Origin of the sequence: Microcystis ichthyoblabe FBCC-A1114 (genome assembly GCF_050500245.1) — a bacterium.
Taxonomy (GTDB): Bacteria; Cyanobacteriota; Cyanobacteriia; order Cyanobacteriales; family Microcystaceae; genus Microcystis; species Microcystis ichthyoblabe_A.
Window position 1 is genome coordinate 2,248,851 of the sequence record NZ_CP191408.1, and the last position, 57,671, is coordinate 2,306,521.

The 57,671-nt window shown below is 41.3% G+C and carries 41 protein-coding genes, 1 other RNA gene, 3 pseudogenes and 2 CRISPR repeat arrays (1 of these 47 only partly in view); of the genes and pseudogenes, 25 read left to right on the forward strand and 20 right to left on the reverse strand.

Annotated features, from left to right (window positions below):
- Nucleotides 1-38 precede the first annotated feature (38 nt).
- The 4 genes and pseudogenes from ACQY1Y_RS10935 to ACQY1Y_RS10950 all read right to left on the reverse strand — a co-directional run.
- The gene (locus ACQY1Y_RS10935) at nucleotides 39-4,823 is read right to left on the reverse strand and encodes an amino acid adenylation domain-containing protein (protein WP_430014556.1); all 4,785 of its coding nucleotides are present in this window, start codon (nucleotides 4,821-4,823) and stop codon (nucleotides 39-41) included.
- A 123-nt stretch (nucleotides 4,824-4,946) separates the two neighbouring features.
- A complete protein-coding gene (locus ACQY1Y_RS10940) occupies nucleotides 4,947-6,824 on the reverse strand; it encodes an FAD-dependent monooxygenase (protein WP_430014557.1) in 1,878 nt (625 codons plus the stop codon).
- A gap of 244 nt (nucleotides 6,825-7,068) precedes the next feature.
- Nucleotides 7,069-11,328 carry an SDR family NAD(P)-dependent oxidoreductase gene (locus ACQY1Y_RS10945; protein ID WP_430014558.1) on the reverse strand — a complete coding sequence of 1,420 codons (4,260 nt, stop codon included), beginning with the start codon at nucleotides 11,326-11,328 and terminating at the stop codon, nucleotides 7,069-7,071.
- 257 nt (nucleotides 11,329-11,585) lie between these two features.
- Nucleotides 11,586-11,777 (reverse strand): annotated as a pseudogene (locus ACQY1Y_RS10950) (IS30 family transposase); the annotation flags it as partial.
- A 708-nt stretch (nucleotides 11,778-12,485) separates the two neighbouring features.
- On the opposite strand from ACQY1Y_RS10950, the gene ACQY1Y_RS10955 reads away from it, so the two are divergent.
- The 4 genes from ACQY1Y_RS10955 to ACQY1Y_RS10970 all read left to right on the forward strand — a co-directional run bounded on the left by ACQY1Y_RS10955 (nucleotide 12,486) and on the right by ACQY1Y_RS10970 (nucleotide 18,346).
- A complete protein-coding gene (locus ACQY1Y_RS10955) occupies nucleotides 12,486-13,841 on the forward strand; it encodes an AAA family ATPase (RefSeq protein ID WP_430014559.1) in 1,356 nt (451 codons plus the stop codon).
- Nucleotides 13,819-14,661, forward strand: a complete 843-nt coding sequence (locus tag ACQY1Y_RS10960) for a DUF4435 domain-containing protein (RefSeq protein ID WP_430014560.1) — start codon at nucleotides 13,819-13,821, stop codon at nucleotides 14,659-14,661. Before ACQY1Y_RS10955 ends, ACQY1Y_RS10960 begins: the two co-directional genes overlap by 23 nt.
- A gap of 368 nt (nucleotides 14,662-15,029) precedes the next feature.
- Complete coding sequence (gene ppk1, locus ACQY1Y_RS10965) at nucleotides 15,030-17,198, forward strand: polyphosphate kinase 1 (RefSeq protein WP_430014561.1); 2,169 nt, start codon at nucleotides 15,030-15,032, stop codon at nucleotides 17,196-17,198.
- A 340-nt stretch (nucleotides 17,199-17,538) separates the two neighbouring features.
- Nucleotides 17,539-18,105: a CRISPR direct-repeat array (repeat unit 35 nt; unit sequence CTTGCTTCCAATTCGTGAAGCGTATGAATGGAAAC).
- Nucleotides 18,106-18,166: 61 nt separating this feature from the next.
- Nucleotides 18,167-18,346 carry a hypothetical protein gene (locus ACQY1Y_RS10970; protein WP_430014562.1) on the forward strand — a complete coding sequence of 60 codons (180 nt, stop codon included), beginning with the start codon at nucleotides 18,167-18,169 and terminating at the stop codon, nucleotides 18,344-18,346.
- A 656-nt stretch (nucleotides 18,347-19,002) separates the two neighbouring features.
- Here ACQY1Y_RS10970 and ACQY1Y_RS10975 read toward each other — a convergent pair.
- The gene (locus tag ACQY1Y_RS10975) at nucleotides 19,003-19,221 is read right to left on the reverse strand and encodes a type II toxin-antitoxin system HicB family antitoxin (protein WP_002741155.1); all 219 of its coding nucleotides are present in this window, start codon (nucleotides 19,219-19,221) and stop codon (nucleotides 19,003-19,005) included.
- Between the two features lie 235 nt (nucleotides 19,222-19,456).
- On the opposite strand from ACQY1Y_RS10975, the gene ACQY1Y_RS10980 reads away from it, so the two are divergent.
- On the forward strand, nucleotides 19,457-19,672 hold the full coding sequence (locus ACQY1Y_RS10980; RefSeq protein ID WP_271937179.1) for a hypothetical protein: 216 nt from the start codon (nucleotides 19,457-19,459) through the stop codon (nucleotides 19,670-19,672).
- Nucleotides 19,673-19,811: 139 nt separating this feature from the next.
- Here the strand turns inward: ACQY1Y_RS10980 and ACQY1Y_RS10985 are convergent, their stop codons facing one another.
- Complete coding sequence (locus tag ACQY1Y_RS10985; protein ID WP_430014563.1) at nucleotides 19,812-20,039, reverse strand: hypothetical protein; 228 nt, start codon at nucleotides 20,037-20,039, stop codon at nucleotides 19,812-19,814.
- Nucleotides 20,040-20,383: 344 nt separating this feature from the next.
- Nucleotides 20,384-21,502: direct repeats of the CRISPR family, unit length 35 nt; unit sequence CTTGCTTCCAATTCGTGAAGCGTATGAATGGAAAC.
- 288 nt (nucleotides 21,503-21,790) lie between these two features.
- Between ACQY1Y_RS10985 and ACQY1Y_RS10990 the strand changes: the two genes are divergently transcribed.
- The 6 genes from ACQY1Y_RS10990 to ACQY1Y_RS11015 all read left to right on the forward strand — a co-directional run bounded on the left by ACQY1Y_RS10990 (nucleotide 21,791) and on the right by ACQY1Y_RS11015 (nucleotide 29,717).
- Complete coding sequence (locus ACQY1Y_RS10990) at nucleotides 21,791-23,485, forward strand: Cas10/Cmr2 second palm domain-containing protein (RefSeq protein WP_430014564.1); 1,695 nt, start codon at nucleotides 21,791-21,793, stop codon at nucleotides 23,483-23,485.
- 65 nt (nucleotides 23,486-23,550) lie between these two features.
- The gene (locus tag ACQY1Y_RS10995; RefSeq protein ID WP_190537631.1) at nucleotides 23,551-24,555 is read left to right on the forward strand and encodes a CRISPR-associated protein; all 1,005 of its coding nucleotides are present in this window, start codon (nucleotides 23,551-23,553) and stop codon (nucleotides 24,553-24,555) included.
- Nucleotides 24,556-25,434 (forward strand): RAMP superfamily CRISPR-associated protein, encoded by an 879-nt coding sequence (locus ACQY1Y_RS11000; RefSeq protein WP_002794074.1) that lies wholly within the window; start codon nucleotides 24,556-24,558, stop codon nucleotides 25,432-25,434. It begins immediately after the preceding gene.
- 267 nt (nucleotides 25,435-25,701) lie between these two features.
- The gene (locus ACQY1Y_RS11005; RefSeq protein WP_430014565.1) at nucleotides 25,702-26,172 is read left to right on the forward strand and encodes a hypothetical protein; all 471 of its coding nucleotides are present in this window, start codon (nucleotides 25,702-25,704) and stop codon (nucleotides 26,170-26,172) included.
- A 1-nt stretch (nucleotide 26,173) separates the two neighbouring features.
- Nucleotides 26,174-27,925 (forward strand): RAMP superfamily protein, encoded by a 1,752-nt coding sequence (locus ACQY1Y_RS11010; RefSeq protein ID WP_430014566.1) that lies wholly within the window; start codon nucleotides 26,174-26,176, stop codon nucleotides 27,923-27,925.
- A gap of 244 nt (nucleotides 27,926-28,169) precedes the next feature.
- Nucleotides 28,170-29,717: a hypothetical protein gene (locus tag ACQY1Y_RS11015; RefSeq protein WP_430014567.1), complete on the forward strand. Its 1,548-nt coding sequence runs from the start codon at nucleotides 28,170-28,172 to the stop codon at nucleotides 29,715-29,717.
- A 267-nt stretch (nucleotides 29,718-29,984) separates the two neighbouring features.
- On the opposite strand, the gene ACQY1Y_RS11020 is transcribed toward ACQY1Y_RS11015, so the two are convergent.
- From ACQY1Y_RS11020 to ACQY1Y_RS11035, 4 genes are all read right to left on the reverse strand, one after another.
- Entirely contained in the window at nucleotides 29,985-30,149 is a 165-nt protein-coding gene (locus tag ACQY1Y_RS11020) for a hypothetical protein (RefSeq protein WP_154663933.1), read from the reverse strand.
- Nucleotides 30,150-30,264: 115 nt separating this feature from the next.
- Nucleotides 30,265-30,642, reverse strand: a complete 378-nt coding sequence (locus tag ACQY1Y_RS11025) for a DUF5615 family PIN-like protein (RefSeq protein WP_430014568.1) — start codon at nucleotides 30,640-30,642, stop codon at nucleotides 30,265-30,267.
- Between the two features lie 5 nt (nucleotides 30,643-30,647).
- A complete protein-coding gene (locus ACQY1Y_RS11030; protein ID WP_002774994.1) occupies nucleotides 30,648-31,082 on the reverse strand; it encodes a hypothetical protein in 435 nt (144 codons plus the stop codon).
- A gap of 483 nt (nucleotides 31,083-31,565) precedes the next feature.
- Nucleotides 31,566-33,290 carry a diflavin flavoprotein gene (locus ACQY1Y_RS11035; RefSeq protein WP_430014569.1) on the reverse strand — a complete coding sequence of 575 codons (1,725 nt, stop codon included), beginning with the start codon at nucleotides 33,288-33,290 and terminating at the stop codon, nucleotides 31,566-31,568.
- 308 nt (nucleotides 33,291-33,598) lie between these two features.
- Here ACQY1Y_RS11035 and ACQY1Y_RS11040 point away from each other — a divergent pair.
- Nucleotides 33,599-34,192 (forward strand): annotated as a pseudogene (locus ACQY1Y_RS11040) (transposase family protein); the annotation flags it as partial.
- A gap of 326 nt (nucleotides 34,193-34,518) precedes the next feature.
- Here the strand turns inward: ACQY1Y_RS11040 and ACQY1Y_RS11045 are convergent.
- A pseudogene (locus ACQY1Y_RS11045) lies at nucleotides 34,519-35,565 on the reverse strand (glucokinase).
- Nucleotides 35,566-35,853: 288 nt separating this feature from the next.
- Between ACQY1Y_RS11045 and ACQY1Y_RS11050 the strand changes: the two are divergent.
- Nucleotides 35,854-36,495 carry a bacterial microcompartment protein gene (locus tag ACQY1Y_RS11050; RefSeq protein WP_002734433.1) on the forward strand — a complete coding sequence of 214 codons (642 nt, stop codon included), beginning with the start codon at nucleotides 35,854-35,856 and terminating at the stop codon, nucleotides 36,493-36,495.
- 386 nt (nucleotides 36,496-36,881) lie between these two features.
- Here the strand turns inward: ACQY1Y_RS11050 and ACQY1Y_RS11055 are convergent, their stop codons facing one another.
- From ACQY1Y_RS11055 to ssrS, 3 genes are all read right to left on the reverse strand, one after another.
- Nucleotides 36,882-37,136, reverse strand: a complete 255-nt coding sequence (locus tag ACQY1Y_RS11055) for a hypothetical protein (RefSeq protein ID WP_002731866.1) — start codon at nucleotides 37,134-37,136, stop codon at nucleotides 36,882-36,884.
- A gap of 52 nt (nucleotides 37,137-37,188) precedes the next feature.
- On the reverse strand, nucleotides 37,189-38,568 hold the full coding sequence (locus tag ACQY1Y_RS11060; protein ID WP_430014570.1) for an NAD(P)/FAD-dependent oxidoreductase: 1,380 nt from the start codon (nucleotides 38,566-38,568) through the stop codon (nucleotides 37,189-37,191).
- A 199-nt stretch (nucleotides 38,569-38,767) separates the two neighbouring features.
- A non-coding RNA gene (ssrS, locus tag ACQY1Y_RS11065) (6S RNA) lies at nucleotides 38,768-38,955 on the reverse strand.
- A gap of 228 nt (nucleotides 38,956-39,183) precedes the next feature.
- Here ssrS and ACQY1Y_RS11070 point away from each other — a divergent pair.
- From ACQY1Y_RS11070 to ACQY1Y_RS11080, 3 genes are all read left to right on the forward strand, one after another.
- Entirely contained in the window at nucleotides 39,184-40,473 is a 1,290-nt protein-coding gene (locus ACQY1Y_RS11070) for a M16 family metallopeptidase (protein ID WP_430014571.1), read from the forward strand.
- Between the two features lie 192 nt (nucleotides 40,474-40,665).
- A complete protein-coding gene (locus tag ACQY1Y_RS11075; RefSeq protein WP_430014572.1) occupies nucleotides 40,666-41,526 on the forward strand; it encodes a fructosamine kinase family protein in 861 nt (286 codons plus the stop codon).
- A 35-nt stretch (nucleotides 41,527-41,561) separates the two neighbouring features.
- Nucleotides 41,562-42,152, forward strand: coding sequence for a Uma2 family endonuclease (locus tag ACQY1Y_RS11080; protein ID WP_430014573.1), 591 nt, complete (start codon nucleotides 41,562-41,564; stop codon nucleotides 42,150-42,152).
- Here ACQY1Y_RS11080 and murG read toward each other — a convergent pair.
- Nucleotides 42,134-43,207 carry an undecaprenyldiphospho-muramoylpentapeptide beta-N-acetylglucosaminyltransferase gene (gene murG / locus ACQY1Y_RS11085; RefSeq protein WP_069474070.1) on the reverse strand — a complete coding sequence of 358 codons (1,074 nt, stop codon included), beginning with the start codon at nucleotides 43,205-43,207 and terminating at the stop codon, nucleotides 42,134-42,136. The two genes, ACQY1Y_RS11080 and murG, sit on opposite strands and share 19 nt — an antisense overlap.
- 81 nt (nucleotides 43,208-43,288) lie before the next feature.
- Between murG and ACQY1Y_RS11090 the strand changes: the two genes are divergently transcribed.
- Nucleotides 43,289-44,095 (forward strand): nuclear transport factor 2 family protein, encoded by an 807-nt coding sequence (locus ACQY1Y_RS11090; RefSeq protein ID WP_430014574.1) that lies wholly within the window; start codon nucleotides 43,289-43,291, stop codon nucleotides 44,093-44,095.
- Nucleotides 44,096-44,142: 47 nt separating this feature from the next.
- On the opposite strand, the gene ACQY1Y_RS11095 is transcribed toward ACQY1Y_RS11090, so the two are convergent.
- Both ACQY1Y_RS11095 and ACQY1Y_RS11100 read right to left on the reverse strand, forming a co-directional pair.
- Nucleotides 44,143-44,994: a cytochrome c biogenesis CcdA family protein gene (locus tag ACQY1Y_RS11095; RefSeq protein ID WP_130758043.1), complete on the reverse strand. Its 852-nt coding sequence runs from the start codon at nucleotides 44,992-44,994 to the stop codon at nucleotides 44,143-44,145.
- A gap of 87 nt (nucleotides 44,995-45,081) precedes the next feature.
- Nucleotides 45,082-45,663: a TlpA family protein disulfide reductase gene (locus ACQY1Y_RS11100; RefSeq protein ID WP_430014575.1), complete on the reverse strand. Its 582-nt coding sequence runs from the start codon at nucleotides 45,661-45,663 to the stop codon at nucleotides 45,082-45,084.
- Nucleotides 45,664-46,026: 363 nt separating this feature from the next.
- Here ACQY1Y_RS11100 and ACQY1Y_RS11105 point away from each other — a divergent pair, with 363 nt between their 5' ends.
- The 3 genes from ACQY1Y_RS11105 to ACQY1Y_RS11115 are packed head-to-tail and all read left to right on the forward strand — an operon-like array spanning nucleotide 46,027 to nucleotide 48,803.
- Nucleotides 46,027-46,638, forward strand: coding sequence for a hypothetical protein (locus ACQY1Y_RS11105; protein WP_002753673.1), 612 nt, complete (start codon nucleotides 46,027-46,029; stop codon nucleotides 46,636-46,638).
- Nucleotides 46,639-46,671: 33 nt separating this feature from the next.
- The gene (locus tag ACQY1Y_RS11110) at nucleotides 46,672-48,126 is read left to right on the forward strand and encodes a sensor histidine kinase (protein ID WP_430014576.1); all 1,455 of its coding nucleotides are present in this window, start codon (nucleotides 46,672-46,674) and stop codon (nucleotides 48,124-48,126) included.
- Complete coding sequence (locus ACQY1Y_RS11115; RefSeq protein ID WP_002731739.1) at nucleotides 48,123-48,803, forward strand: response regulator transcription factor; 681 nt, start codon at nucleotides 48,123-48,125, stop codon at nucleotides 48,801-48,803. Before ACQY1Y_RS11110 ends, ACQY1Y_RS11115 begins: the two co-directional genes overlap by 4 nt.
- An 83-nt stretch (nucleotides 48,804-48,886) precedes the next feature.
- Here the strand turns inward: ACQY1Y_RS11115 and ACQY1Y_RS11120 are convergent, their stop codons facing one another.
- The 3 genes from ACQY1Y_RS11120 to psb32 form a co-directional block, all read right to left on the reverse strand.
- Nucleotides 48,887-49,699, reverse strand: coding sequence for a transglutaminase-like domain-containing protein (locus tag ACQY1Y_RS11120; protein WP_002753669.1), 813 nt, complete (start codon nucleotides 49,697-49,699; stop codon nucleotides 48,887-48,889).
- 367 nt (nucleotides 49,700-50,066) lie between these two features.
- On the reverse strand, nucleotides 50,067-50,666 hold the full coding sequence (locus tag ACQY1Y_RS11125) for a hypothetical protein (protein ID WP_042790289.1): 600 nt from the start codon (nucleotides 50,664-50,666) through the stop codon (nucleotides 50,067-50,069).
- Nucleotides 50,667-50,898: 232 nt separating this feature from the next.
- Entirely contained in the window at nucleotides 50,899-51,582 is a 684-nt protein-coding gene (gene psb32, locus ACQY1Y_RS11130) for a photosystem II repair protein Psb32 (protein ID WP_002734975.1), read from the reverse strand.
- A gap of 187 nt (nucleotides 51,583-51,769) precedes the next feature.
- Between psb32 and ACQY1Y_RS11135 the strand changes: the two genes are divergently transcribed.
- From ACQY1Y_RS11135 to proB, 5 genes are all read left to right on the forward strand, one after another.
- Nucleotides 51,770-53,779 (forward strand): histidine kinase dimerization/phospho-acceptor domain-containing protein, encoded by a 2,010-nt coding sequence (locus ACQY1Y_RS11135; protein ID WP_430014577.1) that lies wholly within the window; start codon nucleotides 51,770-51,772, stop codon nucleotides 53,777-53,779.
- 74 nt (nucleotides 53,780-53,853) lie between these two features.
- On the forward strand, nucleotides 53,854-54,306 hold the full coding sequence (locus ACQY1Y_RS11140; RefSeq protein ID WP_002732766.1) for a hypothetical protein: 453 nt from the start codon (nucleotides 53,854-53,856) through the stop codon (nucleotides 54,304-54,306).
- Nucleotides 54,307-54,311: 5 nt separating this feature from the next.
- Nucleotides 54,312-54,953 (forward strand): hypothetical protein, encoded by a 642-nt coding sequence (locus ACQY1Y_RS11145; protein ID WP_036396050.1) that lies wholly within the window; start codon nucleotides 54,312-54,314, stop codon nucleotides 54,951-54,953.
- A 273-nt stretch (nucleotides 54,954-55,226) separates the two neighbouring features.
- The gene (gene recJ / locus ACQY1Y_RS11150; RefSeq protein ID WP_430014578.1) at nucleotides 55,227-57,191 is read left to right on the forward strand and encodes a single-stranded-DNA-specific exonuclease RecJ; all 1,965 of its coding nucleotides are present in this window, start codon (nucleotides 55,227-55,229) and stop codon (nucleotides 57,189-57,191) included.
- A 28-nt stretch (nucleotides 57,192-57,219) separates the two neighbouring features.
- On the forward strand, nucleotides 57,220-57,671 hold the beginning of the coding sequence (gene proB, locus ACQY1Y_RS11155; RefSeq protein WP_430014579.1) for a glutamate 5-kinase. 688 nt of this gene lie beyond the right edge of the window; the window shows 452 of its 1,140 coding nt (coding positions 1-452); its start codon is at nucleotides 57,220-57,222; its stop codon lies beyond the right edge, outside the window.

Consider the following 57,671-nt stretch of genomic DNA (forward strand, 5'->3'; position numbering starts at 1 on the left):
GTTGTTATCAAGCAGGAGGGTTAAACATTAAGTTGAGGTTAAAAATCAAGTTCTGAAAGCAGTTCATCTAATTCTGCCTGATTAAGATCCGCATCGGGAAAATCCGATGGAGTATAGCCTCCTTCTACCGATAAACAATGGTTAATCAGGCTTTCTAAAGAATCTCGATAAGCAGCGGCTAAATTTTTGATCGTTGTTTGATGATGAAAATTTTCACTATATTGCCATTCCATATCAAGTTGCCCATCAACCACAATTCCATGAATCGCAATTAAATGGGAACGTTGTCCCAAAGGACTATGAATGGAACCAGTGGATTCTTGAGATAATTTCCAGCCTATCTCGCCGATTTGATGGCTGGTAAATTGACCTAAATAATTAAAGCTGACTTGAGCTTTTGGATAGTTTTTTAACGGGGATTGAATCGTTAAATCTGAACTCAGATAATATCCAATTCCATAATCAAATCCTCGATTCGGAATTTGTCTTAACTGCTCTTTAATGGACTTGAGACACTCACCCGGATGGTGAAGATTTTCTAAGGTCAAAAAGACGGGGAAAATACTGGTAAACCAACCCACAGTTCGAGATAAATTCACGGATTCAATTACATTCTCTCTTCCATGACCTTCCATGTCAAGCAAAAGCTTATAATTTCCTGTCCAACGGCCAAAAGCTTGGACTAAAGCGGTCAATAGAATATCATTAATTTGGGTGTTATAAGCTTGCGGAACCTCCTGTAAGAGTAAGCGGGTTTGTTCTTCGGTTAAGGTGAAAGAGACCGTTTTGGCATGGGCAACAATGTTAGATTGGGCATCCCCCTGAACATCTACAGGAAGAGGAGAAACGGATGAAAAATCACGGTTTAGCCAATACTTGAATTGAGCGTAAAACTCTGGGGTTTTCGCATAGTTTTGCAGTTCCTCAGCCCAAGTTTTAAAAGAACTGGTTTTAGGAGGAAGTTGCAGAGGCTTTTGGGTTTCTAATTGCTGGTAAATCGTAACGAAATCTTCGAGGATAATCCGCCAAGAAATTCCATCTACTGCTAAATGATGAATTACAATTAACATTTTTCCACTCTCACCCAAGGCGAAGAAAACCACCGCCATTAAGGGGCCTTCCTCTAAATTCAGTACCCGTTGTTGAACCTCAGAAATTTCTGCCATCTTGGTCAATTGTTCATGGTAAGATAGATGGGATAAATCCACCTTTTCAAAAGCGAAATTATTGCAATCATCGCTGTGATTTTGTTGCCATTGTTCCCCTTTTTGCACAAACCGTAACCGCAAGGCATCATGGTGATAGAGTAATTTAGAAATAGTTTGTTTTAATAAATCTGGTTGTAGATTATTGGGAACCTCTAACAAGATAGATTGATTAAAGTGATGACGTTCGGGCCAGTTTTGTTCAAAAAACCATTTTTGAATCGGCGTTAACGGGACTTCACCTGTAACTAATCCCTGGTCAATTTCAGTGATAGCAGTTGTCTCCGCTACGGTGGCTAATTGAGCGATAGTTTGATGACTAAATAATTGTTTAGGAGTAATTTGTAATCCCACTTGATTAGCTTTAGCGACAATTTGAATGGCGATAATTGAATCGCCTCCTAATTCAAAGAAATTCTCATTAATACTAATTTGATTTTGCCCTAAAACTTCCTGCCAAATTTGGGCTAGAATTGTTTCTTTCTCGGTACTAGGAAGAAGATAATTTTCTAATTCATTAACATCAATTTCTGGTCTAGGTAAAACACTGCGATCAATTTTTCCATTCTGATTAAGAGTAAAAGCATCTAAGAAAATCAAGAAAGCAGGAATCATATAATTGGGCAGCTTTTCTTGGAGAAAAATTCGTAATTCTGGCTGAGTGAGTTGTTTATCTTTCGGAACAACATAAGCATACAAACGCTTGATTCCAAGTAGATCTTCTCTGGCGATAACAATTCCATCTTTGACTTGAGGATGCTGAAATAAAACGGCTTCTATTTCGCCTAATTCAATTCTAAAACCTCTGATTTTTACCTGATGATCAATCCGTCCAATAAATTCAATATTCCCATCGGCTAAATAGCGTACTATATCACCTGTTTTATACAGACGTGCTGACGAATCTTGACTAAAAGGATTGGGAATAAATTTTTGTTCAGTTAAGTCAGGACGATTGAGATAACAACGGGCTAAACCATCACCACCAATATGCAATTCGCCTTTAACACCAATAGGAACAGGTTGCAAATAGGGATCAAGAATATAAATTTCTGTATTAGCTAAAGGACGACCAATTGGAATAGTTGTAGCTTCTGAAGGAATATTTTTAATTAAATACCAAGAGGTAAAAGTTGTGCTTTCTGTTGGCCCATAAACATGAAGTAAATTTTGAGCGGTTCCTTTATTAAGGGATTCTTTGACCCATTGAGGATCAACTGCTTCGCCACCAAAAAGTAAATATCTTAAGCTTTGAAAAGCATGGGGAATAGTCTGAACTAACTGATTAAATAACGCTGTCGTTAAGAATAAAATAGTAATTTGATATTTTTGGAGAAAATGAACAAATTTTTCAGGAGAAAGAACTCTATCTTTATCTACTCCTATTAACTGTGCGCCATGTATCAGCGCCCCCCAAATTTCAAAAGTAGCGGCATCAAAAGAAGGATTAGAAACCTGAGCCATTCTATCAGTTGGTTTTAAATATATATAGTTAGTATTACAGACTAAACGAGTCACTCCTCGATGGGGAATAGCAACTCCTTTAGGTTTACCTGTAGAACCTGAAGTATAGATGACGTAGGCTAAATTCTCAGCGTTAACATGACTGAGAGGATTCTGTTTACTTTGTTGTTTAATTGGGTCTTCATCTTGTTCTAAACAAATCAATTGATTGACTGTTGTTGGTAGTTTTTTGATGAGGTGCTGTTGCGTTAATAAAATTTTGATTTCAGCATCATTTATGATAGATTCAAGTCGTTCTTCGGGATAGCTTGTGTCCAGTGGTACATAAGCTCCTCCAGCTTTTAAGATTCCTAAAAATCCAATAATCATTAAGGGTAATCGCTCGACACAAATCCCAATTAATTGATCTGGTTTAACCCCTAATTTTTGTAAATAACGGGCAATCTGATTGGCTTTTTGATTTAACTGTTCATAGGTGAGGGATTGTTCTCCATCGATGACCGCTATAGCATCAGGTGTTTTAACAACCTGTTCTTCAAATAACTGATGAATACAGTAATGATCAGGATAAGACGTTTGAGTTTGATTCCATTCTACTAATAATTGCTGTTTTTCCGATTCAGTCAGTAACGGTAATTCCCCGATGGTTTGCTGAGGATTGGCTACAATCCCCTTTAATAAAGTTTGGAAATGACCCACCATGCGGTTAATTCTTTCAGGAGTAAATAGGTCGCTATCATATTCCCAAAAACCTTCTAAATAAGCTCCTTTTTCGGTTTCGATTTCCTCTAAAACTAAGCTAAGATCAAATTTAATTCTCTGTTGTTCAACGGCTAGATATTGAGCTTTTAAATTGGGTAATTCTAAAGCATTGAGGGGGGCATTTTGCAGCGCAAACATTACCTGAAATAAGGGATTATAACTTAAACTTCGTTCGATTTCTAACCCATCAACCACTTGCTCAAAGGGTACATCTTGATTGGCATAAGCTTCTAAAACAACATTGCGAGCTTGCTGTAATAATCCTGAAAAAGTCGGATTTCCTTCTAGGGAATTCCGCAGCACTAAAGTATTGACAAAAAACCCAATCAAAGGTTCAATTTCTTGTCGGTTTCGGTTGGCGGTGGGTGTCCCGATTAAAATATCATCCTGACCACTATAACGAAAGAGTAAAGTGTTTAAAGCAGCCAGTAAGGTCATAAATAAAGTCACTCCCGACTTTTGGCTCAAAAGTTTCAGTTTTTCTGTGAGTTCTGAGTCAATTTGAAACGAGATACTATGACCTCGAAAATTGGGAGTAGCTGGACGGGGTTTATCGGTTGGAAGTTCTAATAAAGGAGGAGCGCCCGTTAATTGTTTTTTCCAATAATTTAACTGATTTTCTAAGATTTCACCTTGTAACCATTGTCTTTGCCATACCGCAAAATCCGCATACTGTATAGGTAATTCGGGTAAATTTACGGTTGAATTGGATAAAAATGCTTGATAAAATTTAGATAATTCTTTAAATAAAATGCCTTTTGACCAACCATCGATAATAATATGATGGAAGACGTTGACTAAAATATAATTTTCATATCCCAGATCAAACAGAGTACATCGTAATAGGGGAGATTGGGTTAAATCAAAGGGTTTTTGTAGTTCTTCAATAATCTGTTTGTCAATTTGCTCTTGGGGGATATCTTTTAAATTAACAACTAATAATTTAATCTTCAGAGATGGAGCAATTTTTTGAATAGGTTTTCCTTCAACCATTGGAAAGGTTGTCCGTAAGCTCTCATGGCGTTGAATAATAGCATTAATCGTTTGCTCTAAAATATCAATGTTTAAGCGTCCCGTTAAACGGATGGTTAGAGCTTCATTATAAGCTGGATTTTGCCGATCCATCTGATAGAGAAACCACATTCTCTGTTGAGCAAAAGATAGGGGTAAATCTTCAGTTCGGGCAACGCTATTAATTACGGATTCAAGGGGTTTAGATGGTGTTGTTGCACTTCTTAAAAAAGTGAGAATTTCTGGTTTTCTTGTCCCGATTTCTTGCTTAATTTCTGGTGTCATTGCTCCTTGGGGAGCTTGATATTTTAACTTTTCTTCCTCAAGCCAAAGCTTGATGTCTAAACTATTTAAGTAAGATAAAAATTCTGCGACTTTCATTAATAGTATCCTTTTCCTTAATTAATGTTCTGGTATTTTTGGAATGGGGGTGATGTTTGGCTGGGTTCAGTAGCCCTAACTTGAGCTACTGTTAGAAATCCAATCAACTTGATTCGTCTATTTTTATCGGTTTATTGCCTCTAAATATTGTTTTTTAATGCTGTGTAAATTACGAGGTTCGTTCTTAGGAGAAAACAGCCCATCAGTCTCCCATTTACTGGCATCCAAACTAATTGCCCAAGCATTTAACCAGGGGTGTTCGTTAATTTTAGTTAACAGTTCGGGACTGGTATCCTCTAAGGCAATTTGAAAAATGACTTGAGCAAATTCTTCTAATAATTTTAAGCTGGCTCGATAAGCTTCTATGATTTCAGCTTCGGTTTTATTAGATTGTAAATTCCGGGTTCGCAGTTCATTCACAAAGGGGATTGCTAAGTAATCAATAAATTCAAAGCTAACCCGACCCAGGGATTGATTTGCCCAATCTCGGAATAGTTGTTGTATTCGATAGGAAAGAGGGAAAAATTCTGCATTAATCTGTTGAACTTTCATCTTAAGTTCCGGGTCAAGGAAGATGGAATTAAACATCATTAAGCAACCAAATGTCCATCCAGCTAACGTATCCCAGATCATTTTTGTTGCCATCACTATCCCATTTCCCATACAGTTGTAGGAATTTTGGATATTAAAGGTTAACCCATCGTGATAGGTTAAATAAAAGTGATTGGCATCGTCAACTCTTTCGGGAGTTAGTTGACCTTTAAGGTCAAGTTCAATCATTTGGGTGGTTAAAGAATTGCCAAAACCAATACTATCTGAACCAGGGGAATAAAAAGGATCGGGAAATAAACCGGCTTCACCAACACAAGTCCAACGATCAAAGGAAAAGACTTGTTTGGAGGAGTAACTATATTTCGGCATCTTTCTAAAGTCTTCAGGGGATTTACCTTCTAAATGAGCCGCTAAAACGGGTTCATTTTCCCTTAACCACTGCAAGGCTAATTCATAGTTATGATAATTTTTTAACGGGTGAATATCTTGACGAGTCACAATGCCAATACTGGTATAACCTGTGGATAAAGGAATTAACCAAACCCAGTATCCTTCACCGCATAAATGATTTGTAGAATAATAACGGTTGTTATTAGGAACACGCCGATGCCATTTTTCTTCACTGGCTGGCACAAAATTGCTGACATCAAAACGACACTCAACTCGGAACCAAACCGCACTGTAATTATTATGATTAGGTTTCGCTAAACCGAGTTTCTTCTGTATAAATCGACGGCGACCCATCGCATCGACAACCCATCGGGATTTAATACAATGAGTTTTTTGATTCGCTCCACTACCTTGAGTATAAATAATTTTATGCTGTTGCTGTAGCCCTTCAGCAAACTCGATGTCTTGAACTGAACAACTTTCCTTAAGATCAATTCCAGCTTCAATATTAAATTGGCGTAAATCATTTTCTAATTTCCCCCGATCAATTTGATAAGATTTAGGATCATGAAACTCTGATAATCCCAGTTCAGGTCTTTTATGAAATTCAGTTTCTTGAGGTTTGAAAAAATAACGTAATCCCAGTTTAGATAAATGTTGATTGTTAAAATAATCGGTTAACTGCAGCGTATTTGCTAAATAAAAAGCACCAACTTCAACGGTTGATTCCCCCACTTTAAAACCAGCTTCGGGTAAAGGACGAGCCATTTTATCAAGAACAACAACGGAAAGATTAGGTTGTTTAAGTTTTAACTGTCTCGCTAAGGTTAAACCCGCTAATCCACCGCCACAAATTGCCACATCATAGTCTGTTTCCGAACTAAAATTGTCAGCTTGTTCACGCAATAAAACGATGAGTTCTTCTTTATGCTCTTTCAATTGTTCGAGTAAATCGGGAGTCATAACACCTTGAGGAGAACGATAGCGCAGCTTATCCCCTTCCATCCAAATTGTCACACCTAAATGATTCAGATCCGATAAAAATTCAACTGTTTTCATAAATTTAAGTCCCTCAAAGACTAAACACTATAGACCCAACAACAATTATCAATGGCGAGGAGTGAGTGATTATTGTTAAAGTCAGTTGCTATGGGAGCAACCGCTTACATACTCCACAAAAAGACTGTTTTAAACCGAGACTATTTATAGCATATTCTGGATGATAAATTTTAGTGATGGATACAATTTTTTACATTTTTTTCCAAAATGGATCTGAAAAGCTTAAATTTTAGTTAAGCTATTTTCATAATTCTCCTTCTTCATAATTTTCTGAGGCTGTTGTCATAACTTTACCACTTTTGGATACACTTTGACTATTGTTGGCTACATTAAGCACCTCAATCGTTTGAGTTAAACTGGCAACGGTGGGGTATTCTAATAAACTGTGCAAAGACAATTCTACCGAGAAAACATCGCGTAAACGAGAGATGACTTGACTAGCCAGCAAGGAATGTCCTCCTAGTTCAAAGAAATTGTCATGAATTCCAATTTGAGATAAATTTAACACCTTTTGCCAAATGTTAGCAACTTGACGTTCAGCTTCCGTTCTGGGTGCTATCAATTCGTTATTTTCTTTGCCTTGGAGTTCCTTGAGTAATTGCCGCTTATCAATATCTCCATTATCCTTGATAGGGAGGGATTGCCGCAGCACCAGGGGACATTTATAGGACGTTCCCAATCGATCTTTTAGACTAACATGATTAGGTAGATTGACCGATTGAACTGTAGATTTACGGGTGTAATAAGCCGTTAACTTTTGGCATCCTTCAGACCTAGATGTGAAACGATTAATCTTGCTATTACTCCCATCTAAACCGATTATTAATTGTCTTTGGTTGTGATATAAACTGGTTAGAAATGAGTCTAAACCTTGCCGTACTGTCATATCATAATACCCTTGAGATCGGGTTATGTATTGCATCTGATAACCTTGGCTAATCCCGGTTTCTTGCCAAGTTGTCCAACTGTAACAATAACTGGGGAACAAATTCTTAGATTTTTGATAGCTGTTCAAAGACTCAAGGAAACTATTAGCCGCCGCATAGGAACCCAAAGCTGCTCCTCCAAAAAAACTAGCCAAGGAAGAAAAACTAATAAAAATTCCCTGAGATTCTTTGAGAAGTTGATGTAAAACCCAAGTTCCTATTACTTTAGAGTGAAGAATTGTCGATAAACCCTCTTGAGTTTCGTCCAGAAGTAAACAATCTTTGTAAATTCCAGCCAGATGAATCACCCCATTAAGTTCTCCTTGCCATTGTTTTTTCACCTGTTCTACAGCCTGTTTAACTTGAGGGAAATTAGCCACATCTACCGCTTGATAAATTACTTCTCCCCCAAGGTTTTCTAAAGCTTGGAGACTTTTTATTTTTAAGGATAATTGATCTTCGGTTTTGAGGTACTCACTCCAAAGGTGTTTTTCTGGTAAAGGTGTTTTTCCAATTAACAGTAAACGAGCTTGATAATTTTCGAGCAAATACTGAGCAATTTGTCTGCCAATCCCCCCTAGTCCTCCAGTAATCAGATAAATTCCCCCTGATTTAAAGGGTAATTCCTGTTGGGTGTGTTGAAGTAAATTGACTTTTTCCAAACCTGCGATTAAACGTTTCCCGTTGCGATAGGCAATTTCTCTTTCCTTGGATAAAACCGATAGTTCTTGCAGCAGATAACTGACATTAATTTCGGTTTGATCCAGGGGTAAATCAACATGACGAGTATTTAACCAAGGAAGTTCTTGAGCTAGGGTTTTGATCAGTCCTAAAACTGGAGATTTTTCATAGGCAATTTCATCGGTTTCTATGACAAATTGACTATAACTAGAAACAAATAGCAATTGAATTTTTGAGTTAAAATCATGAGTTTTAGCTAAAGCTTGAACTAGAAATAATAAATCATAGGTTCCTTTTTCTAGTGCTTTTTCTAACTGTTCAATTGTTGAAATTTCTCCCTGATAGTCTTGATAAGTCCCCAGATGAATAATATTGCTAAGGATAATTTTTCGCTCGGATAAAGATGCCATTAACTGTTGATAATGATTGGCTGTCCCGGGTCTGAGGGTATAGCAATTTTGACTGATTTGAGAAAATTCTTCCGCTGCTAAAACCGTGATACAGGGTAAGTTTTGCCCTTGAATTTTTTCTGCTAAAGATGCTCCTAAACCCAAGCAATCCAGAAAAATTAAACTACAATACTTGGAAAGTTCGGGTTTTAAGTTAACTGGAGATCGAGGTTTCCAAACTTTCTGGTAAAACCAATCAGGAATGGTTTGATCGTTTTCTAATAAAATATCTATTTCTTTTAAAATAGAATTAAATTCTCCATTTCCAAACCGTTTTGTTAATTGCGATCGCTGAATTTTACCAATGGAAGTTTTAGGAATTTCAGTTTTATTTAAGGGGATTAAATATTCAGGATTAACGCCAAAACTGTTAATTACTTTTCGTCTAATCTTTTTCAGAAGTTCCGCTAGATGCTGGTGATCAAAGGTTTCTGCACTAAAAAATAAAGCTAATTGATCGGTACTATTCCTAGGATCATAAACAGCACAAGCGGCTGTGTAGGACGCTTGTACTTCTTCAATAGTTTCCACTACAGTTTCAATTTCATGGCTATAATAATTCACTCCATTAATAATAATGGTTTCTTTACTTCTTCCAGTGATAACTAAATGACCGTTACTAATAAATGCTAAATCTCCTGTCTTAAACCAGCCATCTTTTAAGAAAGCGTCTTGATTTGCTTCTGGGTTTTTATAATACCCGGGTGAAACTGCATGACCTTTAACTTGTAAATGACCAATGGTTTCTTCTGGTAATAGGGAATTATCAGCATTAACAATTCTAATCGATATTCCTGGGATGGGTAATCCTAAATCCGTAAAGGTTGCACCATTGGGATGTTCAGGATGGACTCGTTTTAAGGAAGAATTCAAGGAGGATTTATCAACCGTATGAAAGAGTAATGGCTGTTGTTCTGTCGGCTGATAATAGGTAATTCCTGACCCCATTTCTGCCATCCCAAAAGCAGGACGCATCGCCGTTTTTTTCAGATTATATTGAAGATGAAGGGTGTTAATAAATTCTCCAACTGCTTGACCAGAAACGGCTTCACCCGCTGCCAAAAAGAATTTGACACAATCTAAATTCCAATTTTGATCCGGTTCTTTTTTTAAAGCTTCATTGATCAAATTATAAGCAAAATTAGGAGCCCAACTATGGGTAATTCGATATTGAGCAATTAAATCTAACCAATTCAAAGGACGACCTAATATATATTCAGTTTGAACATAAACCATTTGGCATCCTAACTCGACACAGCGAATATTCCAGTCTGAAATACTTCCAATATGATCAAAAGGAAGCCAATTAAGAATAATATCGTCGTTTTGATGTTCACAAATGATGTTTGTTCCTCGCGCACGAGAGATGACATTTTTATGGGTTAATGAGATACATTTCGGTATTCCTGTACTGCCTGATGTTAGATTAAAGAACGCAATATCATCCGGTTGACTAATATGAGTCTGATGGGGAGAATAAGTTTTTAATTCTTCAATAAAACTCAATCTTAAGGTTTGATTAGGCAACCATTGTTTTAAATGTTTTATCTCTTGCTGACGGGATTGATTTGTGATAATAGTAGGTTCATCTAACAACTGCCAAACTTGAGAAATTTTATGAATTTCATTATTAAAATCTTTATAGCTGGGTGGCACTGAAATAATAACAGGAATAAATCCTCCTAAAAGACACCCCCAAAATGCGGAAATGATATCATAGTTTTCCGATAGCTGAAGAATTACTTTATCTTGAGCTTGTAAACCCTGCTTTTGTAATCCGGCTTGTATTTGTTGAGCTTCTTCCCATAATTGTTGATAGGATTGAAAAACTTCTGATCCATTAGATTGAATATAAATAATCCCTTTATTTGAATAATTTTCAGCAGCTTTTTGGAGGATTTCTGCCAAGGTTTTAGTTTGAAGTTCAGATTCTTCTAAAAGCTGTCCGTGACTGATTCCAGCTTGAGTGTTAGAAGTGTGAATCACCAGATGAATCGGGGTTTCAGATTTTTGATGATCATTTTTTTTCTCTATTTTTAAGGGCAATAATTCTGATAGATGTAGGGGTAAAATTTTGTTCTTTTTAGAAGTCATGACGACAGCGACTTGATCAATATCTGACAAAGAGCCTAGTTTTTCTTCTGTTTCCTGAACTTGATGATCATCGATAATTTCAATATTCTTTAATGCAGTTTCATCGACATCACCGCTATCGGTTAAGGGTAAACTGGAAATCTGCACATAGATATTAGGTAGAAGATTGTCCGGTAACTGAGACTGTAAATCGGAGGACAATTGTTCAGAATTCCAAGCTCCAGAGGAAACGATATAGGCGACTAATTCCCCCTCCCGTACCATAAAATAGCAATCTTCAATTAAGGGATTTGATAAAAATACTTCTGCTAATTTCTGACAATTTAATTGTGGATTTTTGTGTTCTGTCCTCATACCTAATATCCTCGATTCTGTGTACAGGCTAATTCAAGCCTGAATTGCATCACTGTCTGAGCTATCAGAGCATACCTCATTCGGGCTAGGATAGTCAAGATATTTTCGAGGACGATTGTTAAGTTTTTCGTAATTTAAATTACTTGTTGAGATGAGGGACTTATGCAAGAGGCAAGACTCCCCCCAACTTTCCCACTTCCGGGGGGTGGGGGAGATTCGGCTAATCCAAGAATAAGGGATTTAGATCCGTCTGAGCTTAGCCCATTAGTCGGCTCGTTTAATCCCCTCTCCCAAGAATGATCAGGAGTAGCAAAATAAAAATCTACTCCTAGTTTCTCACTCAACTCTTGATGTCCAATAAATTCTTTGCCCTTGTCACAAGGGTCGATTTTTCTTTTGTCAGAGGGAATCTCTTGGAAAAGTTTTTCTGCCACTAGATTGCTTTTACTTTAGCTTAGTTTTGATAGATCATTTTATAAGTAATAGGACAAAATTAACTTCTTGGAACACAATATCTAAGGCTCTGCCTTAAAATAGCATTAGTATTCAGGTAGAACCTAAAGAGAGCGTTCCCCGGTTCTACTTGGGAACTAGATATTACTCGGACTCTATTGGAGGACTTGAGGACGATTTACTTGAATATAGTAAAATGTAGAATTAGAGAGGGAAGTTATCGTTTTTCTAAGATAACTCGACCGACTTCTCTGCAACAGAAAGCGTTATATTTATTAGGGGTTTCCTTAATTTATAGCCAGTAGCGAGCGGCACAAATTCTCTTAATCCCTGTCACAGCACAGGTTATGGCCTTTTGTCAAAGGGGAAGTCTAGATCTTTAACAAATCTAATTTCACCGAAAGATTAATTTAACCTTGATCTGTCGGGACTGATTTCTTAACCTTTTAATAAATTGATTTTTCCTCCAGTCAGGCTAAAATCAGTAGGATTAGCATCCAAGATAATCGGGGTAACTTTGGTTAATCTGGGGCAATGTAGCCTAAAAAAACGCCAAAAATAGTCAAATTTAGACTTGAGTGGCTTCTTACTAACTGTTTAATCTATTATTTAGGTATTAGACTCTATGGCTAAAGCTTCTACCGTAACTTCTGAAATCGATCTTAAAGATTCGCAATATTACTTTAACCGAGAATTAAGCTGGTATGAGAATTAAACAAATTACAGTTAAGCATCTTTTTGGCATATTTGACCATACAATTAATCTCAATATGGAGGAAAGAATAACTATTATTCATGGTAAAAATGGCTTTGGGAAAACCTCAATACTGCGATTGGTCAATGGCTTTTTTAACTTAAAGTATTCAGATATAAGAGCTATTCCTTTTCAAAAATTTACTATAATTTTTGACGATAAAAGCTTTGTGGATATTCTCAAACCTTCCACCAGTAGGAATAAAAAAAGTAATGGAAGACCAAAGATTACTTTTAATTTTACTTCCTCCGATCAAAAAGAAAAACCGACTTTTTCTCCTGATTCACCAGACGGGAAAACAATCTCTTTCCCTCTCGGTATGATAGATGATTTCATACCCGATTTAGATAGAGTTGGATCAGAAAAATGGCTCTATACCCCCACAAAAGAAATTCTGTATCTAGAAGATATTTATGAACGATTTGGAGAATATTTACCCAAGCAATTCCAGAAAGAATATCCTGATTGGTTAAAGAAAATTCGAGACTCTATTAATGTTCGTTTTATTGAATCACAACGTCTATTAGATATTTCCAATAGTGCCAAAATTGGCAGAACTATAAGGAGGCCGATGACATTGTACTCTGTGGCCAGCTATTCTGAAGATTTAGCAGAAAATATTCAAACTAAATTAGCAGAGTATGGACAACTATCTCAAACTTTAGACCGAACCTTTCCAGCGAGAGTTGTACAAAAAAAGGCATCATTGACCGATGATCAACTAAGGGAAAAAATTGATCAACTTGAAAGGGAAAGAAATCAATTAATTAGTGCAGGACTATTGAAAAAAGATGAAGATTCTAACTTTCAAGTTAGAGATAGTATTGATGATAGCACCAGAAAGTTATTATCGGTTTATATTGAGGATGTAGAGACAAAGCTCAATGTATTCAATGACATTTATCCTAAAGTAGAGCTATTTAAAAATATAATTAATAAAAAATATTCTTTCAAAAGTGTTACTATTGATCAAAGTAAAGGGTTTATCTTCACTACCCAAGAAGGGGAGGTTTTATCACCAACAGATTTATCTTCTGGGGAACAGCACGAATTAGTAATTTTATATGAATTGTTATTTAAAGTTAAACCTAATACTTTGATCTTAATTGATGAACCAGAAATGTCACTTCATATTTCATGGCAGCAGGAATTTTTAAAAGACTTACAGGAAATCACAAAACTTTCTGAGTTAGATATTTTGATGGCTACCCATTCTCCTGATATTATTAATGATCGTTGGGATTTGACAGTTGAATTAGAGAAACCAAAGCAAAAAAGCAAAGATGAGAGAACAGATAACACCTGACAGAATTGCTAATAGCATTCGTTTACTACGCAGCGATCATGAGGGAGTTTTTTTAATTGTTGAAGGTCATAGCGATAAACTTATTTATGAGCGATTAGTAAACAAGCAAGAGGTTAGGATCACAATTGCCTCTGGTAAAAATAATGCTATCAAAGCATTATCCATCTTAGAAAAAGAAAATTTTTGCCGAGTTTTTGCTGTTATAGATGCGGATTTTTCGAGAATAGAACAGCAAATTCCCGACAGTAATAATCTCTTTTTAACCGATGAACATGATTTGGAAATGATGTTAATTAAATCTGCTGCTTTCGATAAATTATTAAAAGAACGAGGAAGTGAAGAAAAAATTGCAGCTTTTTCCAAAGATATTAGAGAAACTTTACTAAAGTTAGGACAGGAAATTGGTAAATTAAGATTGCTATCTCTTAGGAATAAGTTGGATTTAAAGTTTGAAGGATTAAAGTTTGGTAAGTTTATTGACAAAGAGAAGCTGTCAATAAATATTGACGAATTAATTAGAAGTATTAAAAATCATTCTCAGAAACTGTCCTTAGACGAACAGCAAATTAAACAGGATTTATCGGTAATTAGCGATGAAAATCACGATCCGTGGCAGCTATGTTGTGGACACGATTTTATCAGTATTTTAGCGATCGCACTCTTGAAGGTTTTAGGTACATCGGATACTAAGGATGTTAAAAAAGAAGACTTGGAAAGAGAGTTAAGATTAGCTTATGAGTTATCTTATTTTTATGAAACACAAATATATACACTAATGATTAATTGGCAATCTAATCATCATCCTTATCAAATATTCTGATTCGGATTATTGCCTGAACTTGGAGATGATATATTTAACAAGTCAGATCGGCTCGATTTTGTGTTATAATCAAAGCTGGGCTTTAAAGACAATATTCTAAGCAAATTATGCCTATTGTTCTTACTGGCACTCTAATTTCACCGAAAGATTAATTTAACCTTAATCGGTCGGGACTGATTTCTTAACCTTTTAATAAATTGATTTTTCCTCCAGTCAGGCTAAAATCAGTAGGATTAGCATCCAAGATAATCGGGGTAACTTTGGTTAATCTGGGGCAATGTAGCCTAAAAAAACGCCAAAAATAGTCAAATTTAGACTTGAGTGGCTTCTTACTAACTGTTTAATCTATTATTTAGGTATTAGACTCTATGGCTAAAGCTTCTACCGTAACTTCTGAAATCGATCTTAAAGATTCGCAATATTACTTTAACCGAGAATTAAGCTGGTTAGAATTTAATCGTCGCGTGCTTTATGAGGCACTTGATCCTCGGACTCCCCTACTAGAAAGATTAAAATTTACCGCCATTTTTTGTGCCAATCTCGACGAGTTTTTTATGGTACGGGTGGCAGTGCTTAAACAACAGGTAGAGGCAAATGTAGCCGTTTTAAGTGCCGATGGCCGGACTGCCTCGGAACAGCTAACCGAGATCAGTAAACGTCTGCGTCCCCTTGTACAACAGCAGGATCGTCTTTTTGAACACACCCTAAAAAATCTCTTAGTAGAACAGGGAATTCATCTGATTAACTATGTAGATTTAAATCAAGAACAGCGCAATTATCTCCATGATTACTTTGAACAAAATATTTTCCCCGTTTTAACTCCTCTAGCGGTGGATCCTAGTCATCCTTTTCCCTATATTTCTAATCTTAGTCTCAATTTAGCCGTAGTCGTTCGCGATCCCGACACCGATAAAGAACTATTTGCCAGGGTGAAAGTGCCGCAGGTTTTCCCCCGTTTTCTGGCATTATCCAAAGAATTACGCCACCAAGACGGAAAAGCTTCGATTTGGACGGGAGTACCTCTGGAACAGGTGGTAATGCACAATTTAGAGGCACTTTTCCCCGGCATGATCATTCAAGAATGTTATCCTTTTCGGGTGACACGCAACGCCGATATCTCCGTCGAAGAAGATGAGGCCGATGATTTATTATTAGCGATCGAGGAAGAAGTACGCAAGCGCCGCATCGGTAAATCGGCAGTACGTCTGGAAATCCACAGTTCTACCCCTAGCAATATTAAAGACCGGATCATGCGCGATCTGGGACTTGAGGAGATCGATGTTTACGATGTGGATGGATTGCTGGGACACAAAGATTTATTTTATTTTCTGTCTTTACCCTGTCCCGAACTGAAGGATCCCCCTTGGAGTCCCGTCACCCCACCGGTTTTACAGAGATTGCGAGAAATAGTTGACGGTAACGAAGACGGCATTTTAGAACAGGATGGCGAAGATATTTTTACTTTAATTCGCAATAACGATATTCTCGTTCATCACCCCTACCATTCCTTTAGTGCCTCAGTACAACAGTTTATCGCCCAGGCGGCCTATGATGCCCATGTTTTAGCGATTAAAATGACTTTGTATCGTACTTCCGGAGATTCCCCGATTGTCAATTCCCTGATTGCAGCCGCGGAAAATGGGAAACAGGTAGCGGCGTTAGTGGAACTAAAAGCACGCTTTGATGAGGAAAATAACATTAGTTGGGCGAAAAAGCTCGAACAAGCCGGAGTTCACGTTGTTTATGGCTTAGTTGGTCTGAAAACCCACACGAAAGTGGTTCTCGTGGTCAGAAAAGAAGGGGATAAAATCCGTCGTTATTTCCATATTGGCACGGGCAATTATAACCCAAAAACAGCTAAATTATACACTGATTTGGGTTTACTTAGCTGTCGCGAGGATTTAGGAGCAGATATCACCGATTTATTTAACTTTCTGACTGGATACTCCCGTCAGCAATCCTACCGCAAACTTTTAATTGCTCCGGTGAGTTTGCGAAAACGGATGTTAGCAATGATCGATCGCGAGGCCAAAAACTGTAAAAATGGCGGTACGGGTCGCATTGTCGCAAAAATGAACTCTATTGTCGATAAACCGATTATAGAAGCTTTATACGCCGCTTCTCGTGCCGGTGTGCAGATTGACTTAATTATTCGCGGCATCTGTTGTTTACGGCCCGGATTGCCAGAAATAAGCGAAAATATCCGAGTAATTAGCATTATCGGCCGCTTTTTGGAACATTCCCGCATTTTTTACTTTTACAATGATGGTCAGGAGGAGGTTTATATTGGTAGCGCCGATTGGATGACGCGGAACCTGACTCGTCGCGTGGAAGCAGTGACACCCATTGATGAACCAGCGATCGCCAAGGAACTGGAAGAAATTCTCGGCATCATGTTGTCAGATAACCGGCAAGCATGGGAATTACAATCCGATGGCAGTTATATTCAGCGTCGTGCTGACAATGAGGGACAGGAAAGCAGTACCCATGTAATTTTAATGGACAAAGCCCTTAAATCTGCGGGTATTAGTCCATAGGAACAGTGATCAGTTAAGTAGTCATGCAAAATAAATTTCCCAGTGAAGATAGGCAAGAGGCAATAGGCAAGAGGCAAAAGCTTCATCGAAATGTGTAATTAATTTTGCTTGGGTACTTATTAGTTATCAGTGATCAGTTATCAACATTTTTCGCGGGTTAGACACAATGGCTGAAAATCTAGAGTTTTCGTTGAGGTGCGTCGATGCCTTGTCCAGTAAGGCTTTGAGCCTCATGACCGAGGTGACTATTGACAATTATTATTAATAATGTCTATGCTTCTCAATATCCCACGAAAAATCGTTGTACAATCCTTGTACAGCCTAGCTTTGCAAAGCTAGTCTTGCTTCCAATTCGTGAAGCGTATGAATGGAAACTTTCCCGTAGCATCAGCAACATAGATCGTAATTCCACTTGCTTCCAATTCGTGAAGCGTATGAATGGAAACCCAGGATCACCTTTATCCCCTTTATCCCCTTTGTCGCCTTGTGGTCTTTGCTTCCAATTCGTGAAGCGTATGAATGGAAACCCCCAAATCTTTCAATCTTTTCTCGATCGCTTCCTTATTCTTGCTTCCAATTCGTGAAGCGTATGAATGGAAACGAAGATCACCGATTCGTTTTTGACATAGGCGCGTTTCCGCTTGCTTCCAATTCGTGAAGCGTATGAATGGAAACGGGAGGCACCCCACGCCCAAAGGGCTATAAAGCCCATCATAAAGATTGGGCTTCTTGCTTCCAATTCGTGAAGCGTATGAATGGAAACCGTAAGCGATCCACCTCATTCTGCAGCAGGAGGATCTTGCTTCCAATTCGTGAAGCGTATGAATGGAAACCGTCACTACCGTCGAGAGAAATGGTAATCTCGAACTCACCTTGCTTCCAATTCGTGAAGCGTATGAATGGAAACAGAATGCCAGGGATCAATCCCATCTCATCGGTTAAGAAAAATCCGAGATTTCAGCGAGATTATGCGTCAGTGGGGACAACAATTTCAGAGGAACTTTAACCAGACTGAACTCGGCAGAATAATTTATGCGGGAGGAGATGATTTTTTAGGCATCGTTTATAATAGCCAATTTCCCGGTCCACAACTCAACTCGATCGATCTCGATCGAGTTCTCCACTGGCTACAAACCCCTCATAAGTAGAGTTTGCTGAATAAATGTGAAATGTAGGCAAGGTCAGGGTTTTGTGGCTTTTCTCGTGAAACAGGTGCAAGATTTTGAGAGAATCGTGCTTCAAAACCTTGCGTCTTCATCGGCCCGCGTCCTGTAGGGGCGAAGCATTCGGGCAGTAACCTATCGGTGAAACCGTAGATTTTCTATCCGAATGCTTCGCCCGTACTTTTTCAGCAAACCCTAAGTAGCGATCGCACTTTCAAAAGACCAAATAATCACATTTAAAGGATTTTGCTTTAAATCTTTTCATAAGTAGGTAGGCGTTAAAAGCTGTCAGATGCCCCCCTTATTAAGGGGGGATTAAGGGGGGATCCCCCCGCCTATCGGCACCCCCCTTATCAAGGGGGGCAGGGGGGATCGAACCTAAAATCCATTTTTAATTTAATTATAACCAGCTACTTAGGAAGCAATAAAATCATCTCGTGAGATACCCGCTTGAGTGCAAATAATCCTTAGTGTAGAGCTTTTAATTTGCTTGTGATTGGGTAGCGTTAAAAGTGTTGTTGTTCCATCTGGATTTTTTCTAATCATAGAAATATGCTCTTTTTATCTAACAATTGAAAAACCAAATTTTTCAAGAACTTTAATCACTTTGGCTTTAGGGGCATCAGCCGGAAATTTTGCCATTAGACTATTGCTTCTACAACAAAGGCTTCTAATAAAGATGAGTCAGCTTCGAGAACTGATTCCCCAAAGGTTTCAACATGAAAAGCGATCGCCGATTGCACATCAATAAGAGCATCTTCATGGGTATCACCCTCACCGACTACTACGCCTTGAATTCCCAATGGATAGGCGATATAGCCATCAGAATGTTTTTCCACAATGATTTTAATGGATTTCATAAATTCTTGACACTTTACAGGAATTTCCTGATCCTATCTCATTTCTATAGGACTTTGATAAGAAAACGATCGCCTCTCCTCCTCATCAAAATCTCCAAAAAAGTTGCTTCTCCCAAAAGTGATCGCTATTCCTCATCATCAAAAAGCGATCGCATCCTCCAATTGTATCCCCACAAAACGTGATCGCTATTCTTAAACGATGCTATAGTCAGAATAGTGAGTTCTAATTACAAGAATGCAAGTTAAAGACCTAAGTGTTGAAGATTTTAAGTTTTTGATTCAAGAAACTGTTACAGAAACAGTTCAATCTCTACTAAATGATCCTGATGTTGATAAACAACTTAAAACCGAAGTCTCTCAATTTCTAGCTGACTCTTTACAGCGAACTCGAAATGGAGAACGGGGAATTTCTGCGGAAGAAGTAGCTCAAAGATTAGGATTAGATTGGTAATGCCTCGCCATATAGAATTTACCGATAAAGCCGTTGAAGGTTTAGAGTCGCTTACGGCAGTTGTTCGGGAGCGTGTCTTTTAAAAAAGTTCGTTGGATAAATGAAAATTTTGATGATATTAGACATCAAAGTTTAAGTTCTAATTTAAAGCGGTTTGTTTAAACTTAGAATTGGCGATTACAGGGTGATATATTCTTTTGATGATGACTTTATTACGATTCATCAAGTTGGTCATCGTCGAGATATTTATTCTGATTAGTTTTAGTTTAATTACTTCCATTCCAAAAAATTGCTCCTTCCAAAAACGATCACACTCCTCCTCATCAAAATCGCCAAAAAAGTTGCTTCTCCCAAAAGTGATCGCCATTCCTCATCATCAAAAAGCGATGTGGTCCTGACAATGAGGGACAGGAAAGCAGTACCCATGTAATTTTAATGGACAAAGCCCTTAAATCTGCGGGTATTAGTCCATAGGAACAGTGATCAGTTATTAGTTATTAGTTATCGGTTATCAACATTTTTCGCGGGTTAGACACAATGGCTGAAAATCTAGAGTTTTCGTTGAGGTGCGTCGATGCCTTGTCCAGCAAGGCTTTGAGCCTGATGACCGAGGTGACTATTGACAATTATTATTAATAATGTCTATGCTTTTCAATATCCCACGAAAAATCGTTGTACAATCCTTGTACAGCCTAGCTTTGCAAAGCTAGTCTTGCTTCCAATTCGTGAAGCGTATGAATGGAAACTCCAAAGCCTTTTAGCTTCGGATTTTATAAAGTCTTCTTGCTTCCAATTCGTGAAGCGTATGAATGGAAACAATTCAATTGCACGCCGTACATTTGCCGCACCCTCGTCTTGCTTCCAATTCGTGAAGCGTATGAATGGAAACATCGTGGTATAGAGTGTTACCTGAGACCATTCCAATTCCGAAACTTGCTTCCAATTCGTGAAGCGTATGAATGGAAACCAGTCGTTCCGCCAGGGAACACTCGGCTAACCTGCCTTGCTTCCAATTCGTGAAGCGTATGAATGGAAACGCTTGGAGCCGGTTTTCTCAAACGCCCAATCATACCTTGCTTCCAATTCGTGAAGCGTATGAATGGAAACGTCCGTGTTCAGGGCGGCATCTTTAAGCGTCAGTGTGACTCTTGCTTCCAATTCGTGAAGCGTATGAATGGAAACCTTCCGGGCTTAGGCTCAGGAAAATGCACCAAGACACTTGCTTCCAATTCGTGAAGCGTATGAATGGAAACTTAATACGGTATGCCAAGAGGATCTCTTCAATCTTTCAGCTTGCTTCCAATTCGTGAAGCGTATGAATGGAAACTTCAGGATTTTGTTCATAAGTTTTGGACTAAGGACTCTTGCTTCCAATTCGTGAAGCGTATGAATGGAAACGCTTAATGTATAAAGCTGCTCCCCCACAACTGATAAGGCTTGCTTCCAATTCGTGAAGCGTATGAATGGAAACGCCCCACTGAACAACTCCCCACCAAGCTGCCCCCGTCTTGCTTCCAATTCGTGAAGCGTATGAATGGAAACTACGATTGCGTCGTTATAGTCCGCAATCCACTCCTTGCTTCCAATTCGTGAAGCGTATGAATGGAAACTGCATGGCAGTGTTTTCAGCGAGTGACTTTCGCCACTCCTCTTGCTTCCAATTCGTGAAGCGTATGAATGGAAACTCAAAAAAGTAGCATCTTTGCAATGCTTGCAGTTTTCTTGCTTCCAATTCGTGAAGCGTATGAATGGAAACAAATAGGTGTAAGTTTCGGTAGTGGTAGAGTTGCGCGGCCTTGCTTCCAATTCGTGAAGCGTATGAATGGAAACAATGTGTAGGGTTAATTCATGAATTAACCCTACAATTTTTTTAATTCCAATTAATTAAGCGTCTGAATAGAAACGATACTTAATTAATAAAAATCAATAAAAATAAAGATTGTTTAAGAAAAATTATTTAAAATTAACACAATAATTAGAAATTTAGTGATAGATATAAAAGTACAAAAGAGCCAATTAATCTAACAATCCTATTTTTTTAGCCAGAGATAAGTCTTTTCTAGGTCTTTTCAAGGCTGTTGAATATACCTCTTAAACAATCGAGTTTTCTATAGCTTTATGTCCAAATATATAGCCATCACCTTCTCCCCCGTCCAAAGCTTTATTGAAAAATCCCGCAAATTGAGGGACCTGTACGGAGCCTCTCAGATTCTCTCGGATCTGACCAGTACAATCGTCACCCACCGGCCCGAGCAGTACCACCTAATTAGCCCCGGACTGCTATACTCCCAACAGGGAATGCCCAACCGTGTTCTCCTGAAAATCGATAGCGAAATACAGTCCTCCTCCTCCCAGGAAATCATTGCGGAACTGCAACGAGCCTTTTTAAATCGTTGGAAAAATATTCTCGCAACCTGTAGAAAATGGGTCGAAAACGCCCTCGCGCCTTACTATCGATCCTCAGAATGGAATTGGCAAAAAAGCTGGAAAAAGTGGGAAAAACGCACCTGGGAATTTTTCTGGGGCATGGGGGACGATCTAGAGTCCGCCATGGTCGATCTGGAAAATCGTAAACTCGCCCGCAATTGGCAAGGGGTGAATTGGGTCGGGGAAAGCTCTAGTCTGTCTGGGACTGACGCGATCGCTTGGTACGGGATGGATCGGGAAAACCAAGACATGAAAACGCTTGACTGGAGCGAAGAAAACCGACATATCGCCCTATTCTACCGAAGATTAGCCTTCCTACTCGATGGAGTTAACGATCCTGACGGTCAACCCAAAGATAGACAACCGGAAGGCAAATACATCGATGGAAACGAAAGATTGAATATTCCCGAATTAACCAAACGGTTGATCACTCTCCCACATATCGCCCGCTCTCTAGGAGTTAAACTTCCCGAAGAACTTCGCCAGCGAGGATTTCGAGACCTGATCAGGAGACCGCAAGATAACCCCGCCTCAGTGGGACAAAAAACGGGCTGGTTCATGGGAGATGGCGATAAAGTAGGCGATTACCTGAAAGACCTCGGCTCAGACCAAAAAATCCGAGATTTCAGCAAGATTATGCGTCAGTGGGGACAAAAATTTCAGAGGGACTTTAACCAGACCGAACTCGGTAGAATAATTTACGCCGGAGGAGATGATTTTTTAGGCATCGTTTATAATAGCCAATTTCCCGATCCACAACTCGACTCGATCGAGATCGATCGAGTTTTTCACTGGCTACAAACCCTCGATCAACAGTGGAAAACTGGAAAAACTGAAGAAATCAATCAACGGGTGACTCTAAGTCTCGGCTTCGTTTGGGCAGCCCACAGCATTCCCCAGAGAGACGTTTTACAGCACTGTCGGGAAGCAGAACAGCGCTCGAAAAAACTAGGACGCGATCGCCTCACCATCCGCGTTTTATTTAACAACGGGCAATATGTTCAATGGACAACCAGATGGAAATACTTGAACACGCTAAACCACTATCGAGATCGGGACGGCGGGAAAAACTGGGGTCATATCTATAGCGACTTTGCCCGACTAAAAGCCCGTCACGCTTTTGGCCTGGGCTATCTCGATAACCCTAGAAGCCATTCCGATGGCGCAGACTCGAAAATCCTCGATAACCTCTCCACACTCCTACAGTTTTTCGATCTATACTTTAGCGGCTATAAAGAAATTTTAGAAGAAGAAGATGATCAGATCGTCTCCCTCCCAGAGGGCGGCAATGGCAATGCCGATTACGCTAGGGCGATCGTTCGCTGGATAGACGAACTGATCGCGATCGGTTGGCATCTCTCGATCGGGGAAACGATCAAAAAATAATCCTAAATCCGGTTATTAAAGACTGATTATCTATTGCCTTCGTTAACTTTTCCCGCTTGGATTTTATGTTTTCCCATCTCATCATCATTAAACCCCTCGGCATGATGTACGGCAGTTCCGGCGCGTTCCTCTCCCCGGAAAACCTTGTCGGACGTTCTGGCTCTAAATTTCCCCCCGATGCCGCCACCCTATCCGGACTATTTTTCAGCGCCAATAAAACGACCCATCAGTATAGCCATCGGGAATTAAGAGACAACCTCTTCATCGCTGGCCCCTTCTGGGCCAAAACCAATAGTCTTCGTAACGTCTATATCCCGATTCCCCGCACGAAAATAATCGCCACCGACAAATCCGACGAATGGCGAATCATAGCTGCACCCGATCGACAAGTCGTCTGGGAGCGAGATTGCGACAAGGACTCAATAGAACCCGAATTTTCCTGGATTTCTAGTGAAGATTGGACAGAATCGGCGCAATACATCGCCGACAACGGATTTGCGGAACTCTCGCCGTGGGAATTTACTCCCATCCTACATCCCAAGCTAGAGATCGATCGACGCTGTACCGTCGAGAAGGACGGTCTGTTTTTAGAATACGCCGTGCAGATGAAGGAGGGAACCTGTTTGATCTATCTAGCCACCCATCCCCTCGATCCGGGATGGTATAAATTCGGCGGAGAAAATCATCTAGTCGAGATCGAGAGCGTTGAGATTAAACCCGATTGGGCCATCTATCAATTGCTGAGACAGCCAATTGAACAGGCCTTTGCGACGATCACTCCGGCCATCTGGGGATCGAAACGATTTTCCTCCCGAATTCCCGAACAACCCGATTTCCCCTCAGTTCAACTGCTGCTCACCGACAAACCCATCCCCTACCGTTACGGTTTAGGTGGACGCTTGGGACGGGGTAGGTATTCCGTTCCTTCGGGAAGCGTGTATGTGCTGGAAGAACCGATCGGGCGATCGTGGTGGGACTGGCCGGAAGACTGGTTTCCTAGAGAGGGGTTTCCCCTCAAACATATCGGCTGTGGACTATCTCTACCGCTAACAATAAAAGGATTGAATTGAATGTATCTAAAAGCCTACGGCATCATTGAAACCCTTGCCCCACTCCATCTGGGAGCCGCCGCCGGGGAAGAAAGCGGCAACCTTAACCTGATCTTTCGCGATCAGTTCACCCAAACAGGCATAATCCCCAGTAGTTCCCTACGCGGTCGTCTCCGCTCCGATATGTTAGCCCGTTTAACAAGCCAATACAAGAAGCGAGGGCAATCCCCAGAACAGGCCAAAACGAGCGCGTTACAAGAAGTGGAACGCTGGTACGGCCGCGGTGCGGAAAAAAACCGACAGGAAAACTACGATTATGAATCGATTATCAAACCAGAACACGCCTCGATCGTCTGGCTGCCGGTTTTCTGCCCCGGACAACCGATCGTTTGGGTTAGTTGTCCGAGTTTACTGCGACGCTACCAACGCATTGCCGACGTCAAGGCAGACATCCCCCCCGAGTACACCGGCTCGCAAACTCTAAAAACCCGTTCCAAAAACAACTCTGACCCCGTACTTTTCTTCAACTTGGGGTTTATCACGGTGAGTTACCCCAATTGGGATCTAACACCCTGGTTTCCCCTCAAAAACCTGCCCGCCGTGGTGGTCGATGACAATGATATGGGTATGATCCACGATATGGCCCTCTATCGTCAGAGTCGCGTGCAGTTAGAAGAGGGGCGGAAAGTGGCGGCTAATAAAGCTTTTTTTAATGTCGAGGCAATACCAGAAGGAACAGTCCTCGCTTTTCCCCTTGCCCTTAAACCGATCGATGATAACGTTTGGGACAACTGGAAACCACTGGAACAAGATAAAACGGGGGATATTTATCTAGGGGGACTCGAATCGGTCGGCTTCGGCCACTGCATGATGACCTTGAAAAACTTATCGAAAGTTTAACCGGAAACTGTTAAGTAGGTAGGCGTTAAAAATTATCAGATGCCCCCTTATCAAGGGGGATCCCCCCGCCTATCGGCACCCCCCTTATCAAGGGGGGCAGGGGGGATCGGCACCCCCCTTATCAAGGGGGGCAGGGGGGATCGGCACCCCCCTTATCAAGGGGGATCCCCCCGCCTATCGGCACCCCCCTTATCAAGGGGGGCAGGGGGGATCGAACCTAAAATCCATTTTTAATTTAATTATAACCAGCTACTTAGGAGACGCGAAATGACATGGAATCCTTATAACCTCGATCGGGCTGCCCAGGAATTGGTCTTAAAATACCGAGACAGCGAGAAAGTGTTGAATGAATCCCACAAAATGAGAACCACCGTCGCCTACGGTTTAGAACGTTTTTGGGGTGAACACCTGAGATTGATCGACAAAAATGACGCTACTGATCGACAAAAAGGACGATACTGGCAAGATGTCTGGCAGAAATTCGTCGATATCTTAGAAGAGGCGGGATTACGGGTTCCCCGTGGCAAGATTAATCCTCAAGATAAACCAGAAGCTCAAACCAAAGCTATCCAAGCGATCGCCCGAGAGTTCTGGAATCAAGAAACTTTTCCCCTAGAAGATCAGAGAATCGCTCTCTACGTCCTCACCCAACTTTGTGATAGCTTGGTCTGGTGGACGCAACGATACAAAAAACCTAGCTCTAATCCCCTAAATCCGAACATCGAGGAGGAAGAATAAAATGCCAGACTGGTCAGATGTACCCCTCCTCTATCAAGCACAGATCGAGGGAAGATGTCAATTACAAAGACAAGAAAATAAACAAAAAGCGCGAGCCTACGATTGGGTCGATCAGTGGACTAAACTTTATCATTCCACTGACGATAGCGGTGGTCGATCCGGGCAACCCGATAAAACTCCCAAATCGCAACAACGTCCGTCTCCTGTCAAAAAAAATAACCTTTCCGAACCACCGCAATTTAGCGGGGAAGCCAAGACGCGACCCTATACTATGACTTGGCGACTCGTCACCAATGGAGGTCAAGATGATGGCATTATCCGACCGGCTATCGGTGCGCGAGGCTATCCCTACTACCCCGGATCATCGATGAAAGGGGCTTTCCGTCGTGCCTGTGCCTGTACTACCGAACAAGCTCTAAAGTATTGCGGCAAACCCTCCCAAGGCGATCAGGGTTCTGAACCAGGTATTCTGCGCTTTCTAGGAGGCTATCCTACGGATAATAACTGGACTCGAAACTTAGTCGATATCGCTCATCCCCAGCAGGAAAAACAAGTTATTCAAGACGGAAAAACTAACGCTAATGTACTATTATCTTTTCACGAGGTAACTCTCAACTTCGGGATTTCCAGTACCATTCCCCTCGACGAACAAGAATGGCGAACGATCTGGCAAATTTGGGAGAAAGCGATCGGCAATGGACTCGGTTCCAGAGTTAGCGCCGGATACGGTCGCTTTAAAGATGTACCCTCACCAGAAACCCTCTTACAAGTTCATCTCAAAGGACAGGGAATCACCGCTACATTACTCGACAAAACTCCCGAATTCCGTCCCAATATGTTTAAAGCAGCCCTTCGAGGTCATACCCTACGTTTACTAGGAGGAATGACCGATGAAAAGACCGCTAAACATCTGACCCAAATCCTCTGGGGAGGCATCGACGGAGCCGCTACTCTGGGACAACTCGGCATCAGCTTCACCTACCATGATGATGATTTAAAATTTGGCGAGCATCCCTACACTCCCCCGGGTAAAAGCGAGCAAATTATGCCTCTATACAATCTCAAACGGGGAACTTTACAAATTTCCTGTATGAATCGTCGCACTTCCTCGGAAGATCGGCAAGAACTCGCGGAATTAGCCAAGGCAATAGTGCAATTTGCTCTTTTACTCGGGGGATTCGGCAAATCATGGCGAAGAGCGGATCACTGGCAGTTTTTCCGTCCCTATTTAGAAAAAGGCAATAAACCGATGATCGGGTGTCATTGGAAATTTATAGACTCTTCAGAATCTCTTTATCTTCCTATCACCGATTTACAACAAGATCTATCGCAATTTATCGATCGCCTTCGGATACGATTCCAGAATTACGCCGCTAAACAAGGCTATACGATTCATCCTGATAATCCTGTACACTGTGATTGGCGAGAAGCTTGGTATCCTTATGATAATCAAGGTGGGGTGCAAGTCTGGGGAAGAATTGTCGAGGATCGGATTAAAGCGATCACGTGGTTTCATCAACCTTACGAGGGAACCCACACCCTGCGGAACTTACAAGGAAGCATCGGACGGGACTCGCAAACTGGAAGACTTTGGCATCGAATTTACCCTTATTATCACTTGAATTCTGAAGGTAAACTGCAACGACAGAAACCACCGATCGAACTATTGACTTTCTTTCCCGAAACAACCGAGGATAGCGCTCATTTTATCGCTTTTCTCAACGAGCGATCGGACTTTGTAAAAATTTGGTAATATTTGTCATATTTATCGGGTATGCTGAAAAAGTACGGGCGAAGCATTCGGATAGAAAATCTACAGTTTCACCGATAGGTTATTGCCCGAATGCTTCGCCCCTACAGGACGCGGGCCGATAAAGACGCAAGGTTTTGAACGACGATCAAAATCTTGCACCTGTGAGAGCAAAACAGAACCCTAAAACCCTTACCTCGTCCATATTGCCCATTTATTCAGCAAACCCTATTTATCGGGTAAAACCATGACTACTTGGATTATCACAACGGGAAACAGCGATATTCAATTAAATACCGATGCCAATTGGATGAGAGGGCAGAAATTCTTTACCACGGCTAGAGAGAAAGAACCTCTCTGTCATTGCCAAGGAACGGGTCAAGATTTTATCGAGCCAAAAAAAGAAAAAAATACTAACTTTTTTCCCGTTGCCGCTAGAGTTTTGGGATTAGTTTATAAAGATCATGAACATTGTTATTCAGATTTAGTATTCCCTTTGCTTGATGTTTTAATTCAAGCATTTCAAGATCAAGAATTTCCCGATCGAGTTTATATCATCCTAACCGATCAAGAAAAGCTTTTTAAAACATCGGACATCAAAAATTCTCCCTGTCCTTTCTGGCAAGATACCTGTACCTTAAAACCGCTTTTTGAATGGTACTTCCAGACCAAACTTAAGCTAAAACCGGATTTTATCACTTTACAGCCTTCTGATAAGGATAAGGATAAGGATAAGGGGCTAGATCACTGGGATCAAGTGTTAACTCTTGTCACCGAAGAGTTAACAAAAATACAGCAAGACGATGTTTTTTACATCAGTCATCAAGCTAGTACCCCCGCTATTTCCTCGGCTGTTCAATTTTTCAGTATTGGTTACTTCTCTAACGTCAATTTCTTGATACTTAATCGATATTATGAAGAAAATGAGATTAAAACAAGCCCCGAAATTATTCCGAGTTCTAGCTATTGGAAACAATTACAAATACAGAAGGCTAAAAAATTAATCACAGATGGTTTTCCGGGATCGGCATTGGCATTATTAAAAGAGGTAGGATACGATAACTCAGAAAAAATTAAGGAGCTAGAAAGCTACATAGATCTTTTTAATATGAAAACCATAGATACTGGCGATGAATTCGAGCCGACACAAGCGATCAAGAGAGTTCGTAAAACCTTAGATTTAATCGAATATTTCTTGAAACAAGAAAATTATCTTCAAGCAATTATTCTATTATCTGCCGCTCAAGAAACGTTTTTAAAAGCTTCTATTTCACTCTATTTACAAAAACATATACCAGGAGGTTTTAAAGAATGGAACGAGAAAGGATTATCACTTAACTTAAAAGAAACAAAAATCCAGGAAGTGATTAAGCAACTTCAATTATCTAACCAGAGAAATTATAAATTTCAGAGTCCTCATGAACTTTTTCCTTTACTCAAAGAATTTACGAAAATTGGAGATGATAATGATTGGGAATTATTAATTTGGTCATCCAAAAGAGACAGAGAGCATGAATTCGATCGCCGTAACCAACTAATGCACAATTTACGGGGAGTAAAAAAAGAAGAAGTGATTCTTTATCTCACCGATCCCGAGGAATTAAGAAAGTATCTTGAAGACAAGGTTAGCTATTGCAATTCTCAAAGGATTAATCTAGATCAAAGCGTAAATGAGGTTTATAGAAACGAGATTAAAGGTGAATTTATTTCTGCATTGAAAACCCTATGTGGATGGACGGAAAATGATTATATCCCTTTAGAGCATCATCTCGAAAAATTAGCCAAATCCCTATAAAAAATACGTTCCCCTAGTTTTTAGTTAAACTAGGGGATATTGATTACTTAGGGCTTGCTGAATAAATGTGAAATATAGACGAGGTAAGGTTTTTAGGGTTCTATTTTGCTCTCACAGGTGCAAGATTTTGAGAGAATCGTCGTTCAAAACCTTGCGTCTTCATCGGCCCGCGTCCTGTAGGGGCGAAGCATTCGGACAATAACCTATCGGTGAAACCGTAGATTTTCTATCCGAATGCTTCGCCCGTACTTTTTCAGCAGACCCTACTTATTTTTCATCTTTTGGCTTTCTGTTGTTGATGCAGATTTCGATCGATCCCCAGACCAGAACATTTACCGCAGGTGCGATCGCATCGTGCGGTGCAACTACCGAGACTACATTACAGACAACTAACGCGGAAACCTTAATGGCGGCGATTTTGGTGATTTTCATTACTACGTCTCCATGCGTAGACAAAAATCAGGTCTTTTCGCGATGGATAATTGTAGTCATTTCTGCCACACCTTTGACTAATATAACACATCAGATCGCAATCTGTCCAAAAGAATTAGACTTTTGGCTTCAAATAAACAAGTCGGTTAGTCCAATCCTGCTTTCCTTGCAGTTCCCACAAGGCTAAAAGCGAACGGATCAAAAGACCGAAATTGCTAGGGGGAATAGACTCATAATCGATAAAAATAACGCCGCTATGACTTTTCCAAGCTTCTCCCCATTCCCACAAAAGCGAGGGAATACTGTTCTGGTCGTAGGTTACTAGAGTTAATCGGGCTTCAGCCGCCGCTTTTAAGACGATTTCATCCGAATAGCCCAAATATCTACCTTTTTGCCAAGTTATTAGGGGAAAAATCGAGATTTCTGGACGTTTATAACTAATTTGTTCGGCAACCGTCGGAGAAATATGTTCATCCAATAAAAAAGATAGCATTTTAGCTATTCCCCGCTCAAATCAGCAGAAACCGTCATTGTTTCCAATTGCGGTAAGAGCCGCTTTATCGTCGTTTCATTCATCGCTTGAGCATCGGAAATCGCAGTTTGGACTTCGGACCGATAGGCTTCGGCATAGAGCAGGGCAGAGCGTACCCATTCCAGGGGTCGATGAAAATGTGCCGCCGTTTTTTCTTCATCTAGTCCGTAGCTTTGAGCGATTTGAATTACTTCCCACAGAGCCAAACTGGAGTTTTTTAGGTAGGGCTGCCGCCCCAAAGGAGAATGGCGAAATTCAATATAGGGGAACTCGCTTTCTCGGAGGGATTCCTCGATTAAAATCGCGCCGGTTTCGCTAGGGGTTTTTCCTAATCGGCGGGCTAACCTTTTCAGTCTTTCTGCTGTGTGGTCGGGCAGTCTGGTGCTAACAACTTGGGACATCAATTTTTTTAACTTTTAATTACACTGTAAACAGTGTAACTCAACTCATTCTGCCAATGCCATTAAAGAATTGACCGTTCACCGAAAAATTAGGACTAATACTAAATCCGTTGAGTACAGGCTAGTTATGAGGAGAGGCAAAAGGCAAAAGGGGGAATAAATAATCAGTTTTTAATAACCAGATTTAGTATAAGGTAGTGGCGCGGAGAAAAACCTTTTCTTTGAGTATTACCATAAGATAAATTTATATTGTTGTGACAATCTATAAGCATCTGAGGGGGTAAGACAATCGCTAAAATCCTTATTCTCTCGTTGACCCCCTCGGATGCCCTTGTACTTCTTTTGTCTATTGCCTATCCTGATATGTAGCCTATAATCAACGGATTTAGTATGACCAACTGGTTGAGAGGTTAAACCATCTCAAAAGCTGAGAGCAAACATCTTGATCTGTATTTTCTCAACCAGTCAAATCAAGCAAAAATCCTAATAATAATTACCGACTTTGCGATGGTGAACAGCCGTTAAACTATCAGGTTTAGAAACGCGACCATCGGTGACTTTATTGTAAACAATCCAGTGGTCAGCACATTCCATGCGACTAGCGACCTCACATTCTAAATAAGCGAGAGCATCGGCTAAAATTGGGGAACCATTATTAGCGGTGTGAGTATTGACTCCTGCAAAACGATCTTCCCCAGGTCCGAAACGTTTTAAAAAGTGTTTCATCAGGGTTTGATAATTGCCTTCTTCCAGAATATTTAAAATGAATTGATCCCCCACTTGCAGTAAAGACTCGATCGCCCGATCTTTGGCCACAGCAACGGTAAAACCGGGAGGATCAAAACTTGCTTGCGTCACCCAAGAAGCGACCATTGCACCGCTTCTGTCTCCTTTCTTGGTGGTAATAATATATAAACCTCCGCTAATCCGTCCGATGGCTTTATCAAGGTCAGTATCGAGGGATTTTCTTTGTTTAACTTTTACCTCTTGGGTTAATAGTTGTCCCATATCTGTCCCCGCTTCTTCACAGCGTTGATAGAGACTCTCGTTAGGAGTTTCTGCGCTACGAATGGGATCAAAAGCTTTGGTTAAACCAACTTCACGAAACTTATTAAATAGAGGTAAAATTGATTCATCATCATCCCCTTTAGATTCAAACATTCCGAGGTATTGTTTGGGGTTAACCGAGGCGAGAATTGTGCCTAGATTTCCCGTAATTTCTTGGGCATTAATACCAGAAACGGGGGGAGTACCGATGACGATTCCCACCGCAGAAGAAGCTAATTCTTTTACCTCTTGGGGATCGGCGGATTTCAGGTCTAGAGTTTCTACAGCTAAACCAGTTTTAGTAATACCTTTAGCAATGGATTGACAGAGGCGATCACTATAACCATAATCGGAAATATAGAAAACAGCGACGGTTTTTTCTGCCTTAGTTTGTGCTTGACTCCAATCACGATAACGGGTCAATAATTCAGTAACATTATGTTTTAATACTGGTCCGTGACCATTAGCCACGAGATTAATATTACCTAGGGGTTCCATCCGTTTCATCGCCGCTAGTACGGAACGAGCATTAGGAGCCATTAAACATTCATAATAGAAGCGATAATCTGGTTCAATAGCACTTAATTGCTCATCGTAAAGATCATCGGAACAGTAGTGCATTCCAAAAGCATCACAGGTAAATAAAATTCCCGAACCGTGATCGTAGGTAAAGATAGTATCGGGCCAGTGTAAATTAGGAGCGTTAACAAATTCGAGAATGTGACCATTGCCTAGGTCTAACTGATCGCCATTTTTGACCAGTTGACGTTGAAAGGGATGATGAACTAAATTCTCTAAAAACTGAATTGCTACCTTCGACCCAACGACGGTAATATTGGGAGCGAGTTGTAGCAGATCTTTGACTAAACCACTGTGATCAGGTTCAGTATGACTGATAATTAAATAATCGATTTCTTGGGGGTTAATTAATCCGTTGAGACTATCAAAATATAGTTGACGGAATTTTTCGTGAGAGGTATCCACAAGGGCGATTTTTTCCCCACGAATCAGATAGGAGTTATAAGTCGTACCGTTTTGTAATCCGAATTCAATATCGAAGCGATCGCGATCCCAATCGAGGGAACGAATAGCGGTGATGTCTGCGGTGAGATCGGCCACCTGCACAGTGAGACGTTTTGTTTTGACTGGTGTAGCAACCATCGAACTCCTCCTTATTGTTAAGTTTTTTATACTTTGTCTCTATTGTGCCACGAGGAAATAAGGTATGGAGATTTATTTTCCGATAATTACTGATAACAGCTATCTTAATGGTCAGGGAGGAGTCGATCGTCGATTTGAGCAGAAACGCTCTCTAGGTATCTGTAGGAGGAAATGGGTGTTATACATTCCAGTCAAGGTGAACTACTTCCTATGTCACGGGGGATTGCCTCAAAACCGACTTACACCCAGTTTTTGGTCTTACATCCCCGACCTAGGCAGTATCTCCAGTTCCTATTTGGTATAAAGTTAGGATTGTAAATAAGACGGAAAAAATGCTTTTACAATCGGGAAACTTCCGTTTAAAAGGAAAAAAAGCTCTACTAAATCAAGCAGAGATACCGGTCATAACGGTAATGGATGTAACGGAAACTCCCAGGGAACTCCCCAAAAAGAAACAGAAAATTTTTTTTGGTGGTAAAAGAGGTTATCATACTTTAAAATCTCAATTAGTAGCTGATAAAAATACCGAGGAAATTATCTGTGTCTGTTGTGGGAAAGCTAGAGGTCACGATTTTAGTTTATTTTAAAAAAGTCGAGTTCGGTTTCATCCTTTAACTCCCAGCAGAGAAGACAATGATTATCAGGGAATAGATGCATACCATAGTAATAGTTATACACTGAAAAAGAAACCGAAAAATAGAAAATTAACAGAGTTATAAAAGGAGTATAACAATGCTTTAGCCAAAGAAAGGATTATCATTTAACCTATAAATAGGAAACTCAAAATCTTGAAAATATTATCGCGTAAATATCGGAATTGTCGTCGAAGATATAGTTTAAAAGTTAACTTTTTGACGACTATTTATAACTATGAGTTAGGAATAGTTATAGCAACTTCTTAAAAGTTGCCAAACATTAATCCAGTCAAGGATAATTTATTCTCAATAATAAAAATTGAGATGGTTTCTGCAGCTTAAATAAAGAGGTTTTGATAACCAAATTAAAGCATATATAAAGAGTTTTGAGTTAAAAGTAAAACTTCAGGTTTTCATTCAGAAAAAATGCACTAATTGGCTAATTTTCCCAAAAAATTAGTTAGCCTACCATCATAACATATAATTAATTTGCAAGAGTTCTAATGCACAGCAAAGGAAAGGATTAAGCCTCCATCACTACTACCGAATCACCACCTGAAAATAATCCCTAGCTACCCCCAGTAAACCATCGCTCATAGCTGACTAGCACAGTAAACCGCCCCCATCAGTCCCACTTGGGCATTAAGGACGATATGAACGGGAATATTGCTTAATAGCTCCCTCATCCGACCTTTAGCCCGAAAAGCCTTCATAAAGCGACCCTCCGTCATTAGGGGAAGATTTTTGGCCGCAATCCCTCCCGCGATGTATAATCCTCCGTAGGGAAGCAACTTCAGGGCTAAATTGCCCGCTTCCGCACCGTAGGCCTCGACAAAGATTTTCATGGTTTGATAACAGAGATGATCCGAGTTATCTTGGGCAAAACTGGCAATTTTAGCCGCTAAATCGACGGTTTTTTGCGGTTTATCCATTTCTGCTAACCAAGTGCGGTAAATTTCCGCCATGGCCGGTGATGACTGACTATAGTTACTATCGTGGAGAAATCGATAGATAGAAGTGATTCCAGGACCAGAAACCACTCGCTCCACCGAAATTCGCTCGATATTATAGAGTTCCAAGAGATAATTTAATAGTTGATATTCTAAACTCGATCGAGGGGCAAAATCGGCGTGGGATCCCTCAGTAGCAAAGACCCGATATTTACCCTTCGAGATAGGAATCAAAAAACCCTCTCCTAACCCCGTTCCCGCACCGATAACCGCAATCGGGGCCTCTGGTACTGCTGGGGCCGACTGTAGATTGTGCAGCTCCTCTGGGGCTAATCCTAACACCCCATAACCGATCGCCGCAAAATCATTAATTAATTTTACTCGCTCAATCTGCAGCTCACGGCTTAGGCGATCGCCAGTTAGAGACCAACTTAAATTAGTCAATTCGGAACTATTGTTAACCACCGGACCTGCAATACCGAAACAAGCTTTTGCCACTGGGGGAATAGTAGCCTGTCGGGCCAAAAACTGCCAGACGATCGGCACCAGATCGGGGTATTGTTCACTAGGATAAATTTCTTGATCGAGAGTAGTTAGCAGGGGTTGGGGACTATCCGATGAGTTTTAGCAATCCACTAAACGCAGGATTGTTTTAGTTCCCCCGATATCTCCCCCTAAAAGAATCGTCATGCTGGTTTTTCCCTTAGTTTGTACCCATAATTATAGTTTTTTACCCTTTCTATCAGGCAAATTTAAAGGCCACCAATTCTATACTATAGTGAAAGATGGTAATGCCTAAGCCCTAATTAAGGATTGATTAATCGTCGCTCCGGGGTTTGCATGGGGATTGGCTAGAGGACAGAAACAGGACTGAAAGACATTTTAGGTCTAACTGTAGCCTCAAGGCGATCGATAGGGCGGCAAAACCTATCACTGTCCCCATAACTTTTAAGATAGACCAGAGAGGGAGAAATTAGCTTGGGTGTAGAACTTCGCAGTTACGTTTATCTTGACAATTTACAGCTTCAACACGCCGCTTACATCGGTACAGTCGCCCAAGGATTTTTACCCTTACCCGGGGATGCTTCCCTCTGGATTGAAATTTCCCCCGGCATCGAGATTAATCGCATCACCGATATTGCCCTCAAATCCGCCGTGGTTCGTCCGGGGGTTCTATTCGTAGAACGACTCTATGGACTCTTAGAACTCCATTCTAGCAGTCAGGGAGAGGTCAGGGCGGCCGGTCAGGCAATTTTGCAGTATTTAGGCGTTAGTCAGCGCGATTGTCTGAAACCGCAAATTGTCTCTAGCCAAATTATTCGCAACATTGACGCTTACCAAGCCCAATTAATTAACCGTAGTTCTCGGGGTATGATGTTAATGGCGGGACAGACTTTATACGTTCTAGAAGTGCAACCGGCCGCCTACGCTTCCCTGGCCGCTAATCAGGCCGAAAAAGCCGCTTTAATTAATATCCTACACGTTACTTCCGTGGGCAGTTTTGGCCGCTTATATTTAGGTGGAGAAGAACGAGATATTATGGCTGGTTCCAGGGCGGCAGTTTCAGCTTTAGAAAATATTCAAGGTCGAGCTTTTCCGGGTAGCGACAAAAAAGAATAAGCTAATAAAGGCCGGAGGCAAAAGGCAAGAGGTGTTTAGATATGTATAATTAGGGCTTGCTGAATAAATGTGAAATGTAGGCAACGTAAGAGTTTTATGGCTTTTCTCGCGAAACAGGTGCAAGATTTTGAGAGAATCGTCGTTAAAAACCTTGCGTCTTCATCAGCCCGAGTCCTGTAGGGGCGAAGCATTCGGGCAATAACCTATCGGTGAAATCGTAGATTTTCTATCCGAATGCTTCGCCCGTACTTTTTGCCGCAAGCCCTAATTAATTGTGTCTAGCTACTTACTAAATCCCGTTTAAAAGGTATAGGATAGTGGGGAGTGGGAAGAAGGGAAAGAAAGTTTGAGCATTTGTACTAAATAGCTAAAAAAGGAATTTCGCCCTATTGGGGAGATTCAAAAATTAGTTCGCCATTATTCATTTTTTCAACGACTAAATGGCGATAGAGTGTCACTTGCCGGAGGATTTGGTCGGGATTATTTTTCTTATTAGAAAACATGATTGTTTTAATCGATTCAAATTCTATTCTTGTGATCACACCATCTTTGATCGCTCGTTCAATTGTAACTCGTAAATATTCTAATTCTTGGCTTTCCTCTGGGGTAATTTCTAGACTGTTAGGATGTTCTATTTTCATGATCGATTGTTTTTACCGGCTAACTGATAACTAGATAATCACGGCTATTTTTTCACACTTTCACAATCGGTGGAGAGAGAGTTTCCTTCTGGTTAGAAACGGCAAGATTATTATTATTTTGGCCGTTATTTTGCGGCAATTGTCCCGAGGCTAAATTCTGCCCCTCTCCCGTAATCAAACGAGCGCCACGACCGCGGGTAAAATAATTCCAACCCCATTGCACCATCACCACTAATTTATTATCAAATTCGATCAGATAGTAAATATGAGCCCAAACCCAGACTAACCAAGCGATAAACCCGGAAAACTTGACAAATCCCAAATCAACCACGGCCGCATTTTGGCCGATAACTGCCAGACTACCTCGATCGATATAATGAAAAGGTTGAATAGTTTGCCCTTTTAGGCGAGAAATTAATAAATTCGCCAGATATTCGCCCTCCTGCATGGCCACGGGGGCAATTCCGGGTAAAGGTTTATCTCCCTGATGGGCAAAATTAGCCAGATCCCCGATCACAAAAATATTGCCATAACCGGCGATACTTAAATCGGGTTCGACGATTACCCGGCCGACGCGATCAAGATTTACCCCGGTTCTTTCGGCCAAAATTCGCCCCATTCTCGATGCTTTTACTCCTGCTGCCCATAAAATTGTTTCGGCCGCGATTTCTGTCGTCTTTTCTCCCTGACGGACGCTGACACAACCTTCAACAATATTGGTAACGATGCTGTTAGTTTGCACTGTCACCCCTAATTTTGTGAGAGAAGCGGCAGCTTTAGCGGATAAATCGGGTGAATATGGGGGTAATACTCGATCCATCCCTTCTAAAAGCAAAATTTTCGCTTCTGTGGGGTTAATCTGGTGAAAATCAGACCTAAGCGCACCGTGGGCAATTTCTGCGATCGCTCCTGCTAATTCTACCCCCGTCGGTCCACCACCGACAATAACAAAAGTTAATAAAGCTTGCCGCTTTTCGGCATCGATTTCTTTCTCGGCCTTCTCGAAAGCAAGATAGATGCGACGACGCATTTCTACTGCATCTTCAATGGTTTTTAACCCTGGAGCGTAGGGCTGCCATTGATCATTGCCAAAATAGTGATGACTGACTCCCGTGGCAATAACTAATTGATCGTAGGCGATCGGTGGGTGATCTTCCAAGATCACTTCTCCCTTGACTGGATCTATATCTATGGCATGATCGAGGAGAATATCTGTATTGTCATGACCCCGTAGGATTAAGCGCAAAGGTGAGGAGATATCGGCCGGAGACAGCGCCCCAGTAGCGACTTGATAGAGGAGGGGCTGAAAAAGATGGAAATTTCGCTTATCGATGAGGATAACATGAACGGGGGCGTTTTTTAGGGCTTTGGCCGTGTATAAACCCGCAAATCCGCCGCCGATGATAACAACTCTTGGCTGTTTTTCAGTCATTGCTTAACAATAATTCATAAATTTCTCCCTAGTGTAGTCCGGATTGTCACAATTTAGCGGTGACAAGCGTTACCGAAAACAGCAGTCTTTAACCTAGAAAAAAATATAGATACTGGCTTTTTTGACCAACCAAGAGGGCAAAACTAAGGAAGTACAGGAAATCTCCCCATAATTTGGCCTATATATGCTCGAAAAACTTGAAAAGACCGCTACGCCGTTTTACCTAAGTTTATGACCTGGGTTAACCAGGTGGGAACTTATATTCCGCGTTTCTGTTTCCGAGTACAAGCTCGGTTTACTACCACACGGATTGGTTATTTGCTCCCTTATCACAATCAAGCATAGATCAAAAAACTTGAAAGGCAGTCACCAACGTAGAAGCCCGATTTGGTTTTATCATAGCATTTTTTTTTCTCAGAGGCAAGAGGGGCGATTCAGTTATCAGTGATCAGTTATCAGTTATCAGTGATCAGATTTGAGTTTTCAGTTTACTGTTTACCGACCACAGCCAAAAAGCCTGCCAACACCTGATCTTGTTTGCTCTGTGAAAGTCTGGGACTACAATAGAGAAAAGGGACAATTTTTGCCAGAGTGATCACCGAGGACTAATAAAGAATGACGGCTATCCTAGGGAAACCTGCCACGCTTAACACTCCGATTCTGCACCGTCTTGCCAATGGTTTAACGATTATTGCCGAAAGTCAACCGGTAGAAGCGGTTAATCTCAATGTTTGGCTGCAGGTCGGCTCGGCCTTAGAATCGGATCAGATCAATGGGATGGCTCATTTTCTTGAACACATGGTTTTTAAGGGAACCCCTAACTTAGACAGTGGTGAATTTGAACGGGCGATCGAATCGAGGGGAGCAGTGACTAATGCCGCTACTAGCCAGGAATACACCCATTATTACATTACCACTGCCCCGCAGGACTTCGCCCATCTGGCTCCGCTGCAGCTAGAAGTGGTTTTAGACGCTTTAATCCCTGATGAAGCTTTTGAACGGGAAAGACAGGTTATTTTAGAAGAAATTCGTCGTTCTCAGGATAATCCCCGTCGTCGCACTTTTTATCGCACCATGGAGACTTGTTTTCAAGTTTTACCCTATCGTCGTCCGGTGTTGGGTCCGATGGCAGTGATTGAAAATCTCACTGCTCAACAAATGCGCGATTTTCATCGGACTTGGTATCGTCCCGAATGGATGACGGTGGCGGTGGTGGGTAATTTGCCTGTAGATGATTTAATGGCTATTGTGAGCGATTCTCTAGATACTTTAGGCAGTAAGGGCAATTCTGGGCTTATTTCCCATCCTATCGCTAATCTACAGCCCGAAGCTCCCTTTAACGAGATTATCCGTCAAGAATACGAGGATGAAAATTTGCAGCAGGCCCGCTTAATCCTATTTTGGAAAGTGCCGGGGTTGAGAGACTTAGAAAAAACCTATCCTCTCGATGTTTTAGCGGCTATTCTGGGTCAGGGCAAGGTATCGCGATTATTTCAATCTCTGCGCCAAGAAAAGGGCTTAGTTTCCCAAATAACTGCCAGTAATATGTCCCAAGCAGTGCAAGGGGTGTTTTCCGTGTCGGCCCAATTAGCCTCGGAAAATATCGAGCAAGTGGAGAGAGAGATCATAGCACAGATTGGACAAATTCAACAGGAAGCTGTGACAGTTGCTGAACTGGCACGAGTTAAAACCCAAGTGGCCAATCGGTTTATTTTTAGCAATGAAAGACCGAGCGATCGAGCCAACCTTTACGGTTATTATCATACTCAGATCGGTGATTTACAACCAGCTTTTTGTTATCCCCAACACATTGAAGCCCTCACTTTAGAGGATATTCAAAATGCCTGTCAAGAGTATTTAAATCCTAACGCTTACGGTGTGGTGGTGGTGAGACCAATTCAGTAATCAGTAATCAGTGAACAGTAATCAGTGAACAGTAATCAGTGAACAGTAATCAGTAAACAGTGAACAGGGATAAAGATGAAAATAAATAAATAAATAACTAAATAACTTAAAACTTACATCTGATAACTTACATCTGATAACTGATAACTTAAAACTTACAACTGATAACTGATAACTGATAACTGATAAACCATGTGGACTCAAATTGCTCGACATATTACCCAAACCACGGAAAAACCCTTTGAAATCGAGAAAAGTCGTCCCGTTAGTGGAGGCTGTATCAATCAGGGTTATGCCGTTAGTGGCAATGGTTTAATTTATTTCGTTAAGATTAACCAAGCGAACCAAGAGGCCATGTTTGCAGCCGAAGCTTTAGGATTAAAGCAAATTCACGCCACCAAGACTATCAGGGTTCCAGAGCCAATTTGTTGGGGAATTGCCGATAAATCTAGTTATTTAGTGCTAGAGTGGCTAGAATTCGGCGGTGGCGATAGTCAAAGCTGGGAAAAAATGGGGCGAAATTTAGCTCATTTACATCAAGTTTCTTTATCCGATCGCTTTGGTTGGCATTGTAATAATACCATTGGTTCTACTCCCCAGATTAATACCATTAGTAACAATTGGGCGGATTTTTTCGCTCATCAGCGTATTGGCTATCAATTAAGACTTGCAAAGGAGCGCGGCGGCAATTTTCCCGACGAGGATCAAGTTATTCCCGCTATTAGCGAGATGTTGAGTCAGCATCAACCCCATCCCTCCCTCGTCCACGGTGATTTGTGGTCGGGAAATGCGGCAATTACCGTCGATGGGGAACCAGTAATTTTAGACCCTGCCACCTATTGGGGAGACCGGGAGGTAGATTTAGCCATGACGGAACTTTTTGGCGGTTTTCCGGCGGCTTTTTATCGGGGTTATAACGATGTTTTCCCCCTCGATGCTGGTTATCAAAAGCGCAAAACTCTTTACAATCTCTACCATATTCTCAACCACTTTAATTTATTTGGTGGTGGTTACGCTTCCCAGGCCAATCGGATGTTACAGGAAATTCTTTAAGGGTTTTACTTGTGAATATTTACCGAGGATAAATTATGTCTATTCGAGAAAATACTGTGATTAAAACTCCAGAGACAAAAGTATGGACTGATGCAGAGTTTATGGCGTTACCTGACGATGGCAATTGTTACGAATTAGTCAAGGGAGAGTTAATTAATCTGGGCAATTCTGGGGCTTTACACGGTTATATTGCCATTATTTTAAGTGCTGCTTTATTCGCTTTAGTAACATCTCGAAAACTAGGGGTATTATTGGACTCCAGCACTGCTTTTACTATGAAAAATGGCAATAAACGCTCTCCTGATATAGCTTTTTTTGCTAAGGAACGTCTGCAAGGATTGGAAGAATTGCCGACGGGTTTTTTAGAAGGTGGTCCCGATTTAGTGGTAGAAATTCTCTCTCCAGGGAATACAGTGGCAGAAATCGAGGACAAAATTGCTGAATATTTTGCCAATGGGACTCGTTTGCTCTGGGTTATCAGTCCAGGTCAACACTATGTCTTAGTTTATCGTTCTGGGTACGAACCGCAGGGATTATTAACATCAGGAGATTTTTTGGAGGGGGAAGATGTGGTTCCGGGGTTCACTTTTCCCGTGGCCGATTTGTTTCAAAAACTATCTTTTTGACTCTTTCTTCTCAACAAATCGGCTAATAAATCGGCACTATCACTAATAGCTAGATGAGAAGCTTGTTGAGCCATGGCGGCCAATTTTTCGGGATTAGACCATAAATCGAGGACTAATTCGCCTAAAAACTGAGCAGTTAACTCATTTTGACGATAAAGATAAGCGGCTTGAGCTTCGGCGAAAACTTTGGCATTGTAGAACTGATGGTCTTCGGCAGCAAAAGGATAGGGAATTAAAATCGAAGGCGTACAAGTGATCGCTAATTCTGTTAAAGTGCCGGCACCGGAGCGACTGATAGCCAGATTAGCTCTTTGCCATAATCCCGCCATATTGTCGTAAAAAGGCCGGGAAAAATAGTTAGAATGGCGCAAACTATCCGCTTCGGGGTCGTTTTCTCCCGTGAGATGCACGATATAAATGCCTTTTTCTAACCATTGGGGAGCGCTTTGCCGGACAATTTGATTAAGAGCCACGGCCCCTTGAGAACCACCGGCAACGACAATTAAAAAAGCATCCTCTGGAATCGGTAAATCTAGGGACTGGGGAATGAGAAACTGCTCCCGTACAGGCGTACTAACCCAAGTAGTGCGAGTGCCGGGTAAATAGCTGGCGGTTCCCTGAAAACCGAGGGCAACCGTATCGCACCAGCGACCGAGAACTTTCGTGACTTTGCCCGGTATGTAGTTAGATTCGTGTAGGATGACGGGAATATTGGCTAAACGAGCCGCTAAAATGGTCGGTCCTGCAATATAACCCCCGGTGGTAAAAACTGCCGCTATCTGACGTTTTTTGATTAAATTACGCACTTGCCAAATGGCCCGCAGTTGACCGAACAGAATCTTGAGAGTTTTTAACCCGAAACGGGTTTGAAACCCCTCAATCGGGATGCTGTGCAGGGGATAGGTTTTTGGAACTAAGGACTGTTCCAGACGGTCTGGAACTCCTAACCATTCAATCTCGTAATCCGGCAAACGCTCGGCCAGGGCCAAAGCGGGAAATAAATGACCACCAGTACCACTAGCGGCAATCAGGAGACGGGTTGGAGTGCGTGCCATAATTCGAGAGAGGGTAAATTCAGCCCTAGAATGAAATAATCTACCATAGTTATTGATCGATCCTTACACAAACTATCACTAATGCGTAACTTGAACACGATTCCCAATAAATTTTTTCGTCAATCCCTCAATTTTTCCCTATCGTTGCTGTTAGGTTTGGGGTTAACTTTGACCCTTGCCACCGGTCTGCGGGCCGAAAAGCCAGAAACTGCTCCGGCTAATTTAAAAACCCTTATCTCCAAAATCGAAACGGCCGCTAATGAGCGGGATCTCAAGCAATTGATGGAGTTTTATAGTCCGAAATTTACTAATTCCGATGGTTTGACCTACGAAAAAACTCAAAAAGCTTTAACTCATTTTTGGGAACGTTATAACAATCTACAATACACCACAACCCTCGAATCTTGGAGTCGTTCCGGGGACAAGTTAACGGCCAATACAATTACTAAAATTACTGGGACGGGAAAGGTGCAGGGACGAGTGGTGGGAATGAATGCCACGATTCGTTCTCGTCAACAATTTCAGGGTAATAAACTGGTTTATCAGGAGATTTTAAGCGAGAGAGTTGAGTTAAATACTGGCAAAAATCCCCCCAGTATTCAAGTGAAAATTCCCGAAAGGGTGAAAGTGGGTGAAGAATTTGATTTTGATGTGATTGTTCGCGAACCTTTAGGGGATGATTTATTGGCTGGAGCGGCGATCGATGAGAAAGTAGATATTGAGCGCTATATTAATACAAATCCCCTAGAATTGGAATTATTACAGTCCGGCGGTTTATTTAAGCGGGTAAAAGCGCCGGCAACACCAGAAAATCGTTGGTTATCGGCGATTTTAATTCAAGGAGATGGGATTGTTGTCGTTACTCAACGGGTTAAGGTAGAAAAATAAATTTTATCTGGCGGCTTTTTTGGCATTCCCCCTCTAGAGTTACCATCTTAGCTGCCCATAAACCACTGAGTACCAGTAACTAAATAATAGGCTCCCGTCACCATCAGTGCCACGCTACCTAAACGGATAATCGTCTCGGAATGTTGCAATAAATTCCGGCTTTGTTTGGCTAGACCAGTAAATAAACTGGCCAAGAAAATGAGAATCGTATAACCAAGAGCATAACTAACCATGGTCAGGGTGCCGAGGACTTGAGAACCAGTAGCGGCAGCGGCGGCCAAAACAGCAAAGAGGACAGGACTAGCACAGGGAGAGCTAACAAGAGCAAAAGTTAATCCGACTCCGTAGGGGCCTGCTTGGGGGAGATTTAAGTTCATTTGCGGTAAAGGTAGCTTAATTACTCCCAATAACCACAGACCCATGACCGCCATAATCAAACCGACAACAATATTAATATAACCTCGGTACTCCACCATTACCGTCCCGGCAAAGGAAGAAACTAAACCAAAAAGACTTAAAATTGTCACCGCTCCTAGGACAAATAAACCTGCTTTGCTGAAGGCATCCCAACGAGATTCTATTTTCAGGGTGCCGATATAGCTGAGGTTAACGGGCAATAGTGCCAGAATACAGGGAGATATGCTGGCAATTACGCCACCCAAAAAAGCTAGGGGCAGTAAAACTAGAGGATTGTTTGTATCTTGTCGATCTAACCATTGCTGATAGCTATTTTCGATGATCGAGATTGCTCTTTCCAGAGGATGGCCGATAATTGGTCCGATAGTAAGGACTAAAATAAGAGCTAGAAGCCCTAAAACCAGATAAAATAATAATTTTTTCGATATTTTCGCTTTTTTGTCGGGTTTCAACCCTTCGACTGACTCCGATATTCGTCGCATAAAATTCTCCTGAAATGATCCAAAAAATAAAATTGCCCTGGGAGTACTTGGCGATCGCTGGTACTCCCCAAGCTGGGCAATCTTCGACTATTTTTTATTAATAGCCGAGTTCAGTACGGAGGAATAGGCGGATTTATCGGCATTATTCCGGTATTGTGCCAAAATATTGCCCGTAGCGGGATCAATAATCGCAATCATGCCAGTTTGGGACTTATTCGCCTCAAAAAAACGACCTAGACCCAATTCTTGGGCTTTGCGGGCCGATTGGGCCGCTTTCGAGCGATCGCTGACATCTAAGACGATAAAATTAGCTTTACCCGCGTAATCTTTTTTAAGTTGGGAAAGAGTGGGTGCAACATTTTTACAGGCAGGACACCAACTAGCATAGATATCGACAACCACTGGTTTTCCTTGCAATTGTCGCGCTAAGGGACCGCCCACATTACCATGTTTAGCAGCGCAGGGATTTTTCGAGGCACAGGGATCAGTGCCAGCGCAGGGATTTTTCGAGGCACAGGGATTAGCTTGGGCAATACTAAAAGTACCTTTACTGACCACTGAATCAGAATTAGTCAAGGTTTTCGCCGATGTTCCGGCCACCAGGGAAACCGTAACCGCTAAACTACTAAGACAAAGACCGAGCCATAATAACGCTGATGGTTTACGCATGAGTTAAATTTTCCAATTAAGATTAGAGATTTTTTGGTAAGTCAAGGGTATTACCCCGGAAGAATCCAGCTTGCCACCGGAGGAAACCAGTGTAGCTGACAGTTAAGATTAAATTCTAGAAACCTGAGTCTCAGATGAAGACCAGATAGATAATAGATAAAAAATCTGACTTTAACTGGCAATTGCCCTCATCCATCCAGGAGAATCGTCCTTCCATCTTTTCAGCAAAAATTCATCTACCGATCACGAAGGGATCATCTTTTCCCGAAATCTTGCTGATAAAATCAAGAAGAAACCCGTTAATTGCGGCTAAAAGACAACTTTTCGCCCTAATATGCTAATTTAAACCATTATTTCGCAACTATGACAGGAAACGACTGGTTGGTGGATAATCATGGGCAATGCTCGGCCTACGAAATAACCCCCACAAACTCCGAATTATCCCATCCCTACTGGCTCTATCGCTTTTTATCCGATCTCGAAGATACCTTAACCCAGATTAGCGATGATCGCTCACGATTAGAAGCAATTCGGATTCTAGTTCGCCAACTCTTAAACAATTCACCCTGGTTAGATATTCTTAGTCTAGAACCCAATCCCGAAACCGGTTGGGAGGTATTAACCCTCTACGATGAGCCATTTTTTCCCCTGACAGTACAACTGGTCGCTTGGTCTGTGGGTAGCACTTCCCCGATTCATAATCATGGTTGTTGGGGGGTAGTAGCTTTGTTAAAGGGACAGGAAAAAAACAGCTTCTGGCAACGTTCCCCCACCCCCGAATTACCGGATCAGATCAGAAAAGTCGGCGATCGCCTACTCGTCCCGGGTGATATTCTCTGCTTAATGCCAGCTGCTATTCACCATGTAGAAGCGATCGGAGATGAGCCAACCCTGAGCTTTAACCTGTACGGTGAAACTAACTATAGTCAGCGTTTCCAGTTCGATCTCGGACAAGGTACGGCGAAAAATTTTTAAATCTCCCTATTTTTGATCACTAACCATACACCCATGAAGCTACCTCGCCTTGTCGGCATTTTTGGGCAATTTTTGCCCAGTAAACCTGTTTCTACTAGCTCGCTTCAGTTTCGCTTAACCTTAGAACTATTGACCATCTCGATTATCGGACTTGGTAGCGTAGCCATTTGGGCCGGTTGGCAAATGGAGCAGAATTTAGTCGCTGCCCATAAACAAACTCTAGAATATATCGCCAAGCGTTTTCCTGAGCAGTTGGAAATGTACGCTCAGATGGGATCCCTGACTACGGGATTAGAAAAAACCATTGAGCGAGTCTCCACTGCGGGGTTAGTCATCTGGGTTAAAAACTCCGATGGACAACTGTTGGGACAGTCTCCTGGAGTCGATGGCAATGTCACCGAGATGCGTGCGGCGGCATCCCTAACCAGAGTACCCGATGCACCCCAAATTATTCACTTTGATGGACGCGATATTGTTTTATGTGGCACTCCTGTGGCTATCAAGGGTCAACTGTCGGGGAAATTGTATCTATCCCAAGATATCACGGCCGATCACCAGAAATATCAGGCGGGGTTATGGGGCTTATTTTGGCTGAGTATTCTCGTCCTATTGAGCTTAATTGTCTTAATTTCCCAACGGATCCGTCAGGCTATGTTGCCGCTGACCCGCATGAGTCAAATTGCTAGTGCCGTTTCTGCCGATGATTTAAATGGGGCGAAATTGCAACTCGAACAAGCGCCAGATGAAATTTTAGGACTAGCTACCGCTTTTAATCAGATGTTGTGGCGATTATCGGGAGCTTGGGAACAGCAACGTCAGTTTGTCGGCAATGTTTCCCATGAACTGCGTACCCCTCTAACAGTCGTGATCGGTTATTTACAAAGTCTCCAGCGACGCAGCACTAATTTAAATCCCTACCAACAGCAAGCTCTGGAAACAGCAACGTCAGAAACCGAGAGAATTATCCGGATGTTACAAGATTTGCTCGATCTCGCCCGTGCCGATAGCGGTCATCTCCATTTTCGCTCCCATCCTATTATTCTCAATACTTTGCTGACAGAAGTGGCGGCGATGAGTCAAAAAGTTAGCGATCGCAAGATGACTTTATTATTAACCAATGAAGATGTGGTAATTTGTGGCGACCAAGATCGATTACAGCAAGTTTTAATCAATTTGCTCGATAATGCGATCAAGTATTCTACCCCCGAGCAACCGGTCGATCTGATCTTAGAAAAGCAGGCTAATTCGGCTCTTATCCATGTACGCGATCGGGGAATCGGTATCTCTCTCTCCCATCAAAATCGCATTTTTGAACGGTTTTATCGGGTTGATGAGTCGATGACTCGCTCGCGAGACGGTACGGGTTTGGGTTTAGCGATCGCTAAAAGTCTAATTGAAGGAATGGAGGGTCGCATCACTCTCCGCTCTCAACCCGGTCAAGGCAGTACCTTTACTATCATTCTACCTCTCTGGCAACCGCAGTTATGAACGACCATATTCTTCTCGTGGAAGATGATCCCAAGCTCGCCGAATTTATCGCGACAGAACTTCATTTGGAAGGCTATCAAGTTACTATTGCTTCTAATGGCATGGATGGACTGAAAATCGCTAGGGATTCTTCACCAGATTTGTTAATTTTAGATTGGATGCTGCCGGTTATTTCTGGATTAGATTTATGTTTACGACTGCGAAAAACCGGGATGGAAGCACCGATTATTATTTTAACAGCTAAAGATGAAATCCCCGATCGAGTGACGGGCTTAAATGCCGGAGCCGATGATTATGTTACTAAACCTTTTAGCATGGAAGAACTCTTAGCTCGGGTGAAAGCTCGTTTACGTCGCACCCATGCCCAAGATTTAAATATATTTACTTTTGAAGATTTGACCTTGAATTGTCTTGCTCGGGAAGTGTATCGAGATAGTCAATTGATTGAATTAACGGCTAAAGAGTTTGACTTATTAGAGTTTATCTTACGTCATCCCCGGCAGGTACTCACTCGCGAGCAAATTCTCGAAACCGTTTGGGGTTACGATTTTATGGGCGATTCTAATATTATTGAAGTGTATATTCGTGCCTTACGGGTTAAGTTGGAGTCTGCTAATCCTAAACGTTTGATCCAGACAGTGCGAGGAGTAGGCTACGTTTTAAGAGATTATGCTTAATTGTGATTTATCAGAGGAACCGAGGGAGGAATTATTTAGCCCCGATTTGATCAAAAAGGCTGTAATAAATACTCTGATTAAACCTAGAGATGGGAAACATCGCTCGTCCATACCTTAAATTTTGTTAAATTTACTTGACCAAAAGAAGTTGTTAGGGCAGCATCGACGGCATCTAAGCCGCGAGTCATTAAAATTCGCCCGATTCTGGGGGTGTTATGACGAGCATCGAAAGTGTACCATTGATGGTCTAAATAGACTTCAAACCAAGCACTAAAATCCATCGGTAGAGGTTGGGGAGAAATACCGATATCTCCGAGATAGCCAGAGGCATAACGAGCAGGAATATTTAGGCAACGGCAAAAAGTCAAAGCTAGATGGTTAAAATCGCGACAAACCCCCTTTCTTTCCCGATAGACATCATAGGCGGTTTTTGTCACCCGTGCGTATTCGTAACCAAAACGAATGTGACTATGAACCCAATCACAAACCGCTTGTACCCTTGCCCAACCGGGAGGAGTTTGTCCGAAAAGTTCCCAGGCAATTTCCGAAAGCAAATCCACTTCACAATAACGGCTACTCATTAGGTAGGGAAAAACTTGGGTTGGTAACTCTGTTAAGGGAATTTCTTGGGCATTCCCATTAACTATATCGGGTTTCCATTCATTCTCGATAACTGCTTCATTGTGAATGCGAATCTGGCCAGCAGGTAAAATTAGACGACTGGTTCGATTACCGAAGCTATCTAAAAATTCTTCTATTTTTGTTGCTGGTTGCACCTGCAACTTCTCCGATTGTCTAACTTGATCTAAAATTGAGGGGTGTAGATAAAGTTTTAACAACATGACTAGGGGTAAAGGGGCATCAAAGCCAAATTCATAACCAACATGGATTAACATTAGTCCTCCTATCTAGATGAAATTTTGTCAGGATTGGTAGAGATGAAACGCCAATAATCGCCAGACTGAAAAAATTTAGGCCCGACCACTTAGTTAAAAGTTTGGCTCTCCCAGGTTTGGTGGGTAAAATGTATTCTAAGATACATTCCTCCTAGCGAGGGGGTGGAACGAACCACAAAGGACACAAAGATCGATCGATCATATAGTGAGTTAAACTTATCACACAGAACCTAGAAGAGCCAAAGTTTGAGGATAAAGTAATAGCCAAGCAGAAAACCGATAAGCTTTGTACAGAGTTACTTTTATTATAAACCGCCTCAACTAAAAGCTTTGTAACTTTGAAGACAAGCCATCGGCAGGATTAGAGCTATCGAAAAGAGTCTGGGGTGGATGGTTCCTCTAATGGACGGATTTCAATGGGGATGTAGGCTAGTTTAGCAAAAATCTTTTGTTGATAACTGACGGGCCACCATTCGTAAAGAAAAATTTCTAAAGGTCGCCAGAGGGCCACCCAACCACTAATTAATAATCCTTCTTCTAAGAAGTGAATAAATGTATCGGTGCCAAAACGACCAATTAATTCGCTGAGACTCAAACAAACAAAAAGAAAGGAGAGACCAATTAGCAAAGATATGCGTCCCTGTCGCCAAATTGTGCGTAATTTTCTTTGTTCTCCCTGTTGGCGATAGTCAAAATAATTATGTAAAGCTGAGGGTAACAGATTTCGGGCGTTATTCTGTTCTTGACTGGGGAGATAAAAGACTAATTTAAGGGGGGTATTGAGGGGAAATTCATCCACAGAGTTAATAATATAATTTTCGGCGTTATCGTCTAAATCTCTATCTAAAAATGGCGAAGGATCCAAAGAATTAAAGACTTGCTGTAACTGATTAAGTTTAATTTCAATTAAGTAAGCTCCTTCCTCCTGTCGATAATAGGATTGTAATTTATTTACCATTTTAGGCATTATTTATTAATGTTAAGCAAATGGGGTGAACTGACACAACTAAAATCTACTAAGTAGGTAGGCACAATTATTTGTAGGGCGTTGGGTTTCATGCTTCAACCCAACCTACGTTCATCTTATATTTAATTCCACCCACCCACTTAGAAGTTACTTCATCTTGCTCATACAGGCTAAGGATTGAGCTATCTCTGAGAGTATTTTAGCTGTATCAGTCCCAGATCATTAATTTAATTTAGCGACCAAAACCAGCGTACCAAAAATAGGTAACCATGGGGATTACTGTGGCTAAAACCAGTAAAACTATCACCCAAATTGTGGCATTTTTATCGTCAGTTTCTTCTGCGGTAGTAAAGGTACTTTCGATATTAATTGTCGCTACTTCCGGCGGTCCGGGATCCGCTTCTCCAGAAAGTACCGCCGTTAGACGACGACTAGCATCGAGTAAAGCTTGATTATATTTTCCCCCATCTTTGAGGGGAACTGCCATAGTTTCCGAGAGGATACTATCAGCAATAGCATCGGTTAATAGGGGTTTTGCTTCCTCCCCAACCCGAATAGCAGTTTTATTGGTTAAAGTATCAAGGACGATGATAGTTTGATTGGCACGATCTTCGGAGTTAGGATACCATTCTCTCAGGATATCATCGGCTAAATTGTCAATTTTTTGACCGTAATCCAAGCGTCGGACTACCACCATTCTTACTTCTTGTCCGGTTTTTTCGGCGAGGTTTTTCAGATCTTTATTTAATTTTCCTTCGTTAGCGGCACTAATGGCCGAAACGGGATCGACCACATAAGTGGGCGCTCCAGAGCTTAAAATGGGGAGGTCATAGACTCCCATGGCAGCAGCCGGTGACAGAGAAACACCCAAGACTACACAGCAGGAGAGAAGGAGAGAAGCTAATAATTTGAGCATATTGATTCGGTAAAATTCCTATAGAACATAATAGGGGAAAAGTTTACTGTTTTTTGATTAGGGAGACGGGAGACGGGGTGATGGGGAAATTCAACTAATACCCTCAAACCCTAAAACCCCAACACCCAAACCCTTTTAACTGATAACTGATAACTGATAACTGATAACTGATAACTGATAACTGATTATGAGTGATTTTGAGGAACTAGAGTCTAAAAAACGGGAAAAAGCTCTAGAAATGCAGGCCTATCGCGATAATTTGCTCTCACGGGTGACAAGATTACTAATTTCTCAAGATATCCACTTGGCGATTGATCATACCCTAGAACTGCTCTGTCAATTTACCCAGAGTGCGCGCTGTTACATTATTCAATATTCCACCTGTCGTCAGCAGTGGAGTATGGTTTATGAATACTGTCACCCCGACTATCCCCAAGTTATCCCGATTAGGGAACAATCACAAAATCTCTCGACGGAAACCTTTCCCTGGTTTTCTGAACAATTATTAAACGGTATTCCAGTTAAACTGAACTCTTTAGACGATTTACCCGCTACTGCTATCCCTGAAAGAGCTATTCTCGCTAATAGTTCTACTCCCTGTCTCTTAATCGTTCCCATGTGGGATAGTTGTGGGGTAACGGTGGGTTATCTGGGATTGGATGCCAGTGCAGAAAAGCAATGGACAAAGGAAGATGTCACCTTTGTGCGGTTGCTGGGAGAATTAATTGCGATCGCACAAAGTAGATATGAAGCGGAAAAAGGATTAAAAGAGGCTAAAGAAGCGGCAGTTAAAGCAAATAAAGCTAAAAGTGAGTTTCTAGCTAACATGAGCCACGAATTACGCACTCCTCTTAATGCTATCTTGGGTTTTACTCGCTTAATATCCCGGGATAGCAGCATCAGCAGTGAATATCGGCAATATTTGGAAATTGTCAATCGTAGCGGGGAACATTTATTAGAGTTAATCAACGATATTCTAGAAATGTCGAAGATAGAAGCGGGAAGAACGGTTTTTAACCCTAGTAATTTCGATTTATACGCTCTTTTAGATAATATTGCCGAAATGCTACGCTCACAAGCGCAAGCAAAAGCTTTAAGCTTAATTTTTGATCGCAGCTCCGATCTGCCTCAATATATATGTACTGATGAAAGTAAATTGCGACAGGTGTTAATCAATCTCTTGGGTAACGGATTGAAGTTTACCGAGTCGGGAGGGGTGACTCTCCGGGGAAAAGTAGGAGAGAAAAGAGGAGATTATCAGCGATTGCTCTGGGAAATTGAAGACACAGGCGCAGGAATCGCCCCAGAGGAGATTTATAAGCTATTTCAAGCCTTTAACCAAACGGAAACGGGACGAAAATCCCAACAGGGGACGGGATTGGGTTTACCTATCAGTAAAAAATTTGTTGAGTTGATGGGGGGTGCGATCGGAGTTAGTAGTATTCTGGGTCAAGGAAGTATTTTTAGTTTTGATATTCAGGTGGGTTTGGTGGGGGAAAATGAGATTAAAACCGAAACCAATAGGGCAAAAGTTATCGCTTTAGCCGAAAATCAGCCTAAATATCGCATATTAGTCGTCGATGATCGACCGGAAAGCCGTTTACTGTTGCTGAAACTCCTGACTACCCTAGGATTGTCCGTGCAAGAGGCCGCTAATGGTCAAGAAGCGATCGCAATTTGGCAAGCATGGCAACCTCATCTTATCTGGATGGACATGAGAATGCCAGTGAAAGACGGTTACGAAGCAACTAGGGAAATTAGGCGGTTAGAGGCTGATAATCGCGGAAAAACGGTGATAATTGCCCTAACTGCCAGTGCTTTTGAAGAAGATCGCGCCTTGGTTATTGCCGCCGGTTGTGATGATTTCGTGCGTAAACCTTTCCGAGAGGAAGTTATTTGGCAAAAAATGGGCGAATATTTGGGATTAAAATATATTTATGCCGATAATGAGCCAAATCAGCCCAATTATTCGCCAGTTTTCCTCGATTCCCTGCAATCCCTATTAAAATTAATTAGTCCCGCTTGGATTGGACAATTGCAACAAGCGGCGCGAGAATGTGATGATGAAAAAATTATCGCCCTAACCGCAGAAATTCCCCCCGATTATGCTACCCTTGCCCAAGGTTTACAACAGTTAGCCAGAGAATTTTCCTTTGATGCGATCGAAACCATAATTAAAGATTTAAACATATCTTAAGAGAGTATTTTATCTAGATCTCAAAAACGTGATATTCTAAAGGCATAAATCCCTAAATATGGCAATTTTAAAGGATGAAACTGTTAAAAATGCTCATCGGTACTTTCCTAATACTACCGATTTTTTCCGTTCATGCTCAAGTACCCTCGCTTCCCCTAATCAAGCAAAATTCCCCCAATCTTGGTGATCTACCGAATGATCCCACCCAGCAGAAAAATTGGGTTTGTAACCAAGAAGATCAACGCATTGCCGTGGCTGCTAAAGAAGAGAAAGGTTGGAAAGAATTAATTGAAAAACAAGGTTGGCAATGTCGTGAAGGAAATACCGATATACCCGATCAAACTCTCAGCTTTTCCTGTGAACCAGAACAAGCGATTGGCATCTTGACAGTTTACTGGTTAAATGGTAGTAATGGTCAACAACAATTAAGTCAATGGCGAGATAAATTAGCGGCACAACAGGGGATGGTTTGTACCATTAATAACGTGCAGTTATTCGATACTCAAGAAAATATACCCAATCCATGACAACCATGATTAAATTAGCAGTTTTGCCTCAATCTATCCTCCTGGGTATCAGTTTATTATTAAACAATTCTCTGCCCTTACTTGCCCAATCTACACCCCTGAGCGTGGATAATTTAAGAAACACCGTCTATAACATTCCCAATCGGGGTTCCGTAATTGTCAGCGATGGTATTTTTCAATCCAATGAGGGACAAATTTTAGGAGTGCAAGTCAGTCGAGAAGCCTTGATGGGGGACTATAATAATGATCAAAGGACTGATGGTATTGTCGTATTAAGAGTGATTACCAGAGAGCAACAGCAATTACATTATTTAGCCCTAGTGATTGATAATAACGGTACTGCCACTAACACCGATACTGTCCTGTTAGCCGATCGAGTAGTTGTCGATAATCTTAGTGCTAAAGATGGTATGATCACCGTCAATATGAGAAGATTTCTCCCTCGGGATCCTTCCTGTTGTCCGTCGGGAGTCATTACCCAACAATTTGCGATTAATTCTAGTATTAATCAATTGACTTTACTGAGTACCAACGAAAGTCAACCCACCACCCCAAATGTGCAGGTAATACCCGGTTCTCCCCTGAGAATTAATAATAGTAATCTCCCCTTTCAACCTCCTGCTGGGGCCATCCAAATTCGCTTTTAACCTTGTTTTTAGTGCGTTACGCTGGGTACATCTCCTATTTGTGAATCTACTCAGTTGGGATTCCCTGATAATCTTTTTTTTAAAACTGTGCTTTCTGGGTTTTTTGTCTTATAATTCAGACTCTTGGGGGGTTCTACCCCCGAACCTCCTGTGCATTAGTTTTTCGGTGAAATGCTTAGACGCATTTGTTTATATATTTGTACCAGTCTAAGAGTCACTGATAATTCCTAAAGGCAACTCTCCTGACTCCTGACTCCTGACTCCTGATAAAAAATGGCCTACAAATATCCCATCCAGCGCTGGTATATTGCCGCAACTAATCCCGAAAAAATCGCGGGGTTAGCGCGGGAAATGGGATTATCATCCTTATTAGCAACTATCTTAATTAATCGCGGTATTGATACCCCCGAATTAGCTAAAACTTATATTGATCCTGAAGCGGATACCTTACCCTCTCCCCTGGGGGAATTTCCCGACTTAGAAAAAAGTGTCAATTTATTAGTAAAAGCGATCGCCTCTGGTGATAAAATTGCTATCTGTGGGGACTACGATGCCGATGGCATGACCAGTACATCTTTACTGCTAAGAGCCTTAAGACATCTCGGCGCTAGGGTAAATCATGCCATACCCAGTCGCATGAAAGAGGGATACGGAATTAATCAGCGCATTGTCGAAGAATTTGCCGAATCTGGAGTCGGATTGATTCTCACTGTTGATAATGGCATTTCCGCTCACGAACCGATCGCCCTAGCGATAGAATTAGGATTAAAAGTTATTATCACCGATCATCACGATCTGCCGCCAATTTTACCAAATGCCTCCGCTATTCTCAACCCGAAATTATTAACCCCGAACTCTCCCTATCAGGGATTAGCGGGGGTGGGAGTCGCCTATATTTTAGCGGTGACAACTGCCCAAAAAATGGGTAAATTACAGGGATTAACCGAGTCATTATTATCATTATTTACCCTAGGCACTATAGCAGATTTAGCCCCATTAATCGGGGTAAATCGTCGCTGGTTAAAACGGGGTTTAAGAAAATTACCCAAATCCCAATTAGTCGGGATTCAATCCCTGATGCAAATAGCGGGAATTAGCGAGGAACAAAAGCAATTACAACCGGATGATATTGGCTTTAAATTGGGACCGAGAATTAATGCCATTGGCAGAATTGGCGATCCCCAGATAGTTATTGAATTATTAACCACCGATGACGCAGGAATTGCCTTAGAAAGAGCAATGCAGTGCGAACAAATTAATCGTACTCGTCAAGAATTGTGCGAAAAAATTGAAGAAGAAGCGATTAAATTAGTGGAAGAAACTCCGATTCTTTGGCAACAAGATCGAGTTTTAGTCTTAGTGGAAAAAGATTGGCATCATGGGGTAATTGGTATTGTGGCCTCCCGTTTAGTGGAACGCTACGGAGTGCCGGTTTTTATTGGTACTTACGAGGAAGAAGATACGGATAAAATTCGCGGATCTGCCAGAGGAATTGAAGAATTTCACGTTTTTGAAGCCCTGCAATTTTGCCAAGATTTACTAGGAAAATTTGGCGGTCATAAAATGGCGGGGGGTTTTAGTTTACCCACAGCTAATTTACTAGCATTTAAACAAAGATTAAGTCAATTTTCTCACAAAATTTTACAAATAGAACAATTAAAACCTTTAATTAAAATTGATACTATCATTGATTTTAAACAAATTACCCCGGAACTTTTTCAACAAATTGATAGTTTGCAACCCTGGGGAATTGGCAATGAATTACCCGTTTTTTGGACTCCTAACGTGCGAGTAGTGGAACAGAAAACTATCGGAAAAAATCATTTAAAATTATTGCTGGCTCAAAGCGATAATACCAGAATTAAAGCCCTAGCATGGCGTTGGGGCGAATATTGTCCTTTACCAACTCGTTTAGATATTGCCTATAAACTCAAAGAAAATACTTGGAATGGTAATACAACCATAGAAATTGAATTAGTGGGAGTGCGATTACCCCAAGAAAATGATAATATTAAAAAAGCAATTTTTATGCACGCCGATAAAATCTATCAATGTAGTTTTTGGGGTGATTTAAACGAGATTCGCATCAAAAATGAACAGGGCGAGATTTTAGTCGTGCAGAAAGGGCAGCGCATTGGTTTATTAGGGAAAAATCGGCAACAAGCTAGAGAAGTCAACGTGACTGAACCCCGTTTTTATACTTTAATTAAAGTTGCCATCAAAGCTTTGGCTATCTAGCAAAACCTCCAAAAAAAGCGCCTTGACGATGAACCAAACCATAGTGATCAAAATCGGTACTTCCAGTTTGACCGATAATCAAACCGGCCAATTATCCCTCTCCACGATCGCCGCTTTAGTGGAAGTCCTCACCCGGTTGCGCGCTGCCGGTCATCGGGTGGTATTAGTATCTTCCGGGGCCGTGGGGGTGGGCTGCCGTCGTCTGGGAATACAGGAAAGACCGAAAAAAATCGCCCTCAAACAAGCGATCGCCGCCGTCGGTCAAGGTCGTCTGATGCGGATCTATGATGACCTCTTTACCAGTCTTGGTCAACCGATCGCCCAAATTTTGCTCACCCGTCCCGAATTGATGGAACGCACCTGTTATGTCAACGCCTATAATACCTTTCAGGCTTTGTTTGAATTAGGGGTGATTGCCATTGTCAACGAAAATGATACGGTGGCGATCGATGAGTTAAAATTCGGCGATAATGACACTTT

Bases quoted from the DNA above. Each gene is read 5' to 3' on its own strand.
- ACQY1Y_RS10935 (WP_430014556.1), bottom strand. From the start codon at position 4,823: ATGAAAGTCGCAGAATTTTTATCTTACTTAAATAGTTTAGACATCAAG.
- ACQY1Y_RS10940 (WP_430014557.1), bottom strand. From the start codon at position 6,824: ATGAAAACAGTTGAATTTTTATCGGATCTGAATCATTTAGGTGTGACA.
- ACQY1Y_RS10945 (WP_430014558.1), bottom strand. From the start codon at position 11,328: ATGAGGACAGAACACAAAAATCCACAATTAAATTGTCAGAAATTAGCA.
- ACQY1Y_RS10955 (WP_430014559.1), top strand. From the start codon at position 12,486: ATGAGAATTAAACAAATTACAGTTAAGCATCTTTTTGGCATATTTGAC.
- ACQY1Y_RS10960 (WP_430014560.1), top strand. From the start codon at position 13,819: ATGAGAGAACAGATAACACCTGACAGAATTGCTAATAGCATTCGTTTA.
- ppk1 (WP_430014561.1), top strand. From the start codon at position 15,030: ATGGCTAAAGCTTCTACCGTAACTTCTGAAATCGATCTTAAAGATTCG.
- ACQY1Y_RS10970 (WP_430014562.1), top strand. From the start codon at position 18,167: ATGCGTCAGTGGGGACAACAATTTCAGAGGAACTTTAACCAGACTGAA.
- ACQY1Y_RS10975 (WP_002741155.1), bottom strand. From the start codon at position 19,221: ATGAAATCCATTAAAATCATTGTGGAAAAACATTCTGATGGCTATATC.
- ACQY1Y_RS10980 (WP_271937179.1), top strand. From the start codon at position 19,457: ATGCAAGTTAAAGACCTAAGTGTTGAAGATTTTAAGTTTTTGATTCAA.
- ACQY1Y_RS10985 (WP_430014563.1), bottom strand. From the start codon at position 20,039: ATGGCGATCACTTTTGGGAGAAGCAACTTTTTTGGCGATTTTGATGAG.
- ACQY1Y_RS10990 (WP_430014564.1), top strand. From the start codon at position 21,791: ATGTCCAAATATATAGCCATCACCTTCTCCCCCGTCCAAAGCTTTATT.
- ACQY1Y_RS10995 (WP_190537631.1), top strand. From the start codon at position 23,551: ATGTTTTCCCATCTCATCATCATTAAACCCCTCGGCATGATGTACGGC.
- ACQY1Y_RS11000 (WP_002794074.1), top strand. From the start codon at position 24,556: ATGTATCTAAAAGCCTACGGCATCATTGAAACCCTTGCCCCACTCCAT.
- ACQY1Y_RS11005 (WP_430014565.1), top strand. From the start codon at position 25,702: ATGACATGGAATCCTTATAACCTCGATCGGGCTGCCCAGGAATTGGTC.
- ACQY1Y_RS11010 (WP_430014566.1), top strand. From the start codon at position 26,174: ATGCCAGACTGGTCAGATGTACCCCTCCTCTATCAAGCACAGATCGAG.
- ACQY1Y_RS11015 (WP_430014567.1), top strand. From the start codon at position 28,170: ATGACTACTTGGATTATCACAACGGGAAACAGCGATATTCAATTAAAT.
- ACQY1Y_RS11020 (WP_154663933.1), bottom strand. From the start codon at position 30,149: ATGAAAATCACCAAAATCGCCGCCATTAAGGTTTCCGCGTTAGTTGTC.
- ACQY1Y_RS11025 (WP_430014568.1), bottom strand. From the start codon at position 30,642: ATGCTATCTTTTTTATTGGATGAACATATTTCTCCGACGGTTGCCGAA.
- ACQY1Y_RS11030 (WP_002774994.1), bottom strand. From the start codon at position 31,082: ATGTCCCAAGTTGTTAGCACCAGACTGCCCGACCACACAGCAGAAAGA.
- ACQY1Y_RS11035 (WP_430014569.1), bottom strand. From the start codon at position 33,290: ATGGTTGCTACACCAGTCAAAACAAAACGTCTCACTGTGCAGGTGGCC.
- ACQY1Y_RS11055 (WP_002731866.1), bottom strand. From the start codon at position 37,136: ATGAAAATAGAACATCCTAACAGTCTAGAAATTACCCCAGAGGAAAGC.
- ACQY1Y_RS11060 (WP_430014570.1), bottom strand. From the start codon at position 38,568: ATGACTGAAAAACAGCCAAGAGTTGTTATCATCGGCGGCGGATTTGCG.
- ACQY1Y_RS11070 (WP_430014571.1), top strand. From the start codon at position 39,184: ATGACGGCTATCCTAGGGAAACCTGCCACGCTTAACACTCCGATTCTG.
- ACQY1Y_RS11075 (WP_430014572.1), top strand. From the start codon at position 40,666: ATGTGGACTCAAATTGCTCGACATATTACCCAAACCACGGAAAAACCC.
- ACQY1Y_RS11080 (WP_430014573.1), top strand. From the start codon at position 41,562: ATGTCTATTCGAGAAAATACTGTGATTAAAACTCCAGAGACAAAAGTA.
- murG (WP_069474070.1), bottom strand. From the start codon at position 43,207: ATGGCACGCACTCCAACCCGTCTCCTGATTGCCGCTAGTGGTACTGGT.
- ACQY1Y_RS11090 (WP_430014574.1), top strand. From the start codon at position 43,289: ATGCGTAACTTGAACACGATTCCCAATAAATTTTTTCGTCAATCCCTC.
- ACQY1Y_RS11095 (WP_130758043.1), bottom strand. From the start codon at position 44,994: ATGCGACGAATATCGGAGTCAGTCGAAGGGTTGAAACCCGACAAAAAA.
- ACQY1Y_RS11100 (WP_430014575.1), bottom strand. From the start codon at position 45,663: ATGCGTAAACCATCAGCGTTATTATGGCTCGGTCTTTGTCTTAGTAGT.
- ACQY1Y_RS11105 (WP_002753673.1), top strand. From the start codon at position 46,027: ATGACAGGAAACGACTGGTTGGTGGATAATCATGGGCAATGCTCGGCC.
- ACQY1Y_RS11110 (WP_430014576.1), top strand. From the start codon at position 46,672: ATGAAGCTACCTCGCCTTGTCGGCATTTTTGGGCAATTTTTGCCCAGT.
- ACQY1Y_RS11115 (WP_002731739.1), top strand. From the start codon at position 48,123: ATGAACGACCATATTCTTCTCGTGGAAGATGATCCCAAGCTCGCCGAA.
- ACQY1Y_RS11120 (WP_002753669.1), bottom strand. From the start codon at position 49,699: ATGTTAATCCATGTTGGTTATGAATTTGGCTTTGATGCCCCTTTACCC.
- ACQY1Y_RS11125 (WP_042790289.1), bottom strand. From the start codon at position 50,666: ATGCCTAAAATGGTAAATAAATTACAATCCTATTATCGACAGGAGGAA.
- psb32 (WP_002734975.1), bottom strand. From the start codon at position 51,582: ATGCTCAAATTATTAGCTTCTCTCCTTCTCTCCTGCTGTGTAGTCTTG.
- ACQY1Y_RS11135 (WP_430014577.1), top strand. From the start codon at position 51,770: ATGAGTGATTTTGAGGAACTAGAGTCTAAAAAACGGGAAAAAGCTCTA.
- ACQY1Y_RS11140 (WP_002732766.1), top strand. From the start codon at position 53,854: ATGAAACTGTTAAAAATGCTCATCGGTACTTTCCTAATACTACCGATT.
- ACQY1Y_RS11145 (WP_036396050.1), top strand. From the start codon at position 54,312: ATGATTAAATTAGCAGTTTTGCCTCAATCTATCCTCCTGGGTATCAGT.
- recJ (WP_430014578.1), top strand. From the start codon at position 55,227: ATGGCCTACAAATATCCCATCCAGCGCTGGTATATTGCCGCAACTAAT.